Here is a 57,671-nt window from a genome sequence, read left to right as displayed (position 1 = left end):
GCCGTGTTTTCTCCATCGCATAAACCGAATCGGCAAATGGAAACCAAGTACTCACTTTTGTGAACTCGTCCTCCTCTTTTTGGGCAAACCGGAGGTATTCATTCAAATTCCGCTGAAAAAGGATGTAATCCACTTTGCATTCCTGATTCAATGCATCGAAATCCAATTGTGCCAAAGACTTTAAATAATCGTTATACAAAGCGACCAACCGCGCTCGCCGCTCAGGCGACATCGCCACCACATAAAATCGGTTAATGGCCCGCCGATCGGCGGCAAATTGCTGTATAAGATGAGGAACTTCCTGACATGGCACGGCGGAAAGCTCTTGCCGCCCAATCACCGGAATGGCGCTTATAACGAAGAGGACCGATATCAGTGTCTTTTTCATGCTCATGGCAATCATCATTTTCATTTGTCTGCAAACAAAAATCCACCTCGTTAATCGTAATAATTGGTCAGAAATGTCAGTAAGACGCCGCGTATTACAAATATAGCGGTAGGCTCGGGACCGGACTAATCGCATATTGGCTGATATCAACCACAATTTAACGTAAAAGGGCTGGCACCATGGCCAGCCCTGAAAAGCGCAATATTTAATGCGTTACTTTGCTATTTTTTCAAGCAATGCGCCCAGACATTGTGCTGCCGCCCACGGCCCGAGGGTCATCAGCGCGAACACACAGAAGATCCATTTATTCATAACAGCACTTAACTATCGCCAATAGGGAGCGCTTTTTTCCGGATTAAATAATAGACGGGAACTCCCAAAAAAGCAATAATAATCCCCGGCCACGTATAGTTAGGTTTATAAATTACCATCAGTATGATAAAGGCAGTTCCCATCATGATGTAAATCATCGGCAAAACGGGATAACCAAATGCCTTGTACGGTCTCGGTGCCTCTGGCCTTGACTTACGCAGCCTAAAGATACCGATGATACAGAGCACATAGAATATCACCACGACGCTGGAAATCATATCGAGTAAGTCGCCGTACTTGCCGCTCAGGCACCATAACGATGCAATGATACATTGCAACCATAACGCAACACCCGGTACGGCAGACTTGTTTAGTTCACCCACCTTCTTGAAAAAAAGCCCATCCTGAGCCATCGAATAGTATACCCTGGCCCCCGCCATGATAAGCCCATTATTGCAGCCGAATGTTGAAACCATAATCATGATGGCGATAATGGTGATGCCCACGGGACCGAAAATTTCCTGGGCGGCCGTCATCGCTACACGGTCTTTATCTGATGCGGCCATCTGTTCCATCGTGAGCACACCCGTGTACATCAAGTTGGTCAACAAGTAGACCACGGTAACGATGATGGTACCCAACGCCAGACTCAGGCCTACATTGCGCCCGGGATTTTTTATTTCCCCGGCCACGGAGGATGAAGCATGCCAGGAATCACTGCTGAAGATGGCACCCACCATGCCTGCCGCAATAGCTCCCAGCGCCGCAAATGTCGTATAATCGGCCAATGAGCCGTCTGCGTTCAGTCGCTGTAAATTCCACGCATTCCCTGACAACCAGTTAGCTTGCCACACGTCACCGTTGAACGCAAACAAACCGAAAAGGACCAAACCCAACAGACTGACAATTTTGACGACCGTGATGGACGTTTGTACGGCCTTACCACTGTTTACTCCGCGGGTATTGACCATGGTGAGCAATAGAATCACCACAATGGAAACCAGCTGAGCCGACGAAATTTGCAGAAAACCGAAGTCCATCAAAATGACGTCTTCATCCAGCGCGGGAATCAGGTATGCCGTGAATTTGGCAAATGCCACCCCCACCGCGGCAATCGTTGCGGTTTGTATCACGGTGAAGAATGTCCAGCCGAAGACAAAACTCACCAGCGGATTATAGGCCTCGCGTAAATAGATGTACTGCCCACCCGCTTTGGGAAACATCGCGCTCAGTTCGCCGTAGCTCAGTGCGGCGGTGAGCGTCATGAATCCAGTGATGAGCCAGACCGCCATTAACCACCCCGCGCTGCCGGTATTGCGGGCAATATCGGCACTGACAATAAATATACCTGAGCCGATCATGCTTCCGGCCACCAGCATCGTGGCATCCATCAGTCCTAATGACGACTTAAAGCCTTTATCCGTTGTTGTATTCATCCTTTCGTTTTGGGTTGATTGTCCGATCAATTACTAAAATCGTAAAATTTCCAGCTACTTTTAAAATCGCGGCTCAGCTTCTGATCCGTGAGCGTCGCACGGAGCATTTCGATGGGCAGATAATTTTCTTTGATAACACGGTCATGAAACGCTTTATAGGTCATTTTGCCTGAATCAACCAACTCCTTCTTCAAGCTCCACATTTGCAGTCCGCCCGTAAGGTAGGCCAGTTGATAGAGCGGGCCATAGTTGGCCTCGAAGGATCGTTTCACTTCGCCGTGGGCGGTGGAGGGCTCATGCCCTACGCGCTCCACAAGGTAATCCACGCACTGCTGCGGTGTCCATTCACCCAAGTGATATTTGATGGAAAAGGTAATACGCGCACAGCGGTGCATGCGCCAAAATAACATACCAATGCGTTCCTCGGGCGTCTTGGCGAAACCAAGGTCGTACAACAGCAGCTCCCAATAGAGTGTCCAGCCTTCCGTCCAAAACGGCGTCCGGAATGCCTCCGCACGATAGGGTTTGTACCGGCTATTCATGAAATATTGGAGGTGGTGCCCAGGTACCAGCTCGTGTTGTACGGTGCCACGTGAGAAATAGGGGTTATTTCCCCGCATGCTCATCAGCTTGCGGTCGTGGCTCATGGTATTGGTTGGATAAGACACCATGATGTTGCGCCCGCCCAGAAAAAACGGACTGACCAGCTGCTGCTCGGGCGTCATCATGATCATCCCCCATGTCTCCTCCGAAAGCGGTGGCATGGTCACCAGATCGTTTGCCTTGATGAAATCATTGGCATCTTTATACAATTTGATAATCAGCTCGGGCTGCTTTCCCGGAGCTACATAACTGTTCTTTACCTTTTCCTGCGCCGCTTTCCAGTTGTCGCCAAAGCCCATTTCGCGCGACGCTTTCAGCAATTCCGCTTCGCACCAGGCAAATTCTTTATCCGCCAGCTTAAGCAATTCCTCCGGCGTGTAAGGAATCATGTCATCAAGCAACGCCTTCGCAAACGCTTCCCGGCCAATGGGCTTACCGCCGATATTACTACCATCATCAAACGGCTTGGCGTTGCTCTTGCTGCCGATCCGTTTGGCATACTCCTGCAATGCGGTATCCAACGCTTTATAGGGTTCAGGCACCCACCAGGTAAACAACGGATCATAGCCGTTATAAAAATCGAACGCGTTTTTCAGTCGTGCCTTTAAATCTTGCACTACACCAACCGCATAATCCGCCAGTTCAGCATCTATCGGCTCTTCCTTTTCCAGTGCGCCATGCACCTGCTGAAGTTGCTGCAATGCGCCGTGCAACGAACCAGCTATTGCCTCGCCATCTACTGTCGTACCCCGGCGCCGAAGCTGCTCAAACACATAAATGGAATCTGCAAACGGTATACGTCGGACAATTTTCTGGTAATTACTTTTTTCCGCCGCCAATGCCTCTTGGCTTCGCTCGATTTTGCGTTTCAATAAAATATAGTCTACTTGGCCATAAATACTGAACGCATTGAAGTCAAGCGCCTGCAATTGGTCCAAATATTCCTTGTTCAATGCCTCCAGCCGGGCCAGCTGCTCAGGCGAATGCACGGACACACCACCGCCCCGTCCGAAAGACGAAGCCATCGGCCCGTAAAAATACTCGATGGCACGCACATCTTGGCCATATTGCGTTACAAGACCGGATACTTCCGTGGCTTGTTCGTATAAACTGGATAATCGGTCGTTCAGCTGCGACAAGGCAGCCAAAGGAAGACCGGTGGCAAGCAACGCCACGAAAAAACAGTTAAGTAGTCGGTACCTCATAGCAAAAGTCAGTTATAAAACGCCCGCTCCGAGTCAATTAGCGACAGGTATATAATCAATTATTCGGTTAGCAGTCGGCAAATATAAGTGTTGGCAAGCAAATATGTATAGCAGCATATTAACCTTTCTTACCCTAATTTGCGCCGGGCGTGTAACATCCTTATGGCAAATGCCAGACCTGCCTTCAGCCCTTCACTGATTGATAGACCAGCAGGGCGGCAGCCAAGTCTTCAACAGCCAATCCCGCCGATTTAAAAAGTGTTATTTCCTCAGGCAGCGTTCTACCGGGGTGTATTCCCTTGCACAGCTCCGCGATATCGGCCCGCACATCGCCAGGCGCCAGTACACCACGGGCAATGGGGATGGCCAGCTCCCCGGTTTCGTGAAGCGCCCCTTCGCGGGAATCGACAAAAACACGACTCCTTTGAATTGCTTGGTCATCCGCCTCCCTCGTTTTCGGCGTATGTGAGCCGATAAGATCGAGATGCGTACCGGGCTTCAGCCATGCTCCTTTGATAAGTGGCAAGGGCGATAAGGTCGCGCATGAGATCACATCGGCTTCGCGGACAGCCTCCTCCAAATCATAAGCAATTTCAACGCGATACCCCTGGCCGGCCAGGTGGTCTGCAAGCGCGCGCGATTGCTCAGGATTTCGCGCCCAAACAGCCATACGTTGATAGGCCCGCACTACGGCATGGGCCTGCACAAGATGCTGAGCCACTTTTCCCCCGCCAACGACCAACAAGGACTCCGCATCGGCGCGAGCCAGAAAGGAAGCGGCAAGCGCCGACGTACAAGCCGTACGCCGTGCGGTGAGCGCAGCGGCATCCAGCTGCGCCAGCGGTACACCTGTGCCGGCATCCATCAACATATAGCTCGCATGTATCGCCGGCAGCGCTTTACCGCCGTTTGCCGGGGCGACCACCACCTGCTTAACTCCCAGGTAGCGGTCATTCCAAACCGGCATCAAGATAAGCGTATTTTCAACACCTTCTTCCGTCTGATAAAAATGGTGATGCCGTACCGGCATCGTATAGCTGGATTGGAAGATGGCATGCAGGGCGTCGATCAACGCCGGATAGTTCAAGGCCGCCGTAACTTGATCCTTGGTAATGTGTATCATACCGGACAAAGGTAAATGCATTGCCCATCTATGGGCTAACGGAAATTAACCGTTGTTGAATCGATTTTAACTTCAATCCTTGAGTACTTCCCTTGTGATGACCATCCGTTGGATTTCCGAGGTACCTTCATAGATTTGGGTAATCTTGGCGTCGCGCATCAGGCGTTCGACGTGGTATTCTTTTACGTAGCCGTAGCCCCCATGAATCTGCACCGCTTCGACGGTAGTTTTCATCGCCACCTCGGAGGCGTACAGTTTGGCCATGGAAGCAGCCTGCGCATAGGGCTGGCCCTGATCTTTCAACCAGGCAGCCTTTAGGCAAAGCAACCTTGCCGCTTCTATCTGAGTGGCCATATCAGCCAACTTGAACTGGATAGCTTGGTGCTGGGCGATGGGTTTGCCAAAGGTCTGACGCTCCTTGGCATAGTTCAGCGCCAGCTCATACGCGCCCGAAGCAATACCCAGTGCCTGCGCCGCAATGCCGATACGCCCGCCTTCGAGTGTCTTCATGGCAAACTTAAATCCGAAACCGTCCTCCCCGATGCGATTTTCCTTGGGCACTTTTACATCGCTGAAATGGAGCGAGTGCGTATCTGACCCGCGGATGCCCAGCTTATTTTCCTTGGGCCCAACCGTGAATCCCTCCATTCCTTTTTCCACGATGAACGCGTTGATGCCCCGGTGCCCCTTTTCGGGATGGGTTTGGGCCATCACCAGGTACGTGGAGGCGGTGCTGCCGTTGGTAATCCAGTTTTTGGTGCCATTAAGCAGGTAATAATCGCCCATATCCGCAGCCATGGTACGCTGTGAGGTGGCGTCTGACCCCGCTTCGGGTTCCGAGAGGCAGAATGCGCCGATGTGCTCCCCCACAGCCAATGGCTTTAGGTACTTCTCTTTCTGCTCCTCTGTGCCGTATTGTTCGAGGCCGTAGCACACCAACGAATTGTTGACCGACACCACCACCGATGCAGACGCGTCAATCTTCGAAAGCTCTTCCATCACCAATACGTACGATACCGCATCAAGCCCTGCGCCGTTGTATTGGGGGGCGACCATCATCCCTAAAAAGCCCAGTTCGCCCAGCTTCTTGACCTGTTCGGCAGGAAAGCGCTGTTGCTCATCGCGCTCGATGACGCCGGGTTTCAACTCGTTTTGTGCAAAGTCCCGAGCGATATCCCGGATCATTCGTTGTTCTTCGGTGAGTTCGAAAATCATAATTGACAGGCTCCTTACGAAGCAAATATAACAAAAATGCTATGCTTGCATAGCAAAACCATGTTGGATTTTCGGGCCCGGCACCGGGAGTATATCCATTTTGCAGCCAAATTGTGTACTTTTGCCTACCCATAGCGGACTCACAATAACCAACGAATGAAATCACTGTCATCACGCATCCCCTGGACATTTGTTTTATTATACCTATTATGCATAGCCTGTAATCCGCCTGCCGATAAGCATACCCGACGCCCTAATATCATTTACATCATGAGCGATGACCACGCCTACCAAGCCGTCAGCGCCTATGGCCACGGGCTGAATAAAACACCCAATATCGATCGGATCGCCCACGAGGGTGCACTTTTCACCCGCGCCACCGTGACCAATTCGCTGTGCGCGCCAAGCCGCGCGGTACTGCTGACCGGCAAGCACAGCTTCGTGAACGGCAAGGTGGACAACGAGCAACCGTTCGATTGGAATCAGGACAATTTTGCGAAGCTGCTGCAGCAAGCGGGGTACCAGACCGCGATGGTTGGCAAGATTCACATGGATGGCCTGCCGCAGGGATTCGACTATTCGGCCGTATTTCCCGGACAAGGGCATTATTACAATCCTGACTTCATTATCAACGGCGAAAAAAGGCAGTTGCATGGCTATGTCACAGACATCACCACCGACCTCGCGCTTGACTGGCTGGATCAACGAAACCCCGATCAACCGTTCTGCCTGTTGTATCACCAAAAAGCGCCACACCGCGAGTGGCTTCCTGCTGAGCGACACTATCCGGAATATACCCAAATGGAATTTCCCGAGCCGTCAAGCCTGTTTGATGATTTTCAGGGCCGCGGTACCGCCGCAAAAACAGCGGAAATGAACATCCTGAAAGACATGAATTGGGCAGGCGATTCCAAGCTAAGGCCGGATGTGGTGGATGAACTGGGACTCATCAGCCCGATTGAATGGGATAAAGCGGCTTACAACAATAATCTCGGGCGCATGGATTCCGCCCAGCGTGCGGCCTGGGATGCGGTCTATGATCCCATCAATGATGCGTTCAGAAGAGATTTCCGCCAGCTATCGGACACCCAATTGATGCGCTGGCGCTACCAACGCTATATGCAGGATTACCTCGGATGCATCGCTTCCATCGATGATGGTGTCGGGAGACTGCTCGAATACCTTGAAGCTAATGGACTGGCGGAAAACACGATCGTGGTATATACTTCCGACCAGGGGTTCTACCTCGGTGAACATGGTTGGTTCGACAAGCGATTCATGTATGAAGAGTCGCTCCGCACCCCACTGCTGATCCGGTATCCCAAAGAAATCAAACCGGGAACGAAAATCGACGCACTGGTACAAAACCTTGATTTTGCTCCGACATTCCTGGACTATGCAGGGGCATCCATCCCGCCGGATATGCAGGGCGAATCATTCCGGGAGTTAGCCGCCGGACGCAGCCACGACTGGCGCGATGCCATCTACTACACGTATTACGAATATCCAGCCATCCATGCCGTCAAGCGGCACTACGGCATCCGGACCGACCGCTATAAACTGATCCACTTTTATTACGATATCGACGAGTGGGAACTGTATGATCTGCAAGAGGATCCCAGGGAAATGAAAAATGTATATGATGATCCCGCTTATAAAGAGGTACGGGACAGCATGCATAAACGGCTAACCGCTGTCCGGACGCAATATGGGGATTCGGATGAAAACAATCATAAATACCTGCGACCCTATCTGGAAAAGGGGACCCCTTGACAACACATACTCCGATGTCCGCGGGACAAAAAGGGTTTATTCCGTTGCCGAATACGTAACAATATCGACCCCGACGCCGTTGGGATCGACAATGGCGAAATGCCTGTCACCCCACGGTTCGTCCCTGAGGTCAATTGCTACCGGGACCCCTTTCGCTTTTACCGCTTCGTATAATTCATCCACATCCTCCACTTCGATGGTAAGATAGATTCCCTGTCCGCCAAATGCAGGCTGGAATAAGGGTTGCTGCGAAGGGTGATCAGGCAACAGAAAGCTGATTTCAGCGGTATGGCCCGGGGTATGCAACAGGAGATAAAACTCGCTTTCGAATGTTACCCCAAACCCCAGTGTTTCGGTGTAAAAGGCCTTGCTTTCGGCCAGTTTTTCGGTGATGATTCCTGCATTTAACTTCATTTTGTCTGGATTTTTGTGTTGCCTGCTACTTGCATGCACGCAATAATTCTTTTGTCTTGCCTATGCAAAAATGCACCGAAATGGCGACCTAAAATTGTAAAAATCGGACGAGTTACCTTCCAAATGCGCGACTCGGTGTCACGCCATACAAGCTTTTGAACTCTTTGATAAAGTGGGCTTGATCGTAATAGCCTGCATCATAAAACAGCTTATTTTCCCGAAGATTTTGGGTTGAAGGTTTAGCGCGGAGGATATTTTGGAAACGCACCACTTTGGAAAACGTCTTTGCCGTGTCGCCAATATAGTATTCGAAAAGCCTCCGCAGCTGTCTCGGGCTGATACCGCTATCGATGTCTTTTTCCAGGTTCAGCACACCCGATTTCTGCATGATCGTGGCAATGGCGCCGTATAAGCGCGGGTCCTGATTAAAATCGATGTCGGCCAGATGCTGAAGAAAATAATCATCCAGCCGTTGCCAGACAGCAGGGGTGGGCAGGTCCGGGGCAAACCGATCCGCAACGAAACGGGCCATGGACGGAATGACAGCGCCCAAGTCCTCGGTACGGTTGCTCAACGAGGATGCGTCGACGCTGAACAACTGCGGAAACATCGTAGGCAGAAACCGGACACCGACGTAGTTAAACGCATTATCCAGTTCAAACTCCGTATACCGCTTACAAAAGCCCATCACGAAGCTCGCCTCAGGTCGGTCTAACTCGAAGAAGACATCGATGCATCCATCGGCCACTACCCGGTAAGTAAACGGCGCCTGTAGGGGAGCCTTCGTTTTGAGCTGCCAATAACAATAAATATACGGGCGCAGCCTATGATCCGGCAATATTTCTTCGTATGTCACCGACTCGCCCGCCGGTGTTATGGTAGGTTGTATGGGCTTATATCCCGCCCGTATGATGGTCAGCGTATCCAATGTTTGGCTTATTCGTCCTTCTCCAATATCCGCATCCGATAACAGTTCATCGCTGCCGTCCCCAATTGTTGCACCAGACGATAATTGACCACAGCACCTACAGCCGCACCAATCAAGGGGATCAGTTGCGCCATTTTCGCGAGATCGATATAATCGCGGTATTCCAATTGGAACGTCCGCCAGTCGAAGCTGTCAACGTCGTCGGGCAATTCCGCTGCGTAAGCTTCCCAACGGAGCAGACGGTTATATATTTCGCCGCGGTGCTTATGGCTCGAAAAAGCCAGCTGAAACACCGTGAGCAGGAAAAGCCGTTCTTTATACGTCTTTACATCAAAACCATATATCACTGCGATATCGAACAGCATTTTCATTTTAATGGCCAGCAGGGCCGGAAAATCAGCAATCCCCATTAAGATGCCGCCAGCTCCGGTAACCGCACCTTCTACGGAGGCCGTCTTTTTGTAGGTCTCAATAAGTCGCAATGCATACGCCTCGCGCAGTTGAAAACTACTGTACGTCCTCGGCGATGCCATCGTATACTGCGCCCCGAAAAGCACTCCCTTTACCATCTTCTCGATGGTGTAGGTAATCGCCTGATGCACCTTTTCGGGAATGAGGTTGTTGAGCTTGCTTTGTATGTTTTTCGCCCACACACTGCCGACCGGCTGCTTTTTGGTCATCTTAAGCTGCCAGAAAGCTAATTCGATCAATACCCTTTTGCGGTACTCCGGTGATATTTCTCCAAACGATTCGCCTTCCATCGTGTTTTTTAGATGGAACAAAGTGATATATTGTTACATCGCTTTGTATTGTGATAAAATCTATTAACTTTGTAGACTACAACATAAGGAGGAACGCAACATGAGCTTACGATTGGGTGACACCGCACCAAACTTCAAGGCGGTGACGACAATAGGAGAAATCGATTTTTACGACTACACCGAGGGCAGCTGGGTCGTATTATTTTCACATCCGGCCGACTATACGCCGGTGTGCACAACGGAGCTTGGACGTACAGCCAAGCTGAAAGCGGAGTTTGACAAACGGAATGTGAAGGTGCTGGCCGTAAGTGTGGATCCATTGGATAAGCATACCGGCTGGATAAACGACATTAATGAAACGCAAAACTGCGAAGTCGATTTTCCGCTGATTGCTGATGAAGACCGGAAGGTCTCCGAATTGTACGACATGATACATCCCAACGCGTCGGCAACCGCCACAGTTCGTTCGGTATTCATTATCGGACCGGATCGAAAAATCAAACTTACGCTGACCTACCCTGCTTCGACCGGGCGGAATTTCCTGGAAATTCTCCGCGTGATTGATTCACTGCAGCTCACTGCTGATTACAGTGTAGCCACACCGGCAGATTGGCAGCACGGTGAAGATGTCATTGTGGTACCGGCTGTCCCGACAGAAGAGATTCCGGAGCGGTTTCCCAAAGGGCACACCATCATCAAGCCCTACCTGCGTACGACGCCGCAGCCGAATATTTAGTCCGCTTGGGAAGGCAAGATACAAAGCAAGCAATAAAAAAGCGGTTGGACATCAGTACCAACCGCTTTCGTTATTTCACAAAGCCCACTAAAAGACTTTTACTAAATACACATAGTCCTGTATGCGTTTTATTTGTTCCGTTCGCCGCAGGCCATGGAGTGTATTCCTTTTGTTGATGGTTGGCCTGTTATCCAATGAATCCACCGGGACAGCCGAGATGGATTTCAACAAGGCCTCGGTTTTGATAGCAAATGAAGCTCCATCGATACCGGTTTGCTTCCCACTAATAATACCGATAACATTACCTTTACTGTCAAGGACCGGCCCTCCGCTGTTCCCGGGATTGACAGGAATGGACAATTGATAAGCCGTGGTATCCCCTGCATATCCTGTACGCGAGCTGAGGTAGCCTTGCCCGTACACCACTTCATCCCGCGGGAACCCAATGGTGTACACATCCTCCCCAAGCTCCGACGGCGTCTCCTTAAACGTGTAAGGCGTAGCTTTCAACGCTTTGAACGTACTGTCCCGGATATATAACATGGCCACATCATGACTGGGATCTTCATAAATCACCTCCGCTCTATAAACTTCTCCTTTGGTGTTTTGGAGATGTACCGAGTCAGCGCCTTTCACCACGTGGTAATTGGTCACGACATACCCGTTGGCTGACAAGAGGAAGCCCGTAGCGCCAAAGTGACTTTCGGCCTGCCCGTCTTTTAGCTTCTCGCTGTTGATGTTGCGTATCACCGCATTTTGCGCATTGACGTTTTTCTTTACGGTATTCATATCCCGCTTCAACTCACTGTAGTTGGTCGTGGTCTTTTGGATGGTTTTATAATACCCCGACAGCCATAATGTTGAAAATACGGCGACCACGGCAACACTCGCCGCAATCAATGAATTGATTTTATATTTATTCCATAGCGTCACCAGTATCGGTTCACGCCGGGCAGCAATCACCGGGCTTGCCTGATAGTTGGCCGCTACCGCCGACAGCGTGCGTTTAAATGCTACCCGGTCTGCATGTTCCTTCAGTTGCTGTAAAAATAACCGATGGGTGGCCAGCTGCTCAGCCGCCTCCGGATGCGTTTCACAATACTGTTCAAAAGCGATTCGCTCGCTGTTGTCCATTGCGCCGTTCAAATAGCGCTCCGCCCGTGTTATAAATTCCTGCTCGTTCATCATCTCCGTTTCACTTAACCGCTGTAAAAAATATTTTCTTTAACCGCTGCAAGCATTTGTATTTTTGGTTTTTCGCATTATCCGCGTTCGTATATCCGAATTTTTCGCAAATTTCCTGCATCGACAAATTCGATATATAGAAATCATGGATAATGGTTCGACAAGGTTCCCCCAGCTTGTCCAACGCCCGCTCCATCATCGACAGCTGTAAATCACGTTCATGATGCATCGCTAAATCCTCCTCCACCGGAATGATTTCCTCATAGCTGTCTACATCATGATATACCCGCCCTTGACTGGCCAGTTGCTTAAGCCACAGCCGGCGGCACACCGAGTAAAGATAAGTTTTTAACTTACTGCTCAACGTAAAATTACCCTGCCTAATTTTATCGTACAGCACAATAATTGCCTCTTGAAAGATATCCTTCGCCTCCTCCTCCGTACCGTTATTTCGCAGCACCATGTTTAACACCATGGGGAAATAATCGCTATATAATCCGGCCAAAACGGTGGCATTGCCATGGGCAATACCGTCAACGGTTTTCTGATCAGCTTCCAGTATGGCAGTCTTATTCAATTTACTCACTTATTAATACGCTTTTACCCCGAATAGTAACCCATATCCCTTGCCAAACGTAATACTTTTTTTTGATTATTTGGCTGGTGATCCGTGATGGGTAATCGGCGACCGTTCATTAAAATAATCCCTATCTTAGCCGCAAAATTAAGAGTCATGCACAATACTGCCCAATTGCAGCAACGGATAATAGAAGGGCTGAAGGAAATTGATATGCCTGAATTTCCCCAAAACCTCTATGAACCCATCAAATACCTCTTGCAAATTGGCGGCAAGCGTATCCGTCCATTGCTTACCTTGCTGGCGGCCGACCTATTTTCCGTTGACGACACGGATAACGCACTGCCAGCTGCACTGGCGGTCGAACTGTTCCACAATTTCTCGTTGATGCATGACGATATCATGGACAATGCCCCGTTGCGGCGGGGGCAGCAAACTGTCCATGAAAAATGGAATCCCAACGTGGCCATTCTTTCGGGCGACAACCTGCTTATCATGGCTTACCGGCAACTGGCAAAATGCCCACCTGAAAAATTGCCGCAGCTTTTGGAGGCGTTCAACACCATGGCAACCGAAGTGTGCGAAGGGCAGCAACTGGATATGGATTTCGAAAACATGGCATCGGTGGGTATTGATGATTACCTCCGGATGATCCGGCTAAAAACCTCTGTCTTGCTTGGCACCGCCCTGAAGATGGGTGCAATTCTGGGCAATGCGGATGACAATGACGCGCAACACCTATATGACTTCGGCGTGAATGTCGGTCTGGCTTTCCAGTTGCAGGATGACATCCTTGATGTATATGGCGACCCCGCACAGTTCGGCAAGCAAAGGGGGGGCGACATCCTGGCCAATAAGAAGACGTACCTGTTGATTAAGGCCCTTGAAACGGCAGGCACGGACATCCGGCCGGAACTGGACCGGTGGCTGGCCACCGATGGTCCGGCGGAAGCGAAGGTAAACGCCGTAACGGTGCTATACGACCGCCTCGGTGTCAGGCAGGCGGCTGAACTGGCCAAACAGCGATACATCGAGCAGGCTTATGCGGCATTGGATGCCATTGGCGTTCATACAACCCGTAAAACGCCTTTGCGGACATTGGCACAGACTTTACTCAACCGGACGAGCTGACGTTCCCGGAGCAGCGGCTCAACGCGCCGTTTTCACTCGCAACACCAGCGCTGCGGCAACAAGCAGCAATACGCCTGCCATCATAATCGAATAAATTGGCTGCCCACCGAAAGCGTATTTCACGAGGTAGCCGCCGAAGAAGCCATTCACGATCTGCGGAAAGGTGATAAAGAAATTGAAAATCCCCATATACACCCCCATCTTGCGCGCCGGGATGCTGCCGGACAAGATGGCGTAAGGCATGGCCAGTATACTGCCCCAAGCCATCCCGACCCCAACCATCGGCAACAAAAGAAACCGGGGATCCGGAATGAAGTAAATAGCAATTAGGGCGATACCGCCGGCTAGCAAGGACACGGCGTGCGCTCCTTTTGTGCCCATCCGCCGGGCAATCAGCGGCAGCGCCAGAGCGTAAACCGCAGCGACCCCGTTGTACACACCGAATAAAATGCCCACCCAGTTTCCGGCGTCCGCGTATCGCAGGGAGAACGTATCGCCCGCACGCACGCCGTATACATGCTGCGCGATAGCCGGCGTCGTGAACACCCACATGGAAAACAAGGCAAACCACGAAAAAAACTGAACCCATCCCAGCTGCCTCATCACTGGCGGCATCTCACGGAAATCCCGCCATATCGCCCATAACCCGCTGCGCTTGCCGGCCGGCTGCTCAGCTCCGCTTGCCGCCTCAAAACGTTCCAGCGCTTCGGGTGGATATTCCCGCGTGGTCACCACCGTCCACAGTACTGCGCCCAGCAGCACTGCGCCGCCGATATAGAACGAAAACAGCACGTTGTCCGGTATATATCCCGTCTCCGCGGTTTTGGGTACCCCCACCCATTCCGCCAGGATATAGGGCAACCAAGAGCCGGCCACCGCCCCTAACCCGATGAGAAAAGACTGTACCGAATACCCTACACTCCGTTGCTCATCGGGCAGCTTATCGGCTACCAGCGCCCGGAACGGCTCCATCGCGACATTGAATGACGCGTCCATAATCATCAGCATACCCGCCCCAATCCACAACGATGGCAGCAGTGCGGTCAGCGCGGCCGCATTAGGCATCAGCACGAGCGCGACGGCAGAGCACAACGCACCTGCCAGGAAATAGGGCCGCCTGCGCCCCAGCCGCGTCCACGTCCGATCACTATAGTGCCCCACAATGGGCTGGATGACCATGCCCGTGAGCGGTGCTGCGAGCCAAAACAGCGACAACTGCTCAATATCGGCCCCGAACGTCTGCAAGATACGGGAGGCGTTGCCGTTCTGCAATGCAAAGCCGAACTGGATACCCAAAAACCCAACGCTCATACTTACAATCTGGCCAAGGCGCAGGCGCGGCTTTTTCACAACATTCATATCCGCTGCCCTCCCGCCAGTTCAACGCTCGCTTCACGTGGCACACGGTACGGATGACCAAAGACAAAAACCGTGAGCGGATCGCTGCCACTATGAGCCAATAACACTCCTGAACGGCTTACCTTAACCGTCAGCACCGTACCCCGGAACCGGATACTGAATTCGTACGATTGCCACTTCACCGGCAACATGGGGCTGAAATGCAGCCGTCCATCCCGAACGCGCATACCCGCAAAGCCTTCCACGATGCTCATCCATGTGCCCGCCATGGATGTGATGTGAAGCCCATCTTCCGTATCGTTGTTATAATCGTCAAGGTCAAGCCTTGCCGTGCGCAGATAAAATTGGTAAGCCCGCTCTTCATCGCCCAGCTTGGCCGCCAGGATAGCATGCACGCACGGTGACAGCGAGCTTTCATGTACGGTAAGCGGCTCGTAAAAGTCAACATTCCGCCGTATGGTCTCCAGATCAAAGCGATCTTCAAGCAAATATATGCCCTGCAGTACGTCGGCTTGCTTGATGTAGCACGATCGCAGAATGCGATCCCAGCTCCAATGCTGGTTCAGCGGCCGCTGTTCAGCCGGCAGTGATTCGGCCGGCACCAGTTCTTTATCCAGAAAACCGTCTTGTTGCAGGAAAATACCCCTCTCGCCATCTACCGGATAGTACATTTTTTCGACAATCGTTTCCCATGTGCCGGTTTCATGCCGCTCGTCGAAAGCCGTCCTGGTGATAACAGCCTCATACTTGGCAGGCCAAGCATGCCGGACGGCAGTAAGGGCCTCGAGCGCATACGTTAAGCACCATACCGCCATCGTATTGGTATACCAGTTGTTGTTGACGTTGTTTTCATACTCATTCGGCCCCGTTACACCCAGTATCACATAGCGCTGCCGGTATTCGCTCCAGTTGACGCGCTGTGCCCAGAAACGCGCAATACCGATGAGCACCTCCAACCCATAGTCTGCGAGGTACTCATCGTCCCCTGTGTACCGGACATAATTGTAGATGGCAAATGCGATGGCGCCGTTGCGGTGGATCTCTTCAAACGTGATTTCCCATTCGTTATGACACTCTTCGCCATTCATTGTAACCATCGGGAAAAGCGCCGCTCCGCCATCAAAGCCCAGTTTGCGGGCGTTTTCAATCGCCTTGGGCAAATGCCTGTAGCGATACAGCAGCAGGTTTTTAGCCACGGCCGGCGGCGCCGTGGCCAGGTAAAACGGCAGGCAATACGCTTCGGTATCCCAGTAGGTAGCCCCACCGTACTTTTCGCCGGTAAAGCCCTTGGGGCCGATATTGAGCCGCTCATCTTCACCGGAGTAGGTCTGATGCAGCTGGAAGATGTTGAACCGTATGGCCTGCTGGGCAGCAATGTCTCCCCTGATGCGGATATCACTTTCTTCCCATTTTTGACCCCAAGCTTCAGATTGTTCAACCATCATGCGATCAAAACCTTTGGCCACCACCCGGTCCAGCATGGCCGATGCCCGTGCCTCCATGTCCGCTTTGGGATGGTTTTCAGACGAAAGGACGACGGCATATTTCCGTACGGCGATGCTCTGGCCGGCAGCCAGATCGAATGTTACGGACTTGCCGATGTAATCATCCCGTCTGACATCCTGTTCACTGCACTGGATGCGCCCTTCATCAGCCAGCAGCTCATAGTGCATGCCCGTGGTCACCCAAAAGTCCGTTTTTTTGGTGCGCATGGTCAATACCGACCGGTTCGGGGCGGTGCTGGCAGCGACGTACTCCCAGAACGTCTCATCATAATTCGAATCCATATTGCGGACACCACCGTCAAGATAAGGAATTACGACAAAGCGCCCCTCGAAATTCCGGGCACTTATCCGGTAGCTAAGGGCCCCGCATTCGTCATCCACCAAGCTGCAAAACCGGGTGGCTTCCACGGCTACTTCCCTGCCGTCCTCGAAACGCGCAGTAAAACTCCGGCTCAGGTAGCCATCCCTCATGCAAAGCTGCCGCCTGAAACGGAGGATTTCCAACCGATGAAGATCCAACGGTTCACCGTCAACGAAAACGTCGATACCGATCCAGCTGGGGGCGTTCAGCACCTTGGCGAAATACTCCGGGTATCCGTTTTTCCACCACCCCACGCGGGTTTTGTCGGGATAATAAACCCCGGCAACATATGACCCTTGGAGGCTTTCGCCGCCGTAACGCTCTTCAAAGTTGGCCCGCTGTCCCATACGTCCGTTGCCGATGCTGAAAATACTTTCCGAAACTTTGTTCAGCGCAGGATTAAATCCTTCTTCGATAATGTTCCATTCGTCATGTTTGATATAGTTCTTCATCCAACGTTCATTTTATGTGCTTTCGTCAATCTATCTTCAAGTCCGCCAACCCTGCCACCACAAGGTCTGCCCGTTGCAGCGCTGTCCCGCTGCCAATGCCCACCGCGGACATGCCGGCAGCCTTTGCCGCATCGATGCCCGCCTGGGCATCTTCAAAAACCAGGCACGCATCCGGCGCAGCGCCCAGCGCTTCGGCCGCACGGAGAAACACTTCGGGGTGCGGCTTGGACAGCACTACCGCGTTGCCGTCAATAACCGCGTCGAAATACCCTTGCAGGCCCGTGCGATCCAGGATGAGCCGGGCATTTTTGCTGGCCGACCCCAACGCCGTGCGGATGCCAGTTGCCTTCGCCGCACGCAGAAAGGCCAGCACACCGGGCAGCACATCGTCGGGCCCCATACGTTCCACAAGTTCCAGATACCATGCATTCTTCTTTTCGGCGAGGTGCTCCTTGTCCAAACCGGCCTGCTGCATCCGTCCCCAGGTGAGCACTTGCTCCAGCGACTGCATGCGGCTTACGCCTTTGAGCAGTTCATTCTGCTGCATGGAAAAGTCAAAGCCCAGCTCATTGGCCAGCCGCCTCCACGCCCGGTAGTGAAACGTAGCTGTGTCTACCAGCACCCCATCCAAATCAAAGATGAAAGCTTCTTTGCCAGCAGCGAGCTGTTTCCAGTTCTTCCTGTCGCCTGTCATAGTAATTCCAGCACCGCCGTGGATTTGGCGTTCAACCTGAGGGGAGCGGTAAGGTTTACAGTATTCCCGTTGATGATATCCTTGGCACGCGTGGCTGATCGGATGCGCTCTTCAAAGCGGGAGACATCGATTTCAGCCTCATCCTCTCCGGTATTCATCACCACCATCACCGTCTTTTCATCGTTGTAACGGAAATAAACATACACGGCATCTTCCGGCACATACTGCATCATCCGGCCCGTTTGCAGCACCGGATTGCTTTTGCGGTAGTTAGCCAGCGTGCGGATGTACTGGAAAATGTCATTTTCCAGTACCGAGCGTCCGGCCTCGGTAAACTTATCCACGGTATCCGCCGGCCAGCCGCCAGGAAAGTCCTCCCGTACCATGCCATCCGGATTGGCAAAATTCTTCATGGCTATTTCCGCACCATAATAAAGCTGCGGGATGCCTCTTGTCGTCATCAGCCAAGCCAGGCCGGACTTATACTTATCCACATTTTCGCCCACTTCTGAAAAGAAGCGGCTCTTATCATGATTATCCAGGAACACCACGTTGCGGTACGCATCTTCATAGACGAAGTCGTTGGCCAGGACGCTGTACAGCCTATTCACACCGTCGGTCCAGCCGAACGACCCATTGAGCGCTTCGATGATGGCAAAGTGCGTCTGAAAGTCCGTCACCCCGGGCATATGCGTATCAAACCGCTGGTTAATGGTGCTGCCCTGGGTATATACCGCCTGGTTGGGCACACCATGCACCCAGGTTTCGCCGAAGAACGTCAGCTCCGGATATTCCGCCTTGATGAGCCTACCCCAATCGGCCATGAAATCCAGATCGTTATACGGATACGTATCCAGGCGGAAGCCATCAACTCCGGCATACTCCACCCACCAGATGTGGCTTTGCGTAATGTATTTGCGCACATACGGATTACGGTGATTCATGTCTGGCATGGTGGGTACAAACCACCCATCGGTCATCCGTTTCCGGTCAGCCTCGGCGGCATAGGGATCAAAAATCACCTGATCTTTATACGTCGTATTGGTATAGGTGGGCCATTGGTTCAGCCAGTCCGGAGCAGGCGGGTCAAGAACGGTCCAGTGCCGCAGCCCGACGTGGTTGTGCACTAAATCTTTTATCAGCTTCATACCCCTTCGGTGGAGTTCATCTGCCAGTTTCCGGTACAGCTCATTGTCACCGAATCTGGGGTCCACTTGATAGTTTTCTGTCGCCGCATAGCCGTGGTAAGAAGCCTGTTCCATATCATTCGTCAACACCGGATTAAGCCAAAGGGCCGTCACCCCAAGGTCATGGAGGTAGTCCAGCTTGTTGATAATGCCCTGAAGGTCGCCTCCGTGGCGGTAATACATCGAGTCGCGGTTTAATGCCGTTTCACGCATGCCCGGCACGATGTCATTGCTCGTGTCGCCGTTGGCAAAGCGATCCGGCATGATCAGGTAAATCACATCGTCGCTACGGACACCCTGTGCCTTAGTCCTGTCGGCTTCGCGGGCCTTCAGTTCATACTCCCAACTGAAGGTCCGGCCATCGGATCCATTGAACACAATGGGCACATTACCCGGTGTGGTACTGGGCGCAATATGCAGGTCCAGAAACAGGTAATTCGGGTTTTCCACCCGGTGCACCTGGGTGAGCTGTACGCCCGGAAACACGATTTCCGGCTCATAAGCCGCAATATTTTCGCCATATACCAGCAATTGCAATTCAGGGTTGTGCATGCCTACCCACCAGTGGAGCGGCTCTACGCGCGCTACGGACTGGCCGGACGCGCCTGCCGGCATCCCCAGGCTCAGCGCCAGGAGACATGCCGGTATCCATCTGAAAAACACGTTCATTCTGAGCAATACGTTCATCTCGTAAAACTGATTTTTATTGTTTCACCATGGTGTACACTTTGGCTACCGGATCAAACGTAATTACATACGTACCGCTTTCTGTATGCGCGATATCCGGCCCACCTTCCACCAGTTCACCGTCCTGCACGCCGAAGTTGACCGACCAGTCGTGGTTTTTCCTGAACTTAAATTCTCCCGGATTCAACGTTACGGTCACCTTCCACACGGCATTGGCGTTGTCATACACCATGTCTGTATCGGTATCCCATCCCCCGGGTGTAGCGCTGCCGATTAGCCCCCACGAGTGGTCGGTATAGCCAATGGTATTATCGTTGGTATTGACGGTGACCTCAAGGTTTCCAGCTCGCGGCGCTTTGATATTGGCACCTCCATTCAGCACAATGGAGCCAGGTTCATCCTCACCGTAGGAATCATCCCAATTGCGGGCCGGGGTGAGTTTAAACTCCGAACCTGCCTCGGGGAACCGGATAATACCCGTATAAATGCCGTTGCTCGTTGGCGACACCAGGCTTTCGGCCGTAGCCGGATCCCACCCCTGGTAAGCCCCGGGGACATACAGGTAACTGATAGCAGCATAAGGCGTCACCGTCAGTTGCACCACGTTTGAGTAAAGCGGTTCCACCGCTTCGTTTATCCTCGCGCGTATCCGCACTTCCACTTCACTCGCCTCCCCCACCGGGAGTTCAAGGGCCAGCAGGAGGCTGTTGAAGTCGTAGGTCGTGAAGCCTGCACTGTTTTCACCGGCCGTAACAATGCGTTCCCTTGGTTGTTCGAAGTTCGTCCCCTTGCGGGCCACCTGGAGGGTGTTGGTCACTGCCGCAGCATAGCCGAAGTCAGCAGGCGTCCAGGAAAAACGGATAGCCTCCTCATCGGCATGCTCGCGTTCCAGAACAAGTGTGTTTTCAGATGCCTGCAGTGCCGGACCATCGCCCGGTTGCAGCACCAGCCGTGATTCGTCTTTATCGCAGGCGGTAATCATCAACATTCCGATAGCCGCAAAAAACAAGCTGCTTAAATATGATCTGTTCATGGCAATAGTCTAATTGTTAATAACCGGTATTTTGTGTCAGATTCGGGTTGGCAATCAAATCAGCCGCCGGAATAGGGAAAAGCGTCCGGTAACTTTCAACGCCCGCGCCATTAGCCACGCCCCCCTTAAACGGCCAAAGATAATCACCGGATGTAAACCTGCCGTAACGGATCAGGTCGGTGCGTCTGAAAGCCTCCCAATACAGTTCGCGGCTCCGCTCATTTAAAATGCCATCCAGCGAGATGCTGGTTACATTACCGGAAGTATTGCCATAAGCCCTTTCACGGAGCCTGTTGATGTAGGCTATCGCCTGGGCAGTACTGCCGCCATTGCCCCCACGCAGCACGGCTTCCGCATAAATCAGGTATTGCTCAGCAAGCCGGAACAGGGGGAAGTCCGTGGAACAGAACACCCCGTTGACCGACCGGCCATTTTCGCCCGAAGACGTGACGTTCCTGAACTTGGCCACCGCCAATCCCTGGGTAAACAAACTGGGATCTTCAATATCCGGCTGATCGCCCATAAACATGGCCCGTGTATCTGTAGCACCACTATGGTCGTCGAATGCCAGCGGCAGTGTGCTCCGGCTGCGGTTGCCGCCCCATCCGCCGTTCGGTATGCCAAAAGACGCAGGCCCCATTGACGAATGCACCGACGAATTAATCAGGAAGGTCGTTCCCCCGTTGTTCTGGGTCTGAATGCCATCGTAATTGATGGATAGGATGACCTCCGGATTGTTCTGGTCATTATCTGCCAGAAACAGGTGCCGGTAGTTTTCCATCAACGCATATCCGGCATCGATCACCTTCGTTGCATAGGTGATGGCTTCGGTGTACTTTCCATTGCCTGTGCCCAGATAGGTTTCGGCATTCAAGTACATGCGGGCCAGCAGGGCCCATGCAGCCGCCTTATCTGCCCGTCCGTACTCATTCTGGTGGGGATCGGTCAGCTGTGTCTCCAGATCCAGCAATTCTGATTCTACATATCCAAACAGCTCCGCCCGAGTTATCTGCCGCGGGGGAACCTTGCCTATCCCATCCGTCTCGGTGATAAACGGCGGATTCCCGAAAAGATCCATCAGCACCCAATACTGGAATGCCCGAAGAAAACGAGCTTCCAGACGGTAATGGGCAATTTCCTGTGCTTCTGGGCCGGAAATCCCCCGTTGGTTCAGCTTTTCGTCCGTGCTTTCCCGTAGGAACTCATTCGCTACGGTAATCTGGTAAATGCTCCGCGTATAAAGCCCCCGCAGCATAATATGGCTGGAATTCCAGCTCATGTAATTCAGGTCGGGAATCCCGGGGTCACCAAGCCATGCACATATAGCCTCATCCGTTGTCAGCTCCTGCGCATTCCAGTACAGCCGCAAAAAGTCAGACGTACCAGCGTCGATCCCGCCGAGGTCACTTTCTCCAGGCCCTCTGCCGCTGGTTGTAGCAAAACTGCCATAGACTTTAGCCAGCGCGCTTTTATACCCCTCAGGTGTACTAAAAGCCATGTCTGCTGTGATATCGTTAGTCGGCACCAGGTCCAGATTCTGGCTACACGCGGCAAACATCCAAGCTGCCAGCAAGCCCGTTTTCATTAATATCGTTGTTCTCTTCATCGCCGTTGATTTTTAGAAGCCCAGATTAAGCCCAAGGGTGAAGGTCCTGGGCCGCGGGTAAAACTGATTGTCTATTCCGTTGCTTATTTCAGGGTCTACCCCCTTATATTTTGTCACCGTGAACACATTCTGCACATTGGCGGAAACCGTCAGACTGGATCCACTGCCCCGCAGCAGGTTGTCTATCCTGTAGCTCAACGAAAGGTTGTCCATCTTAAGGAACGATGCATTGTGGATATAATAATCGCTGGTGTACTGTTTTTGCACAAAGCCCGTGTTCAGGAAATCCACGGGAGCATTGTTGATGGGCCCATTGGGGTCCAGCACGTTGTACCGGCTTCCGAAGTTGGACGACACGTTGTCATACACGTAATTCCCGATATTGGCACGGAGTACCGTGGTGAGCGTAAACTGCCTGTATTCGAGCTGAGAGGTAAAACCCAGCAGATACCGCGGTAGTGGCGACTTATAGAAATAACGATCGTCATCGTTGATCGTACCGTCGCCGTTCAGGTCGGCGTACACGCCCTCCAATGGTCTGCCGTTCTGGTCGTACACCTGCTTATGCACACGGAAGCTATAAGGCGCATAGTTGACGACGTGCGCCTGAATGTGGTTGCCAGTGCTTCCGGTGATCCCGCCTTGTTCAATCAGGTAATTCGGGTCATCCACGTTGGTCAGGTTGGTTACTTTGTTGGTATTGAAGGTAAAGTTGAACCCCACGTCCCAGGTAAACGCTTCGCCCCTTACCGGCGTGGTGTTGATACTCCACTCGACGCCGCGGTTTTCCATATTCCCTACGTTGGTGAGCAGCAGGTTACTGAAGTTGGTACCAACAGGGATGGGGATTACGCTCAGGAGGTCTTTCGTTTTCTTGAAATAAACGTCTACGCTGCCATGTATACGGCCGTCCAAGAAACCATAGTCGATCCCGGCATTGTAGGTGGCCGTGCTTTCCCACCGGATGTCACGGTCATAGGCCAAAGGGGTATGCATGTAATAGAAGGTATCGCCGAACTGGTACATGGACTCATTGGCACTGCTGACATAGTTGGGGAGGTACGAGTAGTTGGCAATACCGTCCTGTTGGCCGGTAACCCCGTAACTCAGCCGCAGTTTCAGATCCGAAAACACCCGGTTATCCCGCAGGAAGGGTTCATCCCTGATGCGCCAGGTAAGGCCCACAGAGGGGAACACCCCCCAGCGGTTTTCGCTGGCAAACCGCGAGGAACCATCGGTACGGATCGTCGCCGAGAGGATATAACGGTCTGCATGCGTATAGATCAGGCGCCCATAATATGAGATCAGGCGGTTCTGCGGTTCATCAAACGGAAACGCAGGCTCGCTCAATACGGTGCCGTCCTCGCTGGTACGGTTATAGTTATTTATCCTTGATTTGTTGTCGTAATAACCGTAACCCGCCGTGGCATTGATATGGCCGTTTATTCCGGCGAGCTGCCTGGTGTAATTGAGGTAAAACTCACCTACCCGGTTGAATATATCTGTCTGATAGCGGGTGACTTCGCCGGCGGTGCTGAACCGCTGCGCCGCAATAGCCGGAATGAAAACACCGCCCTTTCCCCTGGACACATCGTAGCCGAGGTTCAGGTTGGCATGCAGCCCTTCCACAAACGGCAGGGCATAATCGAGCTGTATGTTCCCGAAGCTGCGGTACGCATCGCCTTGATCGTCCTTAAGCTCAATGAGGCCAACCGGGTTTCGGGGCGCATTCGGATTAGGCACATGCCGGTCGTTGTCCGCATCGTATTGCAGCCACTCCCAGTAACCGCCGAACGCATTGTCGGTGCGTACCGGCTGGGTGGGGTCAAACTGGATTGAGGCCCCGATGCCGTCCTGGTTGGCAAACCTGGAACGGGTGTGCGAGCCTTTGAGGTTTATATCTACCTTCAGCGTATTGTTGAATAACATCGGGCTGGCACTGATAGCCGCAGACGTACGCTGCAGGCGGTCGCTCATAAGCACGCCATCCTGATTCAGGAAACCGGCCGAAACACGGTAGGGCAGATCTCCAGCCCTTCCGGCAATGCTGAGGTTGTTATCGGTCGTATACGCCGGCCGGTAGATTTCGTTTTGCCAGTCGGTATTAGCGCTGCCCAGCAGCTGCTTTTGCGCCTCGCTGCCATTCGCATTCACATAGTCGCGAATCTGATCCGCCGAAAGCACATCGACCTTCCGGTCCACCGTCGCCAGCGCATGCTGCGTACTGAAGTTGATGGCTGTCCGGCTGCCCGTTCCCTTTTTCGTCGTAATGAGGATTACGCCGTTAGACGCCCGCGAACCATAAATCGCGGTCGCATTGGCGTCCTTGAGCACGGTAAATGTTTCAATGTCATTTGGATTGATGAGGCTCAGCGGGTTGCTAACCCCCGGCACTTCGCCCACGGCGAGGGGCACCCCGTCCACGACGATGAGCGGGTCGTTGCTGGCATTCAATGACGCCCCGGCGCGCACGCGGATGGTGCTGCCCGCACCCGGCCGACCACCGGACGACGTTATCTGCACGCCGGCTACCTTGCCCGCTATCAGCTGCTCCGGCGTGGTAATCGTGCCCGACTGAAACTCGCGTGAACTTACGGTAGCCACCGACCCCGTTAAATCACGCCGTTGCTGTGTGCCGTAGCCGATCACCACCACTTCGCTCAGGAACTGTTCATCCGGTTTCAATTCGAAGTCTGCCACCTGCTCTGCACCGCTCACCGACACACGCTTTTCCGCAGGCAGATACCCCACATACGTTACCGCTACCGTATACGTGCCATTGGCAATATCCGGAAGCGCAAACCGCCCGTCTTCATCGGTCGATGCCGTTCGGCGCAGTTCTTTCACCTGCACCGAAGCGCCCAGCAGTGGCTGGCCCTGTTCATCGACCACCCGGCCGGTGATGGCCCCGCCTTGTCCGTGGGCCAGGAATGTTGTGCCCGCCAGCAGCAGGCACAGCATCAGCATTCGCTTTGTGTGTTTTATTATCATATTCAGTCATTTTGGTTTCCATGCTTTTGTTTCGTCCCGCAACGCTCTTTTTTATCGGCTTGCCAATGCCGCTTTGCTGTACACATAATACTCACCGGGGGCGAGCGACCTGGCGTACCCCTCGTCCAGCCGTATCACCTGCCTGCCCATATTATCGTACCAATCTCCTGCTGAAATCTCTTCGACATCAGCCCTGCGCGGCACCACGTCAAAATTGCCCACCACAACCACCTGCTGGCCTGCATGCATCAGACTGATATATTTGACGGCTCCGGCCAGCTGGTAAGTAAATGTGCCGTGACGGAAAATCTCATTGTGTGTTTTAAACCCGATTAAACGGCCGAAAGCCTCGTAAAGTTCGCGGCGCGGCCCCTTGTTGTATTCCCATAGCACCGGCTTCTCTCCGGTGCGCCCATTCTCCTCAATGGAGACATCATACCCAAGCTCTCCAAACTGCCACATCATTTTCGGCCCCGGTGCCGCCAGCAGAAAGGCCGCGGCCATTTCTACGCGCTTCAATGCCGTATTGAGTTGACGTACGTCATACCCCCCCGATCGGTTGCCATACGCCAGGTTTTTGAACATGATACGCTCCTCATCATGGCTTTCCATATAGCTCACCAAATTGGGCGCGGAAAAACCATGTTCGGTATGAAACAACCTTCTGAAATCCGACTGATCCAGCCAGCCCATTGTAGCCTCGTTGAACGGGTGGTTCAGGTTATTCCACAGTAGCATACCCTCGGCTGCCAGCTCGCTTTCCTCGCTATCGTCGGCAAAATGCTCCAATATGACGAAAAAGTCCGCATCAATGGATCGGATAAACGCATGGTATGCTTTCCAGATAGCAACGCGCGATGCATCATACGCGCTCCAGGCGGCGACCCCACTTTCAGACGTGCCTGTATTTTTTTGCGTAAAACCTTTAGACAAGTCAAAGCGGAAGCCATCCACACGGTATTCTTCCATCCAAAACCGCAACACATCGCTCACAAAAGCTTTCGTGTATTCACTTTCGTGGTTGAAGTCGTATCCCACGTTGAACGGATGGCGGGCTTCTGTGTTAAGCCAAGGATTGTCCGCCGAAGGCCTTCCGTTCTCGGCATAAAGCCGCACCAAGGGCGACTGGCCGAACGTATGGTTCAGCACCACATCAAGGATGACAGCAATCCCCCTTGCATGGCATTCATCGATTAATTGCTTGAGATCGTTTTTAGTGCCATAGTATTTATCCGGCGCGAAGTAAAACGACGGATTATACCCCCAGCTGGAATTACCCTCGAATTCGTTGACAGGCATCAGCTGTAACGCGTTGACTCCTAAGTTAGTCAAATAGTTAAGCGTGTCAACCAGCGTCTTATAGTTTCTGGCCGCGATAAAATCCCTTACATGCAATTCATAAATCACCAAATCGTGCGGATGCGGCCGCCGGAACCCTTGCGTACGCCACGCATACCGATGCTCGTTGGCCGTCGTCACAGCGACTATCCCGCTGGTTTTTCCGTGCGGGTAGGATTTCAGGTTGGGGTAGGTATGCCCCGGAATGTACTGGTCGTGGTCAGGGTCAAGCACCAGCTCCGCATACGGGTCAGCCACACGGATAGTGCCATCTATCACAAACTGGTACGCATAGGCGGCCTGCGGGTCCAAGCCGTCTACGGCCACCCACCAATGCTTGCCGTCAGGCGTGCGCTTCATCAGGCTTTCCGGCTGAAATGACCAGTCATTGAAGTCGCCCAGCAAATAGGCCGACGTTTTGCCCGGCGCGGTCAGCGCGAATACCGCTGCGGATCCGCCGCTCATGAAGGTGACACCGTTGGGCGCAGCCCCGGCGGGAAGCTCCGCTATTTCCGGATCGCCCAGCACCAACACGGAAAAGCCAGCTTCACCGGATTTTCCGCTTTCCGTAGCCACTGCTGTAAAGGTGTGCTCGCCCGACTGGGTAAAGGTATAGGTAGCGCGCAACGTCGTCCCGCGGTCCGTCCCGATGAGATTTCCGTTGACATGAATCGCCAGCTCGACGGACGTGGAAGCCAGCGCCGTCAGCTCAATGGTCTCACCGGGCGCATAAACAAGTTTTGAAGGCTGCGGGGAAAACAGCGGCTGCATTTCAGGACCAGAAAAACGGACATGCAAGCCACCCTGTTCAAACAACGGCACGTACAGATCGCTGCCATCGCTGTTTCTGCCCACTTTCGAACCGTCCGCACTGCGCAAAACCAACGCAATTTTAAGCAGTTTTTCGCCCGTAGGCACCCCAAAATACACACGCGGCTTCAATTTAAGCTCGTATACCCCGTTTCCAATATCCACCAACCGCGTGGCGGCGGTGTTTTCCCCCCATTCCGTCTTGACGTACCGCCAATCCGTTGCACCGCCGCTCAAGGACGTAATCACGCCGATATGTGCATACACATCGCCGGCATATCCATGTAGTTCCCGGTTACCTTTGCCGCTGTCGAACCGCAGCGTTATTTCCTCATTGGCTGTGGGAAAAGCGGGCATAAATGTGAGTAGGCCCGTTTCGGCTTCCGGGACCACCGGATCAGGCCCGGGCGAATCGTCTCCTGACGGCTTCTTACAGCCTGTCAATACGGCCAGCCCCCATAAGAAACAAAAAAGAATACCTTTCATGACCTCAATTTTGGCTATATAATCGGGTGCAAAAGATCACTTTTGCTGGTCAGCATTTTCGGGAACGTTCCCGAAACTTAAACAAATGTATACAACATCCGTTGAATTCAAAGAAAAAAAGATTTTTTTTTGAAGCTATCCGGCGCTCGACTTCCGCTCCATCAGTACCGATGGCAGAATAATACTTTCATTGCCAGTTCGCTTTTCGCCGGCCTTGAGTGCGCGAAATAACACGGCGGCCGCAGTGGCCCCCATCTCATAAGCAGGTTGAGTAACCGTACTGAGCGCAGGATTAAGCAAGTCTGCGATTTCCAGGCTTGAGAATCCGATAACTTTCAGATTCTCGGGGATCGCGATACCTTCTTCGCTACAGAACCGGTACGTTGCTATCGCCAGCCGCTCGACGGCGGCAAAAATACCGTCAGGCTGCAGCCGCCCGAACGATTCGGCCAGTCGCCTGCGGATTTCGTACCGGTCATTGGTACATTCCACGATGAGGTCGTCATCCGCTGCCATACCGTAGTCGCGCAGCGCATCGACATAGCCCTGTAGGCGAATTTTGCCGATAGACACATGTTTGTTGACGACCAAGTAAGCCACCCTGGAACAGCCTTTGTCAAGCAAGTGCTTTGTGGCGGCATAGCTGCTCTCATAGTCATTTGCCGTGACCTTGGTCGCCGCGACATCATCATAATACCGATCAAAAAAAACCAAGGGAATGCCCCGCTTTGCCAGCAACTCCAGGTATTGATGCCGGTGCCCTTCGCCGGACACTGACATGATCACCCCTTCCACACGGCCGTTGCAAATCTGGGTCACGAAAGAAGCCTCCTTCTCGTAATCATCGTCGGTCACATAAATCAAGGTGTGGTAGCCATTCATGCGCGCCTCCCGCTCAATGCCATGAATCGCCTGCGAAAAGAAATTATTCGCAAATTCGGGCACTACGATGGCAATGGTCTTACTCTTTTGGTCACGCAGGCTGCTGGCATACATGTTGGGCTGATACCCCAATGTTTCGGCCATTTCGAGAATACGCTGCTTGGTTTTCGCATTGATATCGCTGTTACCACGGAAAGCCCGTGACACCGTTGAGGTAGAGAGCCCGAGCTTCTCTGCCAGCACCTTTATGTTTATGGCATCCATACAACCAACGTCTAATCCTTTTTTCCGTACAATAATACATATATACCTGTTAATGTTTATACCCCCGCAAGCAAATGCTTTTCAATACCAAACTGGGTATACCCCGTCCGGCCACTGACTGCCAACATTTCCTTCAATTTATTAGGTTTTTATAGGGACATTATAGGGATGTTATAGGGACTTCATAGGGGAAAACACCTCTTACTAACCTTTTATATTCCTGTTACATTCTATTTAACGTATATTAATTTGTGGTATCGGTCAGCCATCATTTCATAGCAAGTGGCCAATCAGAAACTGGCAGCATAATTGCAGCTACACACAAAATCATTTCGTTTTTACATATTTTTTGTTAACTTGTGCAAGTTGCGCACCACATATAAACACACCAGAGCTTATGGAGATGGATGCACTAAAAATCACAACGTTCCAGGCCTACCTTTTTTGGGAAAACATCGATAAGAACCTCAGCAATCTTGCGCTGAGGCTGTCTGCAATACGCGAAAAAACCGATTTAATTGTTTTGCCCGAGATGTTTAATACCGGTTTTACGATGAATGTAGCGCAATGTGCCGAGAAATCCGATGGAAAGACCATGCACTGGATGCTGGAAATGGCTCAAAAATACGATTGCGTGGTGGCCGGTAGCCTTATCATCGAAGAAGAGGGCAACTATTATAACCGGTTTGTATGGATGACCAAAGATGGCAATTACGTTAAATATGATAAACGCCACCTGTTTGGTCTGGCCAAAGAAGACACGATTTTTACGCCCGGAGACAAGCGTGTGATTGTCGAGCTCAATGGTTGGAAAATATGCCCGATGATATGCTATGACCTGCGCTTTCCGGTCTGGTCGCGCAACCTCAACGCTGCTTATGACATCCTGCTCTACGTCGCCAACTGGCCGGACAAACGGTCGGCGCATTGGCGTAGTCTAATCCCCGCAAGGGCTATCGAAAACCAAGCGTTTGTCATTGGTGTAAACCGCGTGGGCCATGATGGCAATGAGATCTATTATTCCGGCGGTTCTATGTGCATTTCACCCATCGGCGACGTTGTGTACTATAAACCGGAATATGAAGACTTATATACGTTTACCATATACAGGCGGGATTTGGATGACACCCGTAGGGATTTGCCGTTCCTGAAGGATATGGATGATTTTAATCTGGTCGTCAGCCGGAAGTCGTAAGTTGCCGGCAGGCATCAATGATATGGCCGTTCGAGGATTGCGGCTTTAATGACAGCATCCCGGAGGTCAAAATCCGTATGACTGCTTATCGCGCCCGCCGATGTGTCTTCCACCACTTCCAGGCGTTGCTGTTTTTGCTGCTGGCGAGCTTTGCGCACACGCCTTACCTCTTCCACGTCCATCACGCCGGAAAAGCGATCAAAAGCGGGCCGCGGCGCCGGCTGCCGAGCGCCAGCAGGTAGCGGCTGTTCGCGCCCAATTTCCTTGGGGTACGCCTCGGTCGGCCGCTGCGCGTTTTCTTCGGGCAAAGGCGGTAAAGGCGGCTGGCCGAAGTTTCGCTTCCGCGCCTTTTCCTGCTCCTTTTGGAAGTTGGCATATGCCTGAAAAGCAAACACCGCTATGGCTATAATTATGGGAATCAACGTTTCCATCGCCCTAAAGTTAGGAAATTATTTTGACAATGCACGGGGCGAAAGGTTCCCACTTTTGTAACATATCAACACAACATACGTCAAAGCGGAGGTAATAGCCGTTCATGAATAACCAACGACAACTGTTCCAGCGATTATTTGAAGACAACTCGAAAAAGGTGTATCACCTTTGCTATGGCTATACCGGCGACAGCGACGCTGCAAATGATCTCATGCAGGAAACCTTCATCAAGGTTTGGCAGAACCTTGACAAATTCCGCAATCAGTCACAGTTTTCAACCTGGATATACCGTATTGCGGTAAACACCTGCCTCTCCTACCTGCGCACAGCTAAACGGCGCGCCACAGATGAACTCAACGACAAAATCATCGAAAACTACACGGAGGAACCGTCGGAAAAGCAAGAGCAGATTGCCCTATTGTACAAATCCATTGCACAGCTGGAAGAAAACGAACGCATTATCATCACCATGGTGCTGGACGAGATTCCCTACCCCGAGATAGCCGAAATAGCAGGCATATCCGAAGGCAATCTACGGGTGAAGATACACCGGATAAAACACAAGCTAACTGAAATATACAACAGCAATGAAAGGGTTTGACGAGATACAACAGCTTTGGCAAGGGCAAGAGCCCGAACCAAACGTTAGCTTTGAAACGATTCTGAAACGCATCAAGGGCAACAAAACTGCACTTGCACGGAAACTGTATTGGCAACTCGTAGCCGTTGGAATAACCATCATGCTGTTGCTCTGGATGTGTATAACCATCGATTTTTCGACTTGGACGAGCTATTTGGCCCTGGCCATCATGGTGGGCTGTATCTGCTACTATTTCTTCAACCAAATCGCTGACTACCGCCATATCAACACCAGTGAGCATTTACTGGCCAAACCACAGGATTACATCGATTACCTCAAAGCGTTCCAACAGCGGCGCAATCGCTTCAACACCCGAAATTATGCGGTGTATGAAGCATGTATTGCCATCGCCTTCATGCTGTATGGTGTTGAAATGTATTTTGCACTGCCAATCTGGACCTTCATTGGCTCGGTGATTTTCATCGTCTTTTGGTTCCTTATCTGCCATTTCGTCTTCATGAAACAATACATCCGCAATGAAAATGAGCGCATTGAAGAAATGATCGAAAACTTAGAGCGGATAAAGGGGCAGTTTAGGGATGCTTGAAGTTCACTCAAGCGACATATCCCCGATGCGGAAAAGGCGCTTGACACACAGAGACAAATTGCGGCCTTATAGATAACAGCATTTTGGGTTGCAAGAAATAGCAAGTCTCGTAAAAATCCCCACTATTCTCGTAAAGTTTTTCGCGTTTAAAGATTGAATTGCCACCTTCGAAATAGCTTCAAAATCTTAAATTATGAATGCGCTAAAATTAAAAATTGGACAAGAGTTGACTAAAGATGAAATGAAAAAGGTCAATGGCGGTGAGATGCAACTCACCTGCCTCTGTGACAGCGGTTCCGGGGGTTTTTCCCCTCATCCAAGTTTAAACACTGATGTGGAAGCATTAGAGGCTCTCGCCGATGAATATTGTGGCGAAGGCAGTACTATCACTTGCCACAATGTTTGATGCATAGTATACTGGCGTTTATTCCACTGATTTGTGGTCTTCTTTCCACACTCGGTTCGTCAATTAACGACAAACCGAGTCCTTTGCGAGCCTTGAAGACCGAAGTCCGAATAGAAATCAAGGATATTAACCGTTCAGGCACTAATTACTTCACTTTTTTTCCACCGATCGGTGGTTTTTTTAATCGTTATTTCCCAATCACCGACGGATATGTAAAAAAGAATCACCAGGTACAGATTTCTTTTGATTTGGAATCACCCTCATTCGCACAATTTTATTTAGGCAAAGATCATTACTTATGCTATATAGAGCCCGGGGATATTGTGACAGTGACTGAAACTTTAGAAAAAGGACAACACGTTGTCACGTTTCAAGGCAACCACAGTGAAGCGAATAATCTTTACAAAAAGCGATTAACTCCCGAATATCGGGAACGGTTAACACGGCAAATTTTAAGTCGGCTTGATGACCATGACTCCTTAGTGTCATATGTTAACGCTGAGTGGAAAAAAACCATTCAACCTTATGAAGATCTGCTTAAAAAAGGCAAATTGAGCGAAGTCAGTTATTCGTATTTTTATACCGCATTGTATCTTGAGTTTTTTGACAGACCGCTATTAACTGTACTACTTACTGAGCAAATACCACTTTATCAATCAGGCAAATTCCTCGCCTATGTTTTTGATGAGCATCTAATCAATAGTAGTCTAACAGTAAGTTGTATAAGAGGACGAAATTTTTTAAGTTGCTACGGAAGGTACCTTAAATTGAAAAATGATTTCCGCACGAGGCTTCCAGAATACAGTATATTTGGCATGTATCAATATTATGGGGCGCTATCACCCATACAACAGGAGTTTTGTTTGGCGTCAAATCTCGTCCTCCAAGAAAAGTATGCTGCCAGTGCATATGACTATGAAAAGGCACTTGCTTTTTTCAAAAGCAAATTCAAGGAAAGCCCCTTTATTCCCTACATAGCGTCCAAAACTACTGAAGTTAAATCGAGAGTCACCCTAAAGGTATTAACCGAATCAGCAAATGACAGCGCCAAAGCCACCTCGACAATTCTACGTTATGAAAACGGACAAATAGTGATAATCGACAGCGCTGCCACGCTTAGCTCACTTGAAGAGCTGGCGAAACATTATAGCGAAAACAGCAGCCTATATATTGACTTTTGGGCTACTTGGTGCATTCCATGCATTTTGGAATTCGATAATAAATCCAAAACTCACCAAATATTGGCAGATAAAAATGTGATGCCCGTATACGTTTCTATCGATGAGCCAGGTAAGATGAGTCGTTGGATAGAAATAATCCAAAGGAAAGAATTGAATGGATTGCATGTCTATGCGGGTGACGTGCTAAAAAACAACTTAGAAACATTGCACAAAATAAATACTATACCAAGGTATATGCTTACAGATAGTCAAGGCAAGACCATCAACAACGATGCGCCTCGTCCAAGTGACCTACGCAGTTTGGAAGAAGTTATCGGTAAAATTAATTAGCAACGTTGTTTTGGATGTACTGGCGGAGACGCACCTTACTAGCACCCTTTGAACACTGAAAAGTCCCTTTGGAAAGAACGCTTTTGTACATTCAAACCGCTTAGTTAGCCGGCAAGCGGCTTAATACGTTGTTTACTTATCGGCTATGAAAAGAAAAATATCTGCAATTTTACTCTGTATTGCACTTTTGTTCATATGTGCTGCGATGGCAAGACGAGATAAGGCATAAAATCTATTATGAACATTCTTAGAAGTAGAAATACGAACTTTGATATTAGCGACCAATACGACGTGCATCTATTACCAACAAAAATCTTAACTAGCCCTACGGAGGAAATTCTAAAACGATACGTAGGAAGCGATATGAATACACGTTTTATACAAGATTTACAAGAAATCTTTAAGCATTAATTTTTTTCAACCCTGATTCCGAGGAGCTAAGACTGTGAAACCCTTCCCTTTTTACCGTCAACAAGACCAAATGGATTGCGGAGCAACATGCCTTCGCATGATATGCCGGTTTTACGGTCGCAATATCGACATTTATCGTCTGCGGCAATTCTCTCAAGTCACCTAAGGCGGAGCAAACCTACTTGGTATCAGTGAGGCAGCGGAAAAAGTCGGTTTTCGTACACAGGGTGTCCGGCTTACCTTAGCGCAGCTAAAAAAGGTGCCCTTACCCTGCATCCTGCATTGGAGGCAAAATCACTTCGTGGTGCTTTACCGAATAAAGAATGACAGTTATCATATCGCTGACCCGGCTTCGGGTAAGCAGACCTACACAAACAAAGATTTCGCTGATAACTGGTTCGCCCATAAAGAACTTCACCAAGGTCTTTCACTATTGCTTAGCCCTACGCCACAATTTTACAACAGCAATGAGGAAAAAAGTGAACATCTGCAGTGGAGCACGGTTTTTCGATACTTTTATACTTATCGTCGCCTGTTTGTCCAACTTTTGCTCGGCTTGTTCGTTGGCACGATTTTACAGCTCGTCATGCCATTTCTTACCCAATCAGTGGTAGATATCGGTATCAATACGCGTAATCTAAATTTCATTTACCTTATTCTCTTCGCTCAGCTTGCCTTATTCGCCGGACAGACGGGTGTTGATTTCATCCGCTCATGGATATTACTGCACATCAGTACACGAGTGAACATTTCTGTACTCACCGACCTACTCATCAAACTGATGAAGCTGCCCATGAAGTTCTTCGAGACGAAGACTACCGGCGATATTATGCAACGAATGGCCGATCAGCAGCGTATTGAGAGTTTCCTCACCAGCTCAACATTAGGCACATTATTCTCCTTGATAAATCTCATCGTATTCGGCTTTGTGCTGGCTTTTTACCACGCCGGGATCTTCTTCATCTTCATGGGTAGCGCAGTACTATACACGGGATGGATTTTGCTGTTTCTTAAGCGCAGGCGCGAACTGGACCATCGCCGTTTTGGGGTAGCCTCAGACAATCAGACCAACATCGTGGAGCTTGTAAGCGCTATGCCGGAAATCAAGCTGAACAATGCAGAACGGCAGAAGCGTTGGCTTTGGGAAACGATACAAGCCCGATTGTTCCGTTTCAAAGTCAAAAGCCTTGCCCTTTCGCAATACCAACAGGCAGGCTCCATGGCCATCAACCAATTGAAAAACATCCTCATCACGTTCATGAGCGCCAAAGCCGTTATCGACGGCGACCTTACCCTAGGCGGTATGGTAGCCATCCAGTACATCGTGGGCATGGTGAGCAGCCCTATTGAACAGTTGCTCGGCTTCATCCAATCGTACCAGGATGCAAAAATCAGCCTAGAGCGTATCAATGAGATTTACCGGGAAGAAGACGAGGAGCCTGTGGAGAAGGAGTGGTTGCGGAAACTCCCGCGCGACAAGAGCATCCTATTCAACGGGGTGACCTTCCGGTATCCGGGCGCAGGAAACGAGCCTGTGCTTAGCAATATCAATTTGATTTTTCCCGAAGGCAGGACTACGGCCATCGTGGGCGTGAGTGGGAGCGGCAAAACCACCGTCCTTAAGCTTATTCTCCGTTTCTTCGAGCCGGAGGCGGGCGAATTGCGCATTGGGCAAAACAGATTAAGCCAAATCGGTTTTGCCACATGGCGCAGCGAGTGCGGAGTAGTCATGCAGGACGGCTTCATCTTTGCCGACACCATCGAGCGCAACATCGCCGTGGGCGACGAAGCTCCCGACAGGCAACGTGTGGAGCAAGCGCTCCGCATAGCAAACCTTGATGAGTTCGTAGAACAGCAGCCTTTCGGATTAAAAACCAAAATCGGTGTTGCAGGCAAAGGCATCAGCCAAGGGCAGCGACAACGGCTGCTTATTGCCCGTGCGGTATATAAAGACCCGCATTATATCTTGTTCGATGAGGCCACTAATGCGTTGGATGCCAACAACGAGCGCGTTATTATTGACAACCTGAAAGGCTTTCTCACAGGCCGAACCGCTATCATTGTGGCACATCGCCTTAGTACGGTGAGCCATGCTGATAACATTGTCGTACTCGACAAAGGCCGGGTGGTGGAACAGGGCACACATCGTCAATTGGCGGCGCAACAGGGAGAGTACTATAAGCTGGTCAAAAACCAGCTCGAACTGGGAAGTTAGCTATTAAATAAAAAGATTATGGGAGGAAAGACATCGAACATCGGGCAGCAAACCAGGGGCTTCAGACTATCCGCTTCTTACAATGGACGGGAAGCCCATTCCGAAGATATCCAGGACATCATCGGGCAGCCCCCCAGCGCATTACTGCGCTGGGGCATCACTTGGGTATTATTCGTGTTGATAGGCATCATTGCCCTGTCTGCCTTTATCCGCTACCCGGACATCGTCCGGGCACCAGTACGTATCAATGCCGTTAATGCCCCCAAGGCGGTTATCTGTAGGTTGTCAGGCAGTATTGTGAATATTCTGGTAAACGAAGGAGACACCGTCAAATCCGGACAACCGCTGGCCTGGATGGAAAGCACGGCTGACCACGCTCAGGTAGCTAGATTGATGGAAATACTTCAGCATATCCGAGAAGGCTTATATAGCCAGGCGAATACAGTTCCTGCCAACATGATAGCGCCCTCAGGTCTCCGACTGGGAGAATTGCAGCCCGGTTACCAGACCTTTTACCAATCTTACCTTACATACCAAGCCGCAACGGGGTCAGGTATTTATTTGAAAAGGCGTGCATACATCCTGAGTGAGTTGCAGAACGTGAAACAGCAACGCGCACAACTTGAGTCCCAAGGTCAACTGCAGCAACAGGAATACGAACTTGCTGAAGGAGCGTTTAACCGTTATCAGCAACTTGCCGACCGAAAGGTGATATCTCCTGCCGAATATCAGCAGCAGCAGGCCCTCCTGTTAGCGAAGCGGCATCCTTTGCAGCAAACACAATCAGCTTTACTCTCCAACGAGGCCAGCCAAACCGCCAAGGTAAAGGAACTTGCCGACTTGGACAATCAGATCGCCGAGGAACGCTCAAAGTTCCTCCAGGCGCTAAACAGTCTGATAAGCGAGATACAACAATGGAAATTGCAGTATGTGCTTACCGCGCCCGCCAACGGCTCGGTGGTTTTCGCTGGCATCATCCAGCGCAATCAGCATGTCGACGCCGGGCAGGAGGTGTTTCATGTCAACCCTGGAAGCTCCGATTTCTTCGGAGAGGTCATCCTACCTCAATATAATATGGGAAAAGTGAAGGAAGGACAGGAGGTGTTAGTCAAACTTGATAGCTACCCATTCGAGGAGTATGGGGCATTGAGCGGCCAGGTAGGCCGATTGAGCGCAGTGCCATACCGGGACAGCATCTTCCTTTCTCGTGTGGATTTCCGGCCTATGGTAAGCCAAAAGACGGTCCAGTTGACCACAGGCATGTCAGGCACTGCTGAAATCATCACGGAAGATGCCTCTTTATTACAACGGCTATTCAGAAATATCCGGTTGGTATTAAATGAACGATAATTTGGTTGGACGTACGACACACAAGCTAACATCATTTTTGTCAGATCATTGATATTCCATAGCCCGGGCGTTTTCGATCCATGTTATGGCCTTTGCTTCAGTTATATCGACGCCGACGTACATTTTTGACAATTCTCCTTTCTTGTCGAAAATCAAATAGGCGGGAATATTTTTAAAACCATATAGATCTCCCAGCGCAAAACGCTGGCTATCGTATAGATAATAGTGTTCATCCCCTAGAAGGCTGACATACTCATTCCACTTCTCATAATTCGAAGACTCGTCTGTTATATAAACAAATACCACGTCGTCTTGCTCGGCGTATTTAGCTTTTACCTTTTTCATCTTATCAAATCCTTCTATACAGGGCCCGCACCAGGGTAGCCCAGAAGTCCATGACAATGACCTTGCCTGCATACCGTGACACGATGTCCGATATCACCGAATCCTTTTGTCGCTCAAAGGGAAAGTAATATTTCCTTGTGGTTGGTATATTATTATACAATTGAGCATTCGCATCATTTTGATGCAAAATATAATTGCTAATAGCTTTGTTCTTAAAGTACCGCCTTACATCATATTTTTGCTGACTGGACAATAATTGACCATCAGCGATTTGACCAACGTATGCATTTGCAACCATCATGTCATAGAATAAATTATCATCCGTTTGAAAAATACGGCCAAACAGTTCTTTCAATCTGTTTCGGTAAACATCTGGTCCGGCATCGCTGATTACAGGTAGATTAAGCAGCGAATCCTTACTGATACTGCTCAAAAAACGATAATAAGACGATGAAATTAGCGAAGTCGTATCCGTGTACTTATCATCAATAATATCGTCATAATAGGATATATCACGCTCTGGTATATGCAAAAGCGCATCCAATGAATCTAAACCGATTGCGCTATTATATTTTTGGACAGCCGCATAATAGTCTGGAAGATAAGCCTTAAAAAAATCTTCAATACCAATACTGTAAACTTCCCTGAAAGCAGCGGACTCCACATCCTTAGTCAGCTCTGCTATCATCTCTCTAATATGTCGAAGACGAGCATCCCTGAACTCGCGCGCACTTTTAAACGTAGCTGCTGCCCCTGTTTTTTCCGGGACGGGACCAAGCCCGAAATCAAAGGAGTTTCTAATCAGGTTCGGCAACAAATGTGAATTATCGAAGAATTCCTTAAAATGCCCTTGATAATTCATGTCGTAACTCGTAACGTCCGTGTAATGGATACACAAAACATCCGATTGATTTGGCAATAAAACCGAACTTAAATACTGGTTGTTAAAATTAAAATAAACGGCAGTCGGTCCAAAAGTGAAAAATGAAATTTCGAAGGTAGAATCATTAATACTTTGAAACTTACTCGGTTTGTCAGATGACAAGGGATTAGATGAGTGAGCGTTTGAAATATCAACAGTTTCCGGATAATCTCCGGACAGCTTTATAGTTAAAGAGGTATAGCCGCTTTGTGTATAGTAACTTCGTTGGGCATTTAATTGGAGAGAAGCAAAAAGGGAGATAATAAAAAGCGCTAAACTACGCACCTCGAAAAAACAAAATATTTTCATAAAACCAAGCTTATTGCACAGGAAAACAAATGACAGGAACCGACCCTGTGTTAAAGCTACGTCATCGGTTCCTGGATATCAAAAACTTTACGGAAATGTACAGATTTTTTACGTAACCTACCAAGTTTTTCGAATAAAAGGGGCGTACCTCTCTATTGTATGGCAACACTGAATCAGACCGATGATTTTGCTGCCACGTACGGCTTCGTTAACCGGAAATTCGTCACGCCATCAGACAGCTACCATTACAACCGCTATTTGGAGTGTTTGAATGGCACTGATTGCCCCACAAAACACCTATTCTCGTAATAATTCTGGCCTTTCTCGTAATAAATTTAGAAGGGACATTCCTAACAACTAATTTCAGATATAATTCATCAGATCAACACATTATGAGAAAGTACAACGTTATCTCCTGGAGCCTCGTCATTGCTCTTGCTGCTATGCTTGAAAAGACGATCAGCAAACAAGCTACACTGAACCCAATTGAAGAAACCGTTTTACACGTTAGCCACGGACCTACAACCAACGAAGATGAAGGGAAAACGATTATTACAAAACAAAAGAAAACAACAACAGACGGCAGTAGTCATCAAATCAATGAACAGCAACTCGAACATGTGTATCATATATTAGCCAAGTACGAGTGAGGTGGACAGGAGGAAGCTTTTGTTCTCTATCGTTATCATTTTTCACTTTGTGATCATTTGCAGTGTATGCGTGGACAGTTGCATCGGTGGCTATATTTCGTTTTACAGTAAGCAGCCCCCCGCCTTAATTTCAGCACTTCACAAAGCCAGCCATGTAGTCAATGGCATTAAAATGGTCAATTGGTACATGTTCTTTGCAGGAGTCGATGCCGGTTATGGCTTTTTTGCTCCCAATGTGAGCAGTGGTTTTATTTTGGAGTTCAAGACTTGTGACTCCACTGGGGCGCCAGCTCATCTTCGCTGGTTACCTGATTTTACCCACCAAGAAAGTTATATACGTTATTCCTCGTTAATAGATGCTTTCCAAGATAAACTAATCGCCGAAGATAAACTGAGCGAAAAGCAACATTTGAACTTGCGCCGTCTAAATGCCATCATGAGGTCCATTGCTACGAGTATGTTAGCAGCCGACGAATCCACGGATAAAATCGAAGCAGCTGTATACCTCTATCATTTCCCTTCCTTGGAGATGTTCCGACTTAGCGACAAGGAACCGAGCCTGCTGTTTATCGACCAATTAATCATCTCAGCGAAGTAATATCCTATGTAGTTAAATATGAGCCTTATTGGTACAGCAATCACCCGTTTTGACAATTTCTTCTTCAGTAGGGACGAACGAGACGTTGGTTTTTTATCTTTTCTAAGGGTTTCAGTATCGCTTATCTGTCTGGTTCATTTCTGTGCTATTTGGCAGGACTTCCTTAAGCTTTATGGCAATGATGGCTTTGTACCGGCTGAACTCATAGGACTATTTAAAACCGGCTGGGTTCCCTCATTCGGCCAGCTCGCTGATTGGCTCAATAAATCCATAGGCATAAGTGAAGAAACTACCGCCATCGCATTCAAAACCCTATATATATCTGCCTGCCTTACGTTATGTTGCGGATGGATACCTCCATTAAGCGCCTTAGTCGTGCTTTCTTTGCATTTGATACTGACCAAGGGTTCCCCCCTTTATGCCTACGGCATTGATTACTTTAAAACCATCGCCCTATTCTATTGTGTGGTCTTTTTCGTTGGCAACTGGCTTATACATAACCACACACCCTTTAGACGCGTACTGCAACTTCACCTCGCTATTGTATATTTTTTTTCAGGAGCCGAGAAATCACTTGGCTATAACTGGCATAATGGCGAGGCAATATGGAAGGCTATCCATCTTCCTTATCTGGCCACCGGCGTTGCTCAACAAGCTGACGTGTTGAGTTATTTTCCATTCGTCTTTACGTTGGCTGGTTGGGTGGTTATATTACTTGAATTAGGATATCCGCTATTTATCAACCTACCAAAGACCAGAAAAACCTGGCTTTTAGCCATCATCTTGATGCATGTGTGCATTGCTATCAGCCTACGGTTGTACTTCTTTTCGGCGATGATGATCATGTTGAATATAGTCGCTTTTACAAATTTGAACACCTATTACCGAAGTTTACGGTCAATATACTAACCCATAGCCATCTTGAATGTGGGAGATAAATCTATTTAATACGTTATAGAAAAAGCATCGATTCTCGTAAAAAACACAGTCCTTCTCGTAAATATTTTCCAGAATATAAACCACAGCGTTATATTAAACAATAATTCATTGTCGAGGTAATACCGTCGAACGTAAGGAAAAAGGATTAAGAAATGAAGATAATAATAATTAGCAGGCGAACGAACATTGGTTTGGCAAGTTCGAGATTCAAACAATCAATAATTAACTAACTTCAAAAGTACCGTGAAACATTTAAATTTAAGTTTTGGTGAAATCCTAACCAGAGATCAAATGAAAAACATAGTTGGAGGATTCGCGTGTGTCGCGGCGATTGCTTGTGGCGATGAGGAGCCGGTATCCTGTGGTTGCACAGGGTCAGGGAGCTGCGAAACAAACGGAGATCAAACCGAAGTTTCTTGCAAATGTGATAACGGAGATGTAATCGCAGAAGAAACAGCTACTTGCCCTAACTAAATAACGTGTAAATTAGCTTGGAATCGCTATAGCAGTGATTCCAATCTAACCTAATATCCAAGCAATGAGACACCTCTTACTTATCTTAATAATAAATTTTCGTTTGCTCGCTTTCTCCCAAGAAAGCTTAACTTTTTCAGTATCAGGAAACATAAAAGGCGGCCGGGGCGAAAAAGTGGTACTCCTTGACATGGAAGCCCTAAATAGAGGGGAACCGCATGCCCGTTGGGAGACTGTTATTGATAATAACGAAAACTTCTCAATTCATGACAAACTCAAATATGCTGGACGTTTTGATATCAGTGTCAAAGGAAAAAAGATGGGTGTTAATTTTTACCTGGATACAGTACCTGTTAAGCTCCAGGGAAAGGTGGGAGAATCGCTGCGTCAATCTTTTGAGGTCAGCTCAGAACAAAATACACTATACTTAATGTATCGCAAAGAAACGTCAGATATTTTCGAAAAATACCAAAACATCCAATATGAAGAATATGCAAAAATCATGGGGATAGATGCCAGCACCATTGCCGAAATGGATAAAAAAAACAGAGACAACCTGATTGATAGTTTATACCCAGGCACGCGCGCCAGGGTATTGAGAAAAGCTAACGATTATCTTTATAAAGCCCGTGAAACACAGTATTCCAATTATGTGCGTGATTATCCTGGAGCCTTTATCATTTTGGATGCGGTTGCAGGGCTCTTAGACAAAAAAAGAAGATCTTATCCCGATAAAAACGAAGAAGTACTTAACAGCCAATTCTTATTGAGTGCGTTGGAAAAACTGCCCGACATCGTTAAGTTAAATCCAAGATTTAGCTATGTAAAAAATCAAGTGCGTGCGATCGATAGCGCATCGCCGCAGGTGGGCACGATATTACCTAAATTCTCCTTAGAAAACGAAAAGACTGAAATTATAAGCTTATCTGAAATCGTAAGCAATAACAAGTATACGTTGGTGGATTTTTGGGCAAGCTGGTGTGGCCCCTGTATCGAGGAAAGTAAAAAAATAGAGGAATTTTATCCACGTTATAAGCACCGGAAGTTTGAAGTATTTGCGGTAACAATTGATCAAAACAAAAAAGCTTGGTTAAACGCTCTTGAGAATTTGGCGTACCCTTGGCCTCAAGGATATGGATATGATGACCCAACGATCGCATCGTTTAAAATCTACACAATTCCAGCAAATTTCTTGCTTAATCATGAAGGAGAGGTTGTTAAAATCAACCTAAGTCACAGCGAACTGGAAGCATTCTTGAAGACACATTTATAAAGGTATCATGTAAACCGCCATTTCAAAAATACCGAAGATATATCAAATAGCCTACCTTGACAGTACAGAAGATGATACCTGTTGTTCAGGTAACTCTTCTTTTTGCAGGCGAAGAGTCAAAAACGCGCTAAATATGCCATCGTGCGCTCCATGGTGAAAGCTGTGCCTGGATGGGTATTGCATTTCCAATCGCTCAGCGAGGTTTCTGAGTCCTGTCTTCGTAGACACGTCAAGCTGTTGGCCTGTCCTGATACGGTTTTCGGCACTTACCGACAGCGTGTCCCCATCTAAAACAATTCGTATTGACGCCGGCGCTTCAGCCTTTCGCAATTCACCGTGTTTGAAAATATTTTCCACCAAAGTGAGCAACATAAGGGGAATGACACGGGCCTGGTTAGCGTCGCCCTCGACCAACAACCGGATATGTAGTTTGCCATTAAAGCGCAAGTGGTTCAGTTCAATCAGTTTTTCCGTCTGCTGGATCTCCCGCTCAAGCCATACCAATCCGGAAGGATCACCGATCGGATCCAAGGCATAGCGCATGACATCGGAAAGCAGCACAATCGCTTTTTCGGCATCGTCTGGATTATGCTTTGCCGCATAATTCACAAAATTCAGCGTGTTATACAGCAAATGCGGGTTTATTTGCGCACGCAGATATTCCTGCTCCATCCGCAACAGGTTTGCCTCCAGTTCCTGATTGGCGATTAATTGCTCAAAATGCCGCCTTTCCATTTCCTTGGCTTCGCTTTGTCCACGTATATATCTATGTAGAAAATAATATCCCGTGCTGTAAAGCAAATAAGGCAGGAGGGGTACGACAAAGAATTCAAACCCCTCCACATCAAAAACAAAATTATCAAGCCCGTCAAAATGAAGCTCCATATCTCCCGCAACAATTCCCTCTACAAGTTGAAGAACTATAAATAACAAAATCTCTGCAAGGACAAAAAGCGGCAATCGCCAGAGGGCATGCAGCTTGCTTCGCAAGGCATGAGGCAATATCACATGTGCGTGAAAATAAAACAACGCGACATTGAAAATATAGAAATAAATGTGATTGGTCGAATTATTCCAAGCTCCGCTGAATACCGTCTCAAAAAACACCTCATAAGCGATATAAACTATCCAGCACAACACATGAACACCAATAATTGCCCACACGCTGAATTTATATGGCCTGCCGATTGCTTCCATGTTACTTACTTTTCTTCGTAAAAAAAGCTTGCTGGTTTATTCTGTCAAAAAAAGCCTTTCGGAATGAGCTGCTGATGTCCCGGGTATTCTTTTGGGCAAGCGCTAAATGCACAATATTACCATCGACCTTTGTCACACTTCGCATCGAAATGATGCAATTGTTGCGAATACGAATAAAGTCCTTCCGTTGAGAAAAGTGCTCTTCCAGCTCGTCCATCGTCGCATAAACCGGCACCGAGGCCGACGAGGTAACTATCGAAGGATAGTGATCTCCTCCATCAATACAGACAATATCGTTATAACTAATCCGTACAAAGCCAAATTTGCCCCCGGTTTTAACAAAGATACTGTGCTGATCATTCTGATCCGATGAAAAGGCTCGAGTCCTTTGCCGCATTTCTTCCACGCATTCCAATACCGCGGGTAAGCTAAGTGGCTTCAACAGAAATCCGTCCACAAATTGAGCAAAGGCATCCAACGCATACTTACTGTGAGCTGTCGTGAAAATCAAATATTTGCAATACGGGCGAAGCTGCCTGGCTGCCTCAATCCCCGATAAATCGGGCATTTCGATATCTGAAAAAACGAAATCCACCGGACCTTTCTCCTTTAAATCGGCAAGTGCCTCTATTGCTCCGGAGTGCCTGCCCCGCTCTTCCAAACCGGGAATTTTTTGTACAACATCCCCCAATACCCCTAAAGCATGTGGTTCATCATCAATTAGAATACAGCTTTGGTTGTTCATGTGTTTTGGCTTGTCTTCCTTGATATGAGGTAAATATACCCTTTCACTTATAAAAATACAAGTTCACACAACTATTTTTTTAGGTTGGTGTTGCTTATTTTATCAGTTTTCGTAAAAATCCGCGCTGTTTTCGTAAAGTTTTTCCTGAATAAGCCCCAACTCACGATATTCCGATATTAGAAATTCGCCATTATGGAAAGCTTAATCGAAAATGTATTATACACCTATGATAACGCTTCGAACGCTACGGTCAATTATGCGAAGATCCTGAAAATTCCCATTTCAGATCGTTCGCTGGTAGAAACACTGCAAGGGCATCCGGACTACCCCAGCATGCTGGCCATCTATGACACGTTCGATGGACTTGGCGCGGAAGTAGTCGCTGCAAAAATAGAGAAACAGCAACTACCCCAAATCGTCGGACCGTTCATCGCACAGATACAACCCGTATTGGGTGCGCAAGCACTTTTCACCGTGGTAAAGCAGGTATCCCCAAATTCCGTCATTTATCTTCATCCCGAACGTGGAAAATGGATTACAGAATCCGACGAAAGCTTCCACGCAAAATTCACAGGCGTAATTCTCATCGCTGATGCTTCCTCCGTTAGGCCAGAAAAAGACTACAATAGACATGTTCAAACAACCCAACGCGGGAAAATAATTGCTTCGATTGCCGCGCTATTGCTCCCGCTCTTAGCCATCATGAAGATAGCTACCTATGCCATCCATTTGGGCACACATGCACTTTGGCCGTCTGTATACCTCGTACTTTCGTTATTCGGCACTTTCGTATGTTCATTACTGCTATGGCATGAAGTCGACCGGCACAATCCGCTGCTAAAGCAGGTATGTTCCGGAGGTAAAAAGGTCAACTGTGATGCCATACTTCAATCCAAGGCCTCCAGTCTCTTTGGTGTCAGTTGGAGCATAATTGGATTTACCTATTTCGGCGGCCAATTATTAACGTTATTGATTAGTGATATTCCTAATAGGGGAGTAAACTCGACACTGGGATACCTTACGCTCTTGGCTGCACCATACGTTTTCTTTTCGGTATATTACCAGTGGCGCGTGGCCAAACAGTGGTGCGTCCTGTGCCTTGCTGTACAGGCCGTCCTGTTGGCCCAAGCGGTGGCATTTTTCGTAGGAAGCCACCCCCTATCGCCCTTGCTTGTAGATCTTGAGGAAGTTATTCGCCTTGCCTTAGCTTTCGCTATATCGTTTGCTATCAGCTCAGGGGGCATTTCCTTATTCAGGCAAGCCAAGGAAGGGCGGATGCATCGGAATGAACTGGCTCGTTTCAAGCGTAATCCGGCGCTTTTCAACGCACTGCTAGCTAAACAAAAATTTGTCACCGAACCCACCGCCGGACTGGGCATCACGCTCGGCAATCCGAATGCGGCCCATAAAATCATCAAAGTATGCAATCCTTACTGTGGCCCTTGTGCAAAGGCCCACCCGATATTGGAGGAAATACTCAAAACCAATCCTGATGTACAGGTCCAAATCATCTTTACAGCAGACGACAGTGACAACGACCGCAAAGCTCCGCCAGTCAAGCATCTTATGGCGATCGCCGAAAAGGGCGATGCGGAAATGACCAAACAGGCTTTAGACGACTGGTACAGTGCAGCGAAAAAGGATTATGCTGTGTTTGCAGCCAAATATCCCATGAACGGAGCATCAAAAACCCAAGGGCATCAACTGAAAAAAATGAAAGCGTGGTGCGAAAAAACGGAGATAAGCTTCACTCCTACTATTTTCATCAACGGCTATCAGCTGCCGGAAGTGTTTGCTATAGCTGATTTGAAATACATCTTAAATGCATAGAACAACTAAAAAGAAAGGAGTATCGTATTTATTTACTAAGCAACATGGAATATCAAAAACGTATGCAATCTGCAAGGCAGACGGCTACGGGAGAGCAATCAACCTGGCGAGTTGCCAGCTATTTGTAAACACGCGGGAATTCCATTGACAATAAGGAAGTTCGTGATTTAAAATTTTTCACATGAATATTGTAAATTTAAATTTTGGAGAAGCTCTAACCAGAGAGCAGATGAAGCAGGTTACTGGTGGATTAATTTGGTGTCAACTCACTGATGGTGGAAGTTATCCGTGTAGTTATTCAGATCAGAGCGATTGTGTGACTGATTGTGGCAACGTTTTTGGTGGCGAGTGCGGCGGATGTTTTGAGGTTGTCCCGCAGTGAAAAAGTTTCTTGAACTACCTGCTAATCAACTAGCAGGTGGTTCACTAAATTCACGAAATGTAATTCGGCAACGAGCACGTGAAAAAGATATTTCTATTCCGAATAGCTGCAAATCTACATTACAACTAATTTACATGGTTAATTACCGTAACACCGTCTAAATAATCCGCTATGAAACCCCCATACGCTGAAAAATGTATAACAACTTTGCAATCTTCATCCTAAAAAAACATTTATGCAGATGAAAAATAAGGTGCTGACGGTGCTGAGTATACTGCAGCTAGTCTTCTGTACCACAACAGCGCAAGACAATGAAGGATATAAGATTTACTATGACATGACGTTCAGGAAGGACAGTACGAATGCCGCTACCACCTCTGAAATGACCGAATTATTAGTCAGTGGAGGGAAATCGCTATTCCGCACCGTTCTCCAAGCGGAACAGGATACAGCCCTGTTCTACCAAAGTTTGCAGAGACGCTCGGAACAAGCCATTTCAACTAATGCAAGATATCGTATTCTTAAAGACTATTCCAATCAAACGACACATTATTATGAACAGGTTGAAACGCTGGGAGGAGCTATCTGCACCTATGCCGAATCGCAGGACAGTATGACCTGGTCATTGACAAGTGACACATCTACAATCAATAAACTCCTGTGCCAAAAAGCACTACTGGTGTATGGAAACCGGTCGTGGGAGGCTTGGTTCTGCCCAGATATACCCATCAGTGACGGGCCCTACAAATTCTGCGGACTGCCGGGATTGATAGTCAGAATCAGTGATCGGACTGATTCTTGGCTATTTGATCTGAAGCGGATAGAACATGTGCCGGCTTTCATAGTTGACCTCACATTTCTGCATAGCGCCGAGGTAGTGAACAAACTGGAGCTTTATAAGAGAAAATGGGACTATCGGTATAATTGGTTGCAAATCAACCAAGCGGCCGGGAAAATTGGACCGGTAAATGAAGAAATGCGGCAGCGTCTGATAAAAAGCAGTAGGGCTAACTTGGCTAGGGACAACAATTGGATAGAACTGTATCCATAGATGATTGAACCAATCACGCAACATCCCCTCGTTATCAGCATACAAAAAACTATTTCGCTAAATAGTTGCAAACTCGATTATTAAAAACTAATTTTATAGTTTGCAAATACCGTTTGAATAACTATTATGAAAAGTAACATCCGTAGCGTGGAAAAAGTCGTCGTTCTGAACTTTCAGTCGTGGTATAAATTTGTCCCGGCTACGAAAGAAAAGCTGTTTCGCGAAAGAAGACAGTTCCAAAACAGTTTGGTAGCCAACATGGAGGCGGCAGGCGCCGATTTCAGCCATCCCGCAAGCGCGGAATACACTCACGAACGCGGCAGGAAGAATACAGCAGAAGACTGACCGATGACAACAATTGGATAGAATTGTACCCATAGATGTTCCGAAAAATATTCTTTGGCAATTGCAATTAATTTGTGCAACTAATTATAATTTAATTCGTATTTAAATATCGTTTATGACACTGCCTATCCGTTACGTCATCCTACTTATTGTATGCCTGCACAGTAGCAGCCCATCGACAACTCGATGCCGACCGCAAAGCTCCGCCGGTCAAGCTTCTTATGGTGATTGTGGAAAAGGCTACGAGCAAACGACCAAACAGGCCTTGGACGATTAAACGGACATAGAATAACTAAAAATGGAGGATTATATTTATTTACTAAGCAACATAAAATATAAAAAAGTATGCGATCTGCAAGGCAGAAGGCTATGGGAGAGCAATCAACTTGGCGAGTTGCCAGCTATTTGTAAACTACACGGGAATTCCAGTGACAATAAGGAAGCTCGTGGTTTAAAATTTTTCACTATGAATATTGTAAATTTAAATTTCGGAGAAACGCTTAGCAGGGAACAGATGAAGCAGGTGACTGGAGGTAGAGATTGTTATTGCGGCGGGGGACTTGATCCTTGGAGTTGTCCTGTTGCCGTAAATGATGGTAACCCCAAAAATTGCACCGAAATTTGTGCGGAAACCGACTGTGGAGAAATGCCAATGTAAAAGGACAATAGGGATTTTATTAATTTATAGTGGGCCGTCCATCGGGCTCACTATTTAATGCAAATAAGAGACTGATTATGTCAAGATGTATTATTTTCATGCTTTGGTTTCCCCTTCCTCGTTTGCTTGCCCAGGAAGAGGAGGAATTACGTTTTGACCATCAGATCGTCTATCAGGTTACCTACCAAACCGACAGCAATGACGAGGCAACCCGGAAGGATATAAACATGGAGCTGTTGCTTAACGACGAAGTATCCCTGTTCCAGTCCATTTGGCGAGGGCAACGGGATTCGGTTTTCTTCGCAGAGAAAAAAGTCCCAATGGCGATGCTTTATATACGGCCTGTAAATAAGTTCAATTACCAAATCATGAAAAGGGGGAACCTGATCAAAACCTATGATTCGGCGTTCGATATCAACCTCCAGGGTATCGATCAGATTTATCATTACGAAGAGTCCCGGGACATGCTGGAATGGCAGATAAAAGAGGACACATTACGGATCGGCGATATGTTCTGCCAACGGGCGGACGTCCGTTTCGGTGGGCGTGATTGGGTTGCTTGGTTCACGCCCGAAATACCGATATCTGACGGGCCCTATAAATTCTGCGGCTTGCCCGGGCTAATCGTATCCATTGCAGACACCAAAGGGCACTGGCAGTTCGACCTGACCAACATCCGCAACGTGGAAAAGGTCGTTGTACTCAACTTCCAGTCGTGGTATAAGTTCGTACCCGCTACAAAGGAGCGGCTATTCCGCGAACGCAGGGAGTTTCAAGACAATTTGGTGGCCAACATGGAGGCCAAAGGATCTGACTTCAGCCATCCAGCTAGTCCGGAATATACCCACGAAAGGGGCAGAAAAGAGCTTAGCAAACGGATGGCCAACGACAACAACTGGATAGAGCTGTACCCATAGATGTGCAGAAAAAAATTCTTTGGCAATTGCAATTAATTTGTGCAACTAAACTAATTATAATTTAATTCGTATTTAAATATCGTTTATGACACTGCCTATCCGTTACGTCATCCTACTTATTGTATGCCTGCGCAGTAGCAGCCCATCGACAACTCGATGCCGACCGCAAAGCTCCGCCGGTCAAGCATCTTATGGTGATTGCGGAAAAGGCTACGAGCAAACGACCAAACAGGCCTTGGACGATTGGTAAAACGGACATAGAATAACTAAAAATGGAGGATTATATTTATTTACTAAGGAACATAAAATATAAAAAAGTATGCGACCTGCAAGGCAGAGGGCTATGGGAAAGTAACCAACTTGGCGAGTTGCCAGCTATTTGTAAACTACACGGGAATTCCAGTGACAATAAGGAAGCTCGTGATTTAAAATTTTTCACTATGAATATTATAAATTTAAATTTTGGAGAAGCATTGACCAGGGAGCAGATGAAATCTATCTCCGGTGGTCACAGAGAATGCTATTGCGGAGGGGGGCTAAACCCTTGGAGCTGCACGGTATATGTCAACGATGCAAATCCGCAAAATTGCACTCAAATTTGTGCCGAAACCGACTGCGGTGAAAGCGAAACGTAGACAATGAGCCCATTTCTTGGGCTCACTATTCAGTAAGGAGAAATTAATGATGTGTAGATGCATTATTTTATTAATTGGGTTTCCCTTTTCATTGCTGTTTGCCCAGAAAAAGGAAAAATTGCAGTTTAACTACCAAATGGTTTACCGGGTAAGCTACCAGACTGATAGTAACGATGTGTCAAGTCGTAAACAGCGCAATATGGAACTATTGCTAAACGATGAAATGTCCCTTTTCCAATCCATCAACCGAGGACAGCAAGACTCGATTTTCTTTACGGAGAAAAAAACAAGGACAGCAGCACTTCTAATGGCTCCCGTAAATAAGCTTAATTACCAAATTTTGAAAAGAGGAGCCGAAATTAAGACCTATGATTCGGCCTTTGGCATCAACCTTCAGGGTGTGGATGAGATTTACTATTATGATGAACCGCGGGACATGTTGGAATGGCAGATAAAACAAGACACCTTGCGGATAGGCAATCTGTTTTGTCAGCGGGCAGACGTCCATTTCGGTGGGCGCCATTGGATCGCATGGTTCGCACCGGAAATACCGATACCGGATGGCCCTTACAAATTCTGCGGCCTGCCGGGGCTGATTGTATCTATTGCAGACACCAAAGGGCACTGGCAGTTCGACCTGACTAACATCCGCAACGTGGAAAAGGTCGTCGTACTCAACTTCCAGTCGTGGTATAAGTTCGTACCCGCTACGAAGGAGCGGCTATTCCGCGAACGCAAGGAGTTTCAGGATAATCTGGTGGCCAATATGGAGGCCTCGGGGGCCGATTTCAGCCATCCGGCAAGCCCGGAATATACCCATGAAAGAGGAAGGATAGAATATAGCAAACTACTGGCCAATGACAATAACTGGATAGAGCGCTATCCATAAATACGTTATTCCTATAGCAAGCTGAAAAATCGGATGATACGCGTTATTTTAATATCATATTTTCTATTGGTAATCAGTGCTTCTGCTCAAGAAAATCCGATTACATTCGATAAAGAAATCATCTACAAAGTGGTGTATCAACCGGACAGCACCAATAAAGACGACACAAAAGACGAATACGCTGAATTACGATTAAACGACACGGTGTCAATCTTCAGGACGATTGCCACGGGTCGGCTGGACTCCGCGGCACATAATGCCCAAAAGGGAAATTCGGGCGGTCTTCCCTCTTCGTTCTATGCAGACAACATTACAGACATCCACTATACTATAGTAAAGAAAAAAGATTCGATTATACATCAGGAAGTATTGCATCCAGACTTATTTCATAGTTATTATTATTCAGAACCCAAGGATATTTTAAAATGGGAAATAAAACCAGATACCATGATTATTGAAAATATGCTTTGCCAAAAAGCAACAGTCGCGCTGGGGGGCAGAAAGTGGATCGCTTGGTTTGCGCAAGATATCCCGTTGCCTGAAGGCCCTTATAAGTTCTGCAACCTTCCGGGCTTAATTTTATCCGCTTATGACGATCAAGGCCACTGGCGGTTCGATATAATAACCATCAATCTAAACAAGCACGGAAAATCTTGGTTGCATACACCAAATGGGCCGCCGCCGCTCAATACCAATAAAAAGGATTTCTTCGAAAAGAAAGTGTATTTGAGAGCTAATCTATTCGAATTACTGTCGGCAGAGGGCCGGTTCAGAGGTGTAAAGCCCGAGCGATTGGAAAAAACAAGGAAATTTTACCAGAATGAATCAAATCGTGACAACAATTGGATAGAACTGTACCCATAACATCATGTTTATTCGCTACATCGTCCTACTTATTGTCTTCCTGCAAAGTGGCGGGCTGTGCCTGGCACAGGCGGCCATTTCCGGTCGAGTAGTAGTAGATTCGGATGAGCAGCCCATCGGCAACTCGATGCCGATCGCAAAGCTCCGCCACACTTTTTGTCAATGGCTATCAGTTGCCGGAAATGTATGCAATAGCTGATTTGAAATACGTCTTAAATGCATAGAACAACTAAAAAGAAAGGAGTATTGTATTTATTTATTCAGCAACGTCGAATATTAAAAACGTATGCGATCTGCAGGGCAGAGGGCTACGGGAAAGTAACCAACTTGGCGAGTTGCCAGCTATTTGTAAACTACACGGGAATTCCATTGACAATAAGGAAGCTCGTGATTTAAAATTTTTCACCATGAATATTGTAAATTTAAATTTTGGAGAAGCATTAACCAGGGAGCAGATGAAGCAGGTTACTGGAGGAAGTATTAAAGGAGGTAGTGATGCTTGTGATGCTGGATGTAGCACACACAGTGATTGCGGGACAAACCAATTATGTGTCGATGTAAGTTGCCCTAGTGATCGAAACAAAACGATTAAGGGTTGTGTTCATGAAGGCCCGGTGACGCAGTTCCTTCGGTCTTAGGTGGAAGAATCTATGGCTAAAAGTAAAGTGGGGTGCCAAATAAAACCCACTTTGCTTTTGAATTTTACTATAAAATTATCTGACGAAATTACTTAATCTTATGATATCGAAATCACTTTCAATCCTATTGTCTTTGACCGTATTTCTTTTTCCATCTTCATGGACGCATACTCAGGATGCCGGTACGATCTATATTCATGGAAAAGTCGCGAATGCTGAAGGAATGGTCTACTTGGTTGATAATGGAGAAACAGGTGATTTCAAAACATTGGATGAGAGTCATCATTTGAATCTAAATGATAAGGGTGAATTTGAGATAGCCCTCTCGCCGGAGAATCAGGGATATTATAAAATCGGCTATAACCAATTGTATCTGGAGCCTGGGGATTCGATTCATGTCAGGATAGACTTAAAAGATCCATTCAACTCAAATTTCAGTGGTAGGGGCGCAGGGAAACAGGACTATTTAAAAAGTGCTCCGTTGCCAAAAGCGGGGTCTTATCTGGATGGCGGAAGGACCGTAAAGCAAGGCTGCTCCGAAACCGTCGATCATATCCTTTCCTTGGCCAGGGAAGCCACATCCGTATTGGATAGTACTGATGGTATTTCCGATAAGTTCAGGGAGCTGGAGCATGCCCGCATCAGGGCGGATTTGATCAATAGCCTGTACATGGCCCCCTCATATTACGTCTATGTACATAAAACTGAGCAAGACAGTGTGGAGGCGTACTTCGAAAAATTTAAGGCGATCATGGCCAACCATATCGAGCGGCATGCTACAGAATTTGCGGATACCAACTTCCTTCAATTGACGGTTTACCGAAACATACTTCCCACCATCCTGGAACACCCGCAGACGAACACTGAAGCCGTCTCTCGGCTTGAAGATTGGCAAATAGCTAACCGTATTTACAGAGCGCTAACCCGCGGAGTGGAATCGAACGACTCGGTGGCCTTGGCCAGTATCCCGAATGATATTGACAGAGTCAAAAGCCCATTGTACGCCTCCGCTTTGAAGCGATCGTTGCTGGCCTTGACAACGTTCAAACCGGGGGAAAAGGCTGTTGATTTCGAAATACATGATGGAAGTGGCAACATAACACATTTGTCTGATTACGAGGGAAAAGTTATCTACATTGATTTCTGGGCGACTTGGTGCGTCCCATGCATTGAAGAGCGGCCCAATTTCCAACACCTTGGGGCACTTTATCACAATAAGGATGTCGTTTTCCTGAGCCTATCCGTTGACACCGATCACGGCAAATGGATGGATTTCCTCAAATCAACGGACCAAAACTTTACGTTGGAAGGCCTTGTCGACCGCCACTCGATGCCGGCCTACAACGTGGTGCAGATACCAAGATATGTATTGATCGACAAACGGTTCACTTTAGTGGATTTGAGCGCACCAAAACCTTCATCTTCAGACATTCAACAGGTTTTGGATAGATTGACTGCTTTAGATTGATAGCGGCGCTGCGGAAAACACGCTTACGCTTAGTGGCCATCAGTTGCCGGAAATGTATGCAATAGCTGATTTGAAATACGTCTTAAATGCACAGAACAACTAAAAAGAAAGGAGTATTATATTTATTTACTAAGAGCAACATGGAATACAAAACGTATATGATCTGCAAGGCAGAGCGCTACGAGAGAGCAATCAACCTGGCATGTTGCCAGCTATTTGTAAACTACACGGGAATTCCATTGATACAATAAGGAAGCTCGTGATTTAAAATTTTTCACCAATGGATATCGTAAATTTAAATTTTGGAAAAACGCTTAGCAGGGAAGAAATGAGGGGAATAGCGGGTGGCAACGTCAGATGCGTGCTTACAGACGGAGAATCGTATCCCTGCGGCCATGACGATCTCGATTTGTGTGGATCGCAATGTGGCGACGCATTCGGTGACGAATGCGGGGGATGTTATGGTGGTATAGATTGATGATAATCGGTAAATCACGATGTAGACACGTCATAGCATGCATTAAACCTCCTTTAAGAATCTTACAAGGAGGTTCACAGTTTCTTAACGCCAATTGCATATGAGCCCCAATCCATGAAGTATGTAGTATTTACCATCCAAGCAGTTTTTTTCATGTTAACAGTGGCGGCTCAAGCACAGCAGCCTTTTAAGGACGGCTACAAGGTCTATTATAACATGACCTTCCAACGGGATACGAATGACGCCCAATTGACATCAGAGATGACCGAACTGCTCATCGGTGACAACCGGTCCTTGTTCCGGACGGTTTTACAGGCTGAAAAAGACACCAATAGGTACCATAGGGATCAAATAGATCACTCATTGATCAACGTTTTTACCAGTGCAAGGTACCGCATCCTTAAAAACCACGAAGACCAGGCCAGCCATTTCTATGAGGTCATAGAAATACTGGGCGGTCCTATGTGTACCTATGCCGAACCCCGGGACAGTATGGGCTGGTTCCTAACAAAAGACACCCTGACCATACACGGTTACCCATGCCAAAAAGCCTGGCTAAATTACGGTAACCGCCTTTGGGAGGCTTGGTTCACACCGGATATCCCCCTCAGTGAAGGCCCATACAAATTTTGGGGATTACCAGGATTGATTGTCCGAATCCGTGACAGTAAAGCGTCATGGATGTTTGAATTGCACCGTATCGAACGCGTCCCTGCCTTTACTTTCGACCTTTGGTTTCTGGAGGATGCGGAAGCTATGGGAAAGTTGGATTTTTATAAACGCAAACGACACCATAGAGATAACCAAATGGAAATTTACGAAGCCGCTGGAAAAATAGGCCCTTTTGAAAGCGAAGCGGTGCGACAACGATTATTTAAGAAAGCAAAGGCACATGCCGCGAAAGATAACAACTGGATAGAGCGTTATCCATAAAAGTTTATCGGGCCAACGCATTCACGCATAGGCTCACTCCAGAAAGGACAACGATTCGGCCGCCTTCATAGCCCAATACCGTCTTAAATGCATAGAACAACTAAAAAGAAAGGCGTATTGTATTTATTTACTCAGCAACATGGAATATTAAAAACGTATGCGATCTGCAAGGCAGAGGGCTACGGGAGAGCAATCAACCTGGCGAGTTGCCAGCTATTGTAAACTACACGGAATTTCCATTGACAATAAGGAAGCTCGTGATTTAAAAATTTTCACCATGAATATTTTAAATTTAAATTTTGGAGAAGCATTAACCAGGGAGCCGATGAAATCTATAATTACTTAGGTCAGGAGAATTAATTATGTTTAGATACGTCGTTTCATTGTTTGGAATTCCCTTTTCGTTGTTATTTGCCCAAGAAAAAGAAGAATTACGTTTCAACCACCAAGTTATTTACAAAGCTACTTATCAGACCGATAGCAGTAACGAGGCCAGCCGGAAGGAAATCGGCATGGAGCTGTTGCTTAACGATGAAGTATCCTTATTCCGGTCCATTCGAAAAGGGCAACGGGATTCAGCCTTTTTCGCCGAGAAAAAAGTCCAAATCGGTATGATACATTTAACTCCCGTACATAAGTTTAACTATCAGATCGTGAAAAGGGGAGATCAGATCAAAACCTACGACTCACCTTTCGGCATCAACCTTCAGGGTGTGGATGAGATTTATTATTACGATGAACCGCGGGACATGTTGGAATGGCAGATAAAAGAAGACACCTTGCGGATAGGCAAGCTGTTCTGTCAACGGGCGGACGTCTATTTCGGTAAGCGCCATTGGATTGCCTGGTTCGCGCCGGAAATACCGATACCGGACGGCCCTTATAAATTCTGCGGCCTGCCGGGACTGATTGTTTCCATTGCAGACACCAAAGGGCACTGGCAGTTTGATCTCACCAACATCCGTAGCGTGGAAAAAGTCGT

Annotated in this window: 51 protein-coding genes and 1 pseudogene (2 of these 52 only partly in view); 28 read left to right on the top strand and 24 right to left on the bottom strand. The window is 48.4% G+C overall.

Annotated elements, in window-relative coordinates; translation table 11 throughout:
- From B5X72_RS00810 to B5X72_RS00790, 5 genes are all read right to left on the bottom strand, one after another.
- Nucleotides 1-394 carry the start of a DUF885 family protein gene (locus B5X72_RS00810; protein WP_245826769.1) on the bottom strand. It extends 1,325 nt beyond the left edge of the window, so only the first 394 of its 1,719 coding nucleotides appear in the window; it begins with the start codon at nt 392-394; its stop codon lies off the left edge, out of view.
- Nucleotides 395-708: 314 nt separating this feature from the next.
- Complete coding sequence (locus B5X72_RS00805; protein WP_079714904.1) at nt 709-2,136, bottom strand: APC family permease; 1,428 nt, start codon at nt 2,134-2,136, stop codon at nt 709-711.
- A 26-nt stretch (nt 2,137-2,162) separates the two neighbouring features.
- Nucleotides 2,163-3,944, bottom strand: coding sequence for a DUF885 family protein (locus B5X72_RS00800; protein ID WP_079714903.1), 1,782 nt, complete (start codon nt 3,942-3,944; stop codon nt 2,163-2,165).
- 184 nt (nt 3,945-4,128) lie between these two features.
- The gene (locus B5X72_RS00795) at nt 4,129-5,067 is read right to left on the bottom strand and encodes a bifunctional Delta(1)-pyrroline-2-carboxylate/Delta(1)-piperideine-2-carboxylate reductase (RefSeq protein ID WP_079714902.1); all 939 of its coding nucleotides are present in this window, start codon (nt 5,065-5,067) and stop codon (nt 4,129-4,131) included.
- Nucleotides 5,068-5,139: 72 nt separating this feature from the next.
- Nucleotides 5,140-6,282 (bottom strand): acyl-CoA dehydrogenase, encoded by a 1,143-nt coding sequence (locus B5X72_RS00790; protein ID WP_079714901.1) that lies wholly within the window; start codon nt 6,280-6,282, stop codon nt 5,140-5,142.
- A 156-nt stretch (nt 6,283-6,438) separates the two neighbouring features.
- Here B5X72_RS00790 and B5X72_RS00785 point away from each other — a divergent pair, with 156 nt between their 5' ends.
- Nucleotides 6,439-8,055, top strand: a complete 1,617-nt coding sequence (locus tag B5X72_RS00785; protein ID WP_079714900.1) for a sulfatase family protein — start codon at nt 6,439-6,441, stop codon at nt 8,053-8,055.
- Nucleotides 8,056-8,091: 36 nt separating this feature from the next.
- Here B5X72_RS00785 and B5X72_RS00780 read toward each other — a convergent pair whose 3' ends face one another.
- The 3 genes from B5X72_RS00780 to B5X72_RS00770 all read right to left on the bottom strand — a co-directional run bounded on the left by B5X72_RS00780 (nt 8,092) and on the right by B5X72_RS00770 (nt 10,158).
- Nucleotides 8,092-8,469 (bottom strand): VOC family protein, encoded by a 378-nt coding sequence (locus B5X72_RS00780; RefSeq protein ID WP_079715375.1) that lies wholly within the window; start codon nt 8,467-8,469, stop codon nt 8,092-8,094.
- Between the two features lie 112 nt (nt 8,470-8,581).
- Nucleotides 8,582-9,397, bottom strand: a complete 816-nt coding sequence (locus B5X72_RS00775) for a helix-turn-helix domain-containing protein (RefSeq protein WP_079714899.1) — start codon at nt 9,395-9,397, stop codon at nt 8,582-8,584.
- Between the two features lie 8 nt (nt 9,398-9,405).
- Nucleotides 9,406-10,158 (bottom strand): EcsC family protein, encoded by a 753-nt coding sequence (locus B5X72_RS00770; RefSeq protein ID WP_176146044.1) that lies wholly within the window; start codon nt 10,156-10,158, stop codon nt 9,406-9,408.
- Nucleotides 10,159-10,258: 100 nt separating this feature from the next.
- Here B5X72_RS00770 and B5X72_RS00765 point away from each other — a divergent pair, with 100 nt between their 5' ends.
- Nucleotides 10,259-10,894 (top strand): peroxiredoxin, encoded by a 636-nt coding sequence (locus B5X72_RS00765; protein ID WP_079714898.1) that lies wholly within the window; start codon nt 10,259-10,261, stop codon nt 10,892-10,894.
- Nucleotides 10,895-10,981: 87 nt separating this feature from the next.
- Here the strand turns inward: B5X72_RS00765 and B5X72_RS00760 are convergent, their stop codons facing one another.
- Both B5X72_RS00760 and B5X72_RS00755 read right to left on the bottom strand, forming a co-directional pair.
- The gene (locus B5X72_RS00760; RefSeq protein WP_079714897.1) at nt 10,982-12,082 is read right to left on the bottom strand and encodes a S1 family peptidase; all 1,101 of its coding nucleotides are present in this window, start codon (nt 12,080-12,082) and stop codon (nt 10,982-10,984) included.
- A 7-nt stretch (nt 12,083-12,089) separates the two neighbouring features.
- Nucleotides 12,090-12,665, bottom strand: coding sequence for an RNA polymerase sigma factor (locus B5X72_RS00755; RefSeq protein ID WP_079714896.1), 576 nt, complete (start codon nt 12,663-12,665; stop codon nt 12,090-12,092).
- A 147-nt stretch (nt 12,666-12,812) separates the two neighbouring features.
- On the opposite strand from B5X72_RS00755, the gene B5X72_RS00750 reads away from it, so the two are divergent.
- Nucleotides 12,813-13,787: a polyprenyl synthetase family protein gene (locus B5X72_RS00750; protein WP_079714895.1), complete on the top strand. Its 975-nt coding sequence runs from the start codon at nt 12,813-12,815 to the stop codon at nt 13,785-13,787.
- Between the two features lie 18 nt (nt 13,788-13,805).
- Here B5X72_RS00750 and B5X72_RS00745 read toward each other — a convergent pair whose 3' ends face one another.
- The 9 genes from B5X72_RS00745 to B5X72_RS00705 all read right to left on the bottom strand — a co-directional run bounded on the left by B5X72_RS00745 (nt 13,806) and on the right by B5X72_RS00705 (nt 29,442).
- Nucleotides 13,806-15,098 carry an MFS transporter gene (locus B5X72_RS00745; RefSeq protein ID WP_245826768.1) on the bottom strand — a complete coding sequence of 431 codons (1,293 nt, stop codon included), beginning with the start codon at nt 15,096-15,098 and terminating at the stop codon, nt 13,806-13,808.
- Between the two features lie 44 nt (nt 15,099-15,142).
- Nucleotides 15,143-17,464, bottom strand: coding sequence for a glycoside hydrolase family 65 protein (locus B5X72_RS00740; protein ID WP_079714893.1), 2,322 nt, complete (start codon nt 17,462-17,464; stop codon nt 15,143-15,145).
- 25 nt (nt 17,465-17,489) lie between these two features.
- The gene (gene pgmB, locus B5X72_RS00735) at nt 17,490-18,158 is read right to left on the bottom strand and encodes a beta-phosphoglucomutase (RefSeq protein ID WP_079714892.1); all 669 of its coding nucleotides are present in this window, start codon (nt 18,156-18,158) and stop codon (nt 17,490-17,492) included.
- Complete coding sequence (locus B5X72_RS00730) at nt 18,155-20,032, bottom strand: glycoside hydrolase family 13 protein (protein ID WP_079714891.1); 1,878 nt, start codon at nt 20,030-20,032, stop codon at nt 18,155-18,157. The genes pgmB and B5X72_RS00730 overlap by 4 nt, the downstream gene beginning before the upstream one ends.
- 16 nt (nt 20,033-20,048) lie before the next feature.
- On the bottom strand, nt 20,049-21,065 hold the full coding sequence (locus tag B5X72_RS00725) for a SusE domain-containing protein (protein ID WP_079714890.1): 1,017 nt from the start codon (nt 21,063-21,065) through the stop codon (nt 20,049-20,051).
- Between the two features lie 16 nt (nt 21,066-21,081).
- A complete protein-coding gene (locus B5X72_RS00720) occupies nt 21,082-22,671 on the bottom strand; it encodes a RagB/SusD family nutrient uptake outer membrane protein (protein WP_079714889.1) in 1,590 nt (529 codons plus the stop codon).
- A gap of 12 nt (nt 22,672-22,683) precedes the next feature.
- A complete protein-coding gene (locus B5X72_RS00715) occupies nt 22,684-25,662 on the bottom strand; it encodes a SusC/RagA family TonB-linked outer membrane protein (protein ID WP_079714888.1) in 2,979 nt (992 codons plus the stop codon).
- A 51-nt stretch (nt 25,663-25,713) separates the two neighbouring features.
- Nucleotides 25,714-28,296, bottom strand: a complete 2,583-nt coding sequence (locus tag B5X72_RS00710; protein WP_079714887.1) for an alpha-amylase family glycosyl hydrolase — start codon at nt 28,294-28,296, stop codon at nt 25,714-25,716.
- 135 nt (nt 28,297-28,431) lie between these two features.
- Nucleotides 28,432-29,442, bottom strand: a complete 1,011-nt coding sequence (locus B5X72_RS00705) for a LacI family DNA-binding transcriptional regulator (protein WP_079714886.1) — start codon at nt 29,440-29,442, stop codon at nt 28,432-28,434.
- Between the two features lie 403 nt (nt 29,443-29,845).
- On the opposite strand from B5X72_RS00705, the gene B5X72_RS00700 reads away from it, so the two are divergent.
- On the top strand, nt 29,846-30,637 hold the full coding sequence (locus tag B5X72_RS00700; protein WP_079715373.1) for an amidohydrolase: 792 nt from the start codon (nt 29,846-29,848) through the stop codon (nt 30,635-30,637).
- Between the two features lie 14 nt (nt 30,638-30,651).
- Here B5X72_RS00700 and B5X72_RS00695 read toward each other — a convergent pair whose 3' ends face one another.
- Nucleotides 30,652-31,068, bottom strand: coding sequence for a hypothetical protein (locus tag B5X72_RS00695; RefSeq protein WP_079714885.1), 417 nt, complete (start codon nt 31,066-31,068; stop codon nt 30,652-30,654).
- A gap of 104 nt (nt 31,069-31,172) precedes the next feature.
- Here B5X72_RS00695 and B5X72_RS00690 point away from each other — a divergent pair, with 104 nt between their 5' ends.
- The 7 genes and pseudogenes from B5X72_RS00690 to B5X72_RS00665 all read left to right on the top strand — a co-directional run bounded on the left by B5X72_RS00690 (nt 31,173) and on the right by B5X72_RS00665 (nt 38,149).
- Nucleotides 31,173-31,670 (top strand): RNA polymerase sigma factor, encoded by a 498-nt coding sequence (locus B5X72_RS00690; protein WP_079714884.1) that lies wholly within the window; start codon nt 31,173-31,175, stop codon nt 31,668-31,670.
- Nucleotides 31,657-32,256, top strand: coding sequence for a hypothetical protein (locus B5X72_RS00685; RefSeq protein WP_079714883.1), 600 nt, complete (start codon nt 31,657-31,659; stop codon nt 32,254-32,256). Before B5X72_RS00690 ends, B5X72_RS00685 begins: the two co-directional genes overlap by 14 nt.
- Before the next feature lie 193 nt (nt 32,257-32,449).
- Complete coding sequence (locus tag B5X72_RS00680; RefSeq protein ID WP_079714882.1) at nt 32,450-32,662, top strand: hypothetical protein; 213 nt, start codon at nt 32,450-32,452, stop codon at nt 32,660-32,662.
- Nucleotides 32,662-34,173 (top strand): TlpA family protein disulfide reductase, encoded by a 1,512-nt coding sequence (locus B5X72_RS00675; protein WP_139378472.1) that lies wholly within the window; start codon nt 32,662-32,664, stop codon nt 34,171-34,173. Before B5X72_RS00680 ends, B5X72_RS00675 begins: the two co-directional genes overlap by 1 nt.
- A 445-nt stretch (nt 34,174-34,618) precedes the next feature.
- Nucleotides 34,619-35,914, top strand: a pseudogene (locus B5X72_RS21105) (cysteine peptidase family C39 domain-containing protein); the annotation flags it as partial.
- Complete coding sequence (locus B5X72_RS21100) at nt 35,888-36,799, top strand: peptidase domain-containing ABC transporter (protein WP_317043098.1); 912 nt, start codon at nt 35,888-35,890, stop codon at nt 36,797-36,799. The pseudogene B5X72_RS21105 and the gene B5X72_RS21100, both read left to right, overlap by 27 nt.
- An 18-nt stretch (nt 36,800-36,817) precedes the next feature.
- Entirely contained in the window at nt 36,818-38,149 is a 1,332-nt protein-coding gene (locus B5X72_RS00665) for a putative HlyD family type I secretion protein (RefSeq protein ID WP_079714880.1), read from the top strand.
- A 45-nt stretch (nt 38,150-38,194) separates the two neighbouring features.
- Here the strand turns inward: B5X72_RS00665 and B5X72_RS00660 are convergent, their stop codons facing one another.
- A complete protein-coding gene (locus tag B5X72_RS00660; RefSeq protein ID WP_176146043.1) occupies nt 38,195-38,494 on the bottom strand; it encodes a TlpA family protein disulfide reductase in 300 nt (99 codons plus the stop codon).
- Between the two features lie 4 nt (nt 38,495-38,498).
- Nucleotides 38,499-39,725, bottom strand: coding sequence for a hypothetical protein (locus B5X72_RS00655; RefSeq protein WP_139378471.1), 1,227 nt, complete (start codon nt 39,723-39,725; stop codon nt 38,499-38,501).
- Nucleotides 39,726-39,884: 159 nt separating this feature from the next.
- Between B5X72_RS00655 and B5X72_RS20695 the strand changes: the two genes are divergently transcribed.
- The 5 genes from B5X72_RS20695 (at nt 39,885) to B5X72_RS00635 (ending at nt 43,659) form a co-directional block, all read left to right on the top strand.
- The gene (locus tag B5X72_RS20695; RefSeq protein ID WP_176146042.1) at nt 39,885-40,034 is read left to right on the top strand and encodes a hypothetical protein; all 150 of its coding nucleotides are present in this window, start codon (nt 39,885-39,887) and stop codon (nt 40,032-40,034) included.
- Nucleotides 40,035-40,117: 83 nt separating this feature from the next.
- The gene (locus B5X72_RS00650; protein WP_139378470.1) at nt 40,118-40,375 is read left to right on the top strand and encodes a hypothetical protein; all 258 of its coding nucleotides are present in this window, start codon (nt 40,118-40,120) and stop codon (nt 40,373-40,375) included.
- A gap of 49 nt (nt 40,376-40,424) precedes the next feature.
- Nucleotides 40,425-40,973: a hypothetical protein gene (locus B5X72_RS00645; protein ID WP_176146041.1), complete on the top strand. Its 549-nt coding sequence runs from the start codon at nt 40,425-40,427 to the stop codon at nt 40,971-40,973.
- An 18-nt stretch (nt 40,974-40,991) separates the two neighbouring features.
- The gene (locus tag B5X72_RS00640; protein ID WP_079714875.1) at nt 40,992-41,882 is read left to right on the top strand and encodes a hypothetical protein; all 891 of its coding nucleotides are present in this window, start codon (nt 40,992-40,994) and stop codon (nt 41,880-41,882) included.
- A gap of 568 nt (nt 41,883-42,450) precedes the next feature.
- On the top strand, nt 42,451-43,659 hold the full coding sequence (locus tag B5X72_RS00635; RefSeq protein WP_079714874.1) for a TlpA family protein disulfide reductase: 1,209 nt from the start codon (nt 42,451-42,453) through the stop codon (nt 43,657-43,659).
- 51 nt (nt 43,660-43,710) lie between these two features.
- Here B5X72_RS00635 and B5X72_RS00630 read toward each other — a convergent pair whose 3' ends face one another.
- Together B5X72_RS00630 and B5X72_RS00625 are read right to left on the bottom strand one after the other, a co-directional pair.
- The gene (locus B5X72_RS00630; protein ID WP_079714873.1) at nt 43,711-44,856 is read right to left on the bottom strand and encodes a sensor histidine kinase; all 1,146 of its coding nucleotides are present in this window, start codon (nt 44,854-44,856) and stop codon (nt 43,711-43,713) included.
- Nucleotide 44,857: 1 nt separating this feature from the next.
- Entirely contained in the window at nt 44,858-45,601 is a 744-nt protein-coding gene (locus tag B5X72_RS00625) for a LytR/AlgR family response regulator transcription factor (RefSeq protein ID WP_079714872.1), read from the bottom strand.
- Between the two features lie 192 nt (nt 45,602-45,793).
- Between B5X72_RS00625 and B5X72_RS00620 the strand changes: the two genes are divergently transcribed.
- The 12 genes from B5X72_RS00620 to B5X72_RS00570 all read left to right on the top strand — a co-directional run.
- Nucleotides 45,794-47,431, top strand: coding sequence for a vitamin K epoxide reductase family protein (locus B5X72_RS00620; protein WP_079714871.1), 1,638 nt, complete (start codon nt 45,794-45,796; stop codon nt 47,429-47,431).
- Between the two features lie 623 nt (nt 47,432-48,054).
- On the top strand, nt 48,055-48,864 hold the full coding sequence (locus B5X72_RS00615) for a GLPGLI family protein (protein ID WP_176146040.1): 810 nt from the start codon (nt 48,055-48,057) through the stop codon (nt 48,862-48,864).
- Nucleotides 48,865-48,990: 126 nt separating this feature from the next.
- Nucleotides 48,991-49,209, top strand: a complete 219-nt coding sequence (locus B5X72_RS00610; protein ID WP_079714869.1) for a hypothetical protein — start codon at nt 48,991-48,993, stop codon at nt 49,207-49,209.
- A 298-nt stretch (nt 49,210-49,507) separates the two neighbouring features.
- A complete protein-coding gene (locus tag B5X72_RS00605; protein ID WP_079714868.1) occupies nt 49,508-49,867 on the top strand; it encodes a hypothetical protein in 360 nt (119 codons plus the stop codon).
- Nucleotides 49,868-49,944: 77 nt separating this feature from the next.
- The gene (locus tag B5X72_RS00600; RefSeq protein ID WP_079714867.1) at nt 49,945-50,784 is read left to right on the top strand and encodes a GLPGLI family protein; all 840 of its coding nucleotides are present in this window, start codon (nt 49,945-49,947) and stop codon (nt 50,782-50,784) included.
- A gap of 272 nt (nt 50,785-51,056) precedes the next feature.
- Nucleotides 51,057-51,419 (top strand): hypothetical protein, encoded by a 363-nt coding sequence (locus B5X72_RS00595; RefSeq protein ID WP_079714866.1) that lies wholly within the window; start codon nt 51,057-51,059, stop codon nt 51,417-51,419.
- A 46-nt stretch (nt 51,420-51,465) separates the two neighbouring features.
- On the top strand, nt 51,466-52,308 hold the full coding sequence (locus tag B5X72_RS00590) for a GLPGLI family protein (protein ID WP_079714865.1): 843 nt from the start codon (nt 51,466-51,468) through the stop codon (nt 52,306-52,308).
- A 33-nt stretch (nt 52,309-52,341) separates the two neighbouring features.
- Nucleotides 52,342-53,172, top strand: coding sequence for a GLPGLI family protein (locus B5X72_RS00585; protein WP_079714864.1), 831 nt, complete (start codon nt 52,342-52,344; stop codon nt 53,170-53,172).
- 738 nt (nt 53,173-53,910) lie between these two features.
- Nucleotides 53,911-55,278, top strand: coding sequence for a TlpA family protein disulfide reductase (locus tag B5X72_RS00580; RefSeq protein WP_079714863.1), 1,368 nt, complete (start codon nt 53,911-53,913; stop codon nt 55,276-55,278).
- Between the two features lie 280 nt (nt 55,279-55,558).
- Nucleotides 55,559-55,756, top strand: a complete 198-nt coding sequence (locus B5X72_RS20480; RefSeq protein WP_139378468.1) for a hypothetical protein — start codon at nt 55,559-55,561, stop codon at nt 55,754-55,756.
- Between the two features lie 114 nt (nt 55,757-55,870).
- Nucleotides 55,871-56,689 (top strand): GLPGLI family protein, encoded by an 819-nt coding sequence (locus B5X72_RS00575; protein WP_079714862.1) that lies wholly within the window; start codon nt 55,871-55,873, stop codon nt 56,687-56,689.
- A 362-nt stretch (nt 56,690-57,051) separates the two neighbouring features.
- Nucleotides 57,052-57,671, top strand: partial view of a GLPGLI family protein gene (locus tag B5X72_RS00570; protein WP_079714861.1) — the 5' portion only. 220 nt of this gene lie beyond the right edge of the window; 620 of the gene's 840 nt are visible here — the first part of the coding sequence; it begins with the start codon at nt 57,052-57,054; the stop codon falls past the right edge of the window.

Origin of the sequence: Parapedobacter luteus (assembly GCF_900168055.1) — a bacterium.
GTDB classification, from domain to species: domain Bacteria; phylum Bacteroidota; class Bacteroidia; order Sphingobacteriales; family Sphingobacteriaceae; genus Parapedobacter; species Parapedobacter luteus.
Note: the sequence above shows the minus strand (reverse complement) of the source record. Positions and strands in the feature narration are given on the sequence as shown.

What these genes read in the sequence shown, in the direction of transcription:
- B5X72_RS00795 (WP_079714902.1), bottom strand. Translation starts at nt 5,067, where the DNA reads ATGATACACATTACCAAGGATCAAGTTACGGCGGCCTTGAACTATCCG.
- B5X72_RS00600 (WP_079714867.1), top strand. Translation starts at nt 49,945, where the DNA reads ATGTCAAGATGTATTATTTTCATGCTTTGGTTTCCCCTTCCTCGTTTG.
- B5X72_RS00615 (WP_176146040.1), top strand. Translation starts at nt 48,055, where the DNA reads ATGAAAAATAAGGTGCTGACGGTGCTGAGTATACTGCAGCTAGTCTTC.
- B5X72_RS00805 (WP_079714904.1), bottom strand. Translation starts at nt 2,136, where the DNA reads ATGAATACAACAACGGATAAAGGCTTTAAGTCGTCATTAGGACTGATG.
- B5X72_RS00780 (WP_079715375.1), bottom strand. Translation starts at nt 8,469, where the DNA reads ATGAAGTTAAATGCAGGAATCATCACCGAAAAACTGGCCGAAAGCAAG.
- B5X72_RS00705 (WP_079714886.1), bottom strand. Translation starts at nt 29,442, where the DNA reads ATGGATGCCATAAACATAAAGGTGCTGGCAGAGAAGCTCGGGCTCTCT.
- B5X72_RS00715 (WP_079714888.1), bottom strand. Translation starts at nt 25,662, where the DNA reads ATGATAATAAAACACACAAAGCGAATGCTGATGCTGTGCCTGCTGCTG.
- B5X72_RS20480 (WP_139378468.1), top strand. Translation starts at nt 55,559, where the DNA reads ATGGATATCGTAAATTTAAATTTTGGAAAAACGCTTAGCAGGGAAGAA.
- B5X72_RS00640 (WP_079714875.1), top strand. Translation starts at nt 40,992, where the DNA reads ATGAGCCTTATTGGTACAGCAATCACCCGTTTTGACAATTTCTTCTTC.
- B5X72_RS00610 (WP_079714869.1), top strand. Translation starts at nt 48,991, where the DNA reads ATGAAAAGTAACATCCGTAGCGTGGAAAAAGTCGTCGTTCTGAACTTT.
- B5X72_RS00585 (WP_079714864.1), top strand. Translation starts at nt 52,342, where the DNA reads ATGATACGCGTTATTTTAATATCATATTTTCTATTGGTAATCAGTGCT.
- B5X72_RS00730 (WP_079714891.1), bottom strand. Translation starts at nt 20,032, where the DNA reads ATGAACGTATTGCTCAGAATGAACGTGTTTTTCAGATGGATACCGGCA.
- B5X72_RS00745 (WP_245826768.1), bottom strand. Translation starts at nt 15,098, where the DNA reads ATGAGCGTTGGGTTTTTGGGTATCCAGTTCGGCTTTGCATTGCAGAAC.
- B5X72_RS00595 (WP_079714866.1), top strand. Translation starts at nt 51,057, where the DNA reads ATGGAGGATTATATTTATTTACTAAGGAACATAAAATATAAAAAAGTA.
- B5X72_RS00655 (WP_139378471.1), bottom strand. Translation starts at nt 39,725, where the DNA reads ATGAAAATATTTTGTTTTTTCGAGGTGCGTAGTTTAGCGCTTTTTATT.
- B5X72_RS00665 (WP_079714880.1), top strand. Translation starts at nt 36,818, where the DNA reads ATGGGAGGAAAGACATCGAACATCGGGCAGCAAACCAGGGGCTTCAGA.
- B5X72_RS00660 (WP_176146043.1), bottom strand. Translation starts at nt 38,494, where the DNA reads ATGAAAAAGGTAAAAGCTAAATACGCCGAGCAAGACGACGTGGTATTT.
- B5X72_RS20695 (WP_176146042.1), top strand. Translation starts at nt 39,885, where the DNA reads ATGGCAACACTGAATCAGACCGATGATTTTGCTGCCACGTACGGCTTC.
- B5X72_RS00685 (WP_079714883.1), top strand. Translation starts at nt 31,657, where the DNA reads ATGAAAGGGTTTGACGAGATACAACAGCTTTGGCAAGGGCAAGAGCCC.
- B5X72_RS00605 (WP_079714868.1), top strand. Translation starts at nt 49,508, where the DNA reads ATGGAGGATTATATTTATTTACTAAGCAACATAAAATATAAAAAAGTA.
- B5X72_RS00725 (WP_079714890.1), bottom strand. Translation starts at nt 21,065, where the DNA reads ATGAACAGATCATATTTAAGCAGCTTGTTTTTTGCGGCTATCGGAATG.
- B5X72_RS00765 (WP_079714898.1), top strand. Translation starts at nt 10,259, where the DNA reads ATGAGCTTACGATTGGGTGACACCGCACCAAACTTCAAGGCGGTGACG.
- B5X72_RS21100 (WP_317043098.1), top strand. Translation starts at nt 35,888, where the DNA reads ATGGTAGCCATCCAGTACATCGTGGGCATGGTGAGCAGCCCTATTGAA.
- B5X72_RS00760 (WP_079714897.1), bottom strand. Translation starts at nt 12,082, where the DNA reads ATGATGAACGAGCAGGAATTTATAACACGGGCGGAGCGCTATTTGAAC.
- B5X72_RS00630 (WP_079714873.1), bottom strand. Translation starts at nt 44,856, where the DNA reads ATGGAAGCAATCGGCAGGCCATATAAATTCAGCGTGTGGGCAATTATT.
- B5X72_RS00580 (WP_079714863.1), top strand. Translation starts at nt 53,911, where the DNA reads ATGATATCGAAATCACTTTCAATCCTATTGTCTTTGACCGTATTTCTT.
- B5X72_RS00710 (WP_079714887.1), bottom strand. Translation starts at nt 28,296, where the DNA reads ATGAAAGGTATTCTTTTTTGTTTCTTATGGGGGCTGGCCGTATTGACA.
- B5X72_RS00650 (WP_139378470.1), top strand. Translation starts at nt 40,118, where the DNA reads ATGAGAAAGTACAACGTTATCTCCTGGAGCCTCGTCATTGCTCTTGCT.
- B5X72_RS00790 (WP_079714901.1), bottom strand. Translation starts at nt 6,282, where the DNA reads ATGATTTTCGAACTCACCGAAGAACAACGAATGATCCGGGATATCGCT.
- B5X72_RS00635 (WP_079714874.1), top strand. Translation starts at nt 42,451, where the DNA reads ATGAGACACCTCTTACTTATCTTAATAATAAATTTTCGTTTGCTCGCT.
- B5X72_RS00590 (WP_079714865.1), top strand. Translation starts at nt 51,466, where the DNA reads ATGATGTGTAGATGCATTATTTTATTAATTGGGTTTCCCTTTTCATTG.
- B5X72_RS00720 (WP_079714889.1), bottom strand. Translation starts at nt 22,671, where the DNA reads ATGAAGAGAACAACGATATTAATGAAAACGGGCTTGCTGGCAGCTTGG.
- B5X72_RS00620 (WP_079714871.1), top strand. Translation starts at nt 45,794, where the DNA reads ATGGAAAGCTTAATCGAAAATGTATTATACACCTATGATAACGCTTCG.
- B5X72_RS00625 (WP_079714872.1), bottom strand. Translation starts at nt 45,601, where the DNA reads ATGAACAACCAAAGCTGTATTCTAATTGATGATGAACCACATGCTTTA.
- B5X72_RS00800 (WP_079714903.1), bottom strand. Translation starts at nt 3,944, where the DNA reads ATGAGGTACCGACTACTTAACTGTTTTTTCGTGGCGTTGCTTGCCACC.
- B5X72_RS00690 (WP_079714884.1), top strand. Translation starts at nt 31,173, where the DNA reads ATGAATAACCAACGACAACTGTTCCAGCGATTATTTGAAGACAACTCG.
- B5X72_RS00680 (WP_079714882.1), top strand. Translation starts at nt 32,450, where the DNA reads ATGAATGCGCTAAAATTAAAAATTGGACAAGAGTTGACTAAAGATGAA.
- B5X72_RS00740 (WP_079714893.1), bottom strand. Translation starts at nt 17,464, where the DNA reads ATGAAGAACTATATCAAACATGACGAATGGAACATTATCGAAGAAGGA.
- B5X72_RS00695 (WP_079714885.1), bottom strand. Translation starts at nt 31,068, where the DNA reads ATGGAAACGTTGATTCCCATAATTATAGCCATAGCGGTGTTTGCTTTT.
- B5X72_RS00770 (WP_176146044.1), bottom strand. Translation starts at nt 10,158, where the DNA reads ATGGAAGGCGAATCGTTTGGAGAAATATCACCGGAGTACCGCAAAAGG.
- pgmB (WP_079714892.1), bottom strand. Translation starts at nt 18,158, where the DNA reads ATGACAGGCGACAGGAAGAACTGGAAACAGCTCGCTGCTGGCAAAGAA.
- B5X72_RS00785 (WP_079714900.1), top strand. Translation starts at nt 6,439, where the DNA reads ATGAAATCACTGTCATCACGCATCCCCTGGACATTTGTTTTATTATAC.
- B5X72_RS00700 (WP_079715373.1), top strand. Translation starts at nt 29,846, where the DNA reads ATGGATGCACTAAAAATCACAACGTTCCAGGCCTACCTTTTTTGGGAA.
- B5X72_RS00750 (WP_079714895.1), top strand. Translation starts at nt 12,813, where the DNA reads ATGCACAATACTGCCCAATTGCAGCAACGGATAATAGAAGGGCTGAAG.
- B5X72_RS00575 (WP_079714862.1), top strand. Translation starts at nt 55,871, where the DNA reads ATGAAGTATGTAGTATTTACCATCCAAGCAGTTTTTTTCATGTTAACA.
- B5X72_RS00675 (WP_139378472.1), top strand. Translation starts at nt 32,662, where the DNA reads ATGCATAGTATACTGGCGTTTATTCCACTGATTTGTGGTCTTCTTTCC.